The sequence below is a fragment of the Streptomyces sp. NPDC004788 genome, assembly GCF_053601115.1.
Map to the genome: position 1 here is coordinate 1 of NZ_JBSGBF010000032.1, position 56799 is coordinate 56799.

General features: G+C 72.3%; 47 protein-coding genes (1 of these 47 only partly in view). 20 read left to right on the forward strand and 27 right to left on the reverse strand.

Annotated elements, in window-relative coordinates; genetic code table 11:
• Positions 1-431: 431 nt before the first annotated feature.
• A complete protein-coding gene (locus ACWEJX_RS16480; protein WP_451608133.1) occupies positions 432-2465 on the forward strand; it encodes a M4 family metallopeptidase in 2034 nt (677 codons plus the stop codon).
• Positions 2466-2569: 104 nt separating this feature from the next.
• Here ACWEJX_RS16480 and glgP read toward each other — a convergent pair whose 3' ends face one another.
• On the reverse strand, positions 2570-5164 hold the full coding sequence (gene glgP, locus ACWEJX_RS16485; RefSeq protein ID WP_451608134.1) for an alpha-glucan family phosphorylase: 2595 nt from the start codon (positions 5162-5164) through the stop codon (positions 2570-2572).
• A 487-nt stretch (positions 5165-5651) separates the two neighbouring features.
• Between glgP and ACWEJX_RS16490 the strand changes: the two genes are divergently transcribed.
• The 4 genes from ACWEJX_RS16490 (at position 5652) to glgB (ending at position 13361) form a co-directional block, all read left to right on the forward strand.
• Entirely contained in the window at positions 5652-7637 is a 1986-nt protein-coding gene (locus ACWEJX_RS16490) for an alpha-1,4-glucan--maltose-1-phosphate maltosyltransferase (RefSeq protein ID WP_451608135.1), read from the forward strand.
• On the forward strand, positions 7634-9328 hold the full coding sequence (treS, locus tag ACWEJX_RS16495; RefSeq protein ID WP_451608136.1) for a maltose alpha-D-glucosyltransferase: 1695 nt from the start codon (positions 7634-7636) through the stop codon (positions 9326-9328). Before ACWEJX_RS16490 ends, treS begins: the two co-directional genes overlap by 4 nt.
• Positions 9329-9569: 241 nt before the next feature.
• Positions 9570-10919 carry a maltokinase N-terminal cap-like domain-containing protein gene (locus ACWEJX_RS16500; protein ID WP_451608137.1) on the forward strand — a complete coding sequence of 450 codons (1350 nt, stop codon included), beginning with the start codon at positions 9570-9572 and terminating at the stop codon, positions 10917-10919.
• A gap of 186 nt (positions 10920-11105) precedes the next feature.
• Complete coding sequence (gene glgB / locus ACWEJX_RS16505) at positions 11106-13361, forward strand: 1,4-alpha-glucan branching enzyme (protein ID WP_451608138.1); 2256 nt, start codon at positions 11106-11108, stop codon at positions 13359-13361.
• A gap of 27 nt (positions 13362-13388) precedes the next feature.
• Here glgB and ACWEJX_RS16510 read toward each other — a convergent pair whose 3' ends face one another.
• Entirely contained in the window at positions 13389-15635 is a 2247-nt protein-coding gene (locus ACWEJX_RS16510; protein WP_451608139.1) for a HelD family protein, read from the reverse strand.
• A gap of 336 nt (positions 15636-15971) precedes the next feature.
• Here ACWEJX_RS16510 and thrS point away from each other — a divergent pair, with 336 nt between their 5' ends.
• Entirely contained in the window at positions 15972-17204 is a 1233-nt protein-coding gene (gene thrS, locus ACWEJX_RS16515) for a threonine--tRNA ligase (protein WP_451608140.1), read from the forward strand.
• Here the strand turns inward: thrS and ACWEJX_RS16520 are convergent.
• Together ACWEJX_RS16520 and ACWEJX_RS16525 are read right to left on the reverse strand one after the other, a co-directional pair.
• Positions 17201-18133: a nucleotidyl transferase AbiEii/AbiGii toxin family protein gene (locus ACWEJX_RS16520; protein ID WP_451608141.1), complete on the reverse strand. Its 933-nt coding sequence runs from the start codon at positions 18131-18133 to the stop codon at positions 17201-17203. The genes thrS and ACWEJX_RS16520 overlap by 4 nt on opposite strands.
• On the reverse strand, positions 18130-18729 hold the full coding sequence (locus ACWEJX_RS16525; RefSeq protein WP_451608142.1) for a hypothetical protein: 600 nt from the start codon (positions 18727-18729) through the stop codon (positions 18130-18132). Before ACWEJX_RS16525 ends, ACWEJX_RS16520 begins: the two co-directional genes overlap by 4 nt.
• A 102-nt stretch (positions 18730-18831) precedes the next feature.
• Between ACWEJX_RS16525 and ACWEJX_RS16530 the strand changes: the two genes are divergently transcribed.
• Entirely contained in the window at positions 18832-19719 is an 888-nt protein-coding gene (locus ACWEJX_RS16530) for a squalene/phytoene synthase family protein (RefSeq protein ID WP_451608143.1), read from the forward strand.
• Here the strand turns inward: ACWEJX_RS16530 and trxA are convergent.
• The 3 genes from trxA to ACWEJX_RS16545 are packed head-to-tail and all read right to left on the reverse strand — an operon-like array spanning position 19716 to position 21052.
• A complete protein-coding gene (gene trxA / locus ACWEJX_RS16535) occupies positions 19716-20063 on the reverse strand; it encodes a thioredoxin (protein ID WP_451608144.1) in 348 nt (115 codons plus the stop codon). The genes ACWEJX_RS16530 and trxA overlap by 4 nt on opposite strands.
• Positions 20060-20482, reverse strand: coding sequence for a MerR family transcriptional regulator (locus ACWEJX_RS16540; RefSeq protein WP_451608189.1), 423 nt, complete (start codon positions 20480-20482; stop codon positions 20060-20062). Before ACWEJX_RS16540 ends, trxA begins: the two co-directional genes overlap by 4 nt.
• Before the next feature lie 48 nt (positions 20483-20530).
• Positions 20531-21052, reverse strand: coding sequence for an Lrp/AsnC family transcriptional regulator (locus tag ACWEJX_RS16545; RefSeq protein ID WP_403791937.1), 522 nt, complete (start codon positions 21050-21052; stop codon positions 20531-20533).
• A gap of 44 nt (positions 21053-21096) precedes the next feature.
• On the opposite strand from ACWEJX_RS16545, the gene ACWEJX_RS16550 reads away from it, so the two are divergent.
• Both ACWEJX_RS16550 and ACWEJX_RS16555 read left to right on the forward strand, forming a co-directional pair.
• A complete protein-coding gene (locus tag ACWEJX_RS16550) occupies positions 21097-22008 on the forward strand; it encodes an NAD-dependent epimerase/dehydratase family protein (RefSeq protein ID WP_451608145.1) in 912 nt (303 codons plus the stop codon).
• Positions 22008-22901: an aldo/keto reductase gene (locus ACWEJX_RS16555; RefSeq protein WP_451608146.1), complete on the forward strand. Its 894-nt coding sequence runs from the start codon at positions 22008-22010 to the stop codon at positions 22899-22901. Before ACWEJX_RS16550 ends, ACWEJX_RS16555 begins: the two co-directional genes overlap by 1 nt.
• 205 nt (positions 22902-23106) lie before the next feature.
• On the opposite strand, the gene ACWEJX_RS16560 is transcribed toward ACWEJX_RS16555, so the two are convergent.
• Positions 23107-24474, reverse strand: coding sequence for a cation:dicarboxylate symporter family transporter (locus ACWEJX_RS16560; RefSeq protein WP_451608147.1), 1368 nt, complete (start codon positions 24472-24474; stop codon positions 23107-23109).
• 202 nt (positions 24475-24676) lie between these two features.
• Between ACWEJX_RS16560 and ACWEJX_RS16565 the strand changes: the two genes are divergently transcribed.
• The 3 genes from ACWEJX_RS16565 to ACWEJX_RS16575 all read left to right on the forward strand — a co-directional run bounded on the left by ACWEJX_RS16565 (position 24677) and on the right by ACWEJX_RS16575 (position 27955).
• Positions 24677-26488, forward strand: a complete 1812-nt coding sequence (locus ACWEJX_RS16565; RefSeq protein WP_451608148.1) for a sensor histidine kinase — start codon at positions 24677-24679, stop codon at positions 26486-26488.
• Positions 26485-27201 carry a response regulator gene (locus ACWEJX_RS16570; RefSeq protein ID WP_451608149.1) on the forward strand — a complete coding sequence of 239 codons (717 nt, stop codon included), beginning with the start codon at positions 26485-26487 and terminating at the stop codon, positions 27199-27201. The genes ACWEJX_RS16565 and ACWEJX_RS16570 overlap by 4 nt, the downstream gene beginning before the upstream one ends.
• 145 nt (positions 27202-27346) lie before the next feature.
• Complete coding sequence (locus ACWEJX_RS16575; protein WP_451608190.1) at positions 27347-27955, forward strand: helix-turn-helix domain-containing protein; 609 nt, start codon at positions 27347-27349, stop codon at positions 27953-27955.
• A 56-nt stretch (positions 27956-28011) separates the two neighbouring features.
• Here ACWEJX_RS16575 and ACWEJX_RS16580 read toward each other — a convergent pair whose 3' ends face one another.
• Positions 28012-28773 (reverse strand): RICIN domain-containing protein, encoded by a 762-nt coding sequence (locus ACWEJX_RS16580; RefSeq protein WP_451608150.1) that lies wholly within the window; start codon positions 28771-28773, stop codon positions 28012-28014.
• A 172-nt stretch (positions 28774-28945) separates the two neighbouring features.
• Positions 28946-29971 (reverse strand): 6-phosphofructokinase, encoded by a 1026-nt coding sequence (locus ACWEJX_RS16585; protein ID WP_451608151.1) that lies wholly within the window; start codon positions 29969-29971, stop codon positions 28946-28948.
• A 269-nt stretch (positions 29972-30240) separates the two neighbouring features.
• On the opposite strand from ACWEJX_RS16585, the gene pta reads away from it, so the two are divergent.
• From pta to pyk, 3 genes are all read left to right on the forward strand, one after another.
• A complete protein-coding gene (pta, locus tag ACWEJX_RS16590) occupies positions 30241-32322 on the forward strand; it encodes a phosphate acetyltransferase (protein WP_451608152.1) in 2082 nt (693 codons plus the stop codon).
• A complete protein-coding gene (locus tag ACWEJX_RS16595) occupies positions 32319-33554 on the forward strand; it encodes an acetate kinase (protein ID WP_451608153.1) in 1236 nt (411 codons plus the stop codon). The genes pta and ACWEJX_RS16595 overlap by 4 nt, the downstream gene beginning before the upstream one ends.
• Positions 33555-33628: 74 nt before the next feature.
• Positions 33629-35059, forward strand: a complete 1431-nt coding sequence (gene pyk / locus ACWEJX_RS16600; protein WP_451608154.1) for a pyruvate kinase — start codon at positions 33629-33631, stop codon at positions 35057-35059.
• A gap of 114 nt (positions 35060-35173) precedes the next feature.
• Here pyk and ACWEJX_RS16605 read toward each other — a convergent pair whose 3' ends face one another.
• The 4 genes from ACWEJX_RS16605 to ACWEJX_RS16620 all read right to left on the reverse strand — a co-directional run bounded on the left by ACWEJX_RS16605 (position 35174) and on the right by ACWEJX_RS16620 (position 39421).
• Positions 35174-36484, reverse strand: coding sequence for a hypothetical protein (locus ACWEJX_RS16605; protein ID WP_451608155.1), 1311 nt, complete (start codon positions 36482-36484; stop codon positions 35174-35176).
• Entirely contained in the window at positions 36474-37061 is a 588-nt protein-coding gene (locus ACWEJX_RS16610; protein ID WP_451608156.1) for a DUF6114 domain-containing protein, read from the reverse strand. The genes ACWEJX_RS16605 and ACWEJX_RS16610 overlap by 11 nt, the downstream gene beginning before the upstream one ends.
• A gap of 132 nt (positions 37062-37193) precedes the next feature.
• Entirely contained in the window at positions 37194-37850 is a 657-nt protein-coding gene (locus tag ACWEJX_RS16615) for a DUF6230 family protein (protein WP_451608157.1), read from the reverse strand.
• Positions 37851-38452: 602 nt separating this feature from the next.
• Positions 38453-39421, reverse strand: a complete 969-nt coding sequence (locus tag ACWEJX_RS16620) for a tetratricopeptide repeat protein (RefSeq protein WP_403791955.1) — start codon at positions 39419-39421, stop codon at positions 38453-38455.
• Between the two features lie 273 nt (positions 39422-39694).
• On the opposite strand from ACWEJX_RS16620, the gene ACWEJX_RS16625 reads away from it, so the two are divergent.
• Positions 39695-40330, forward strand: a complete 636-nt coding sequence (locus ACWEJX_RS16625) for a TetR/AcrR family transcriptional regulator (protein WP_451608158.1) — start codon at positions 39695-39697, stop codon at positions 40328-40330.
• Between the two features lie 69 nt (positions 40331-40399).
• On the opposite strand, the gene ACWEJX_RS16630 is transcribed toward ACWEJX_RS16625, so the two are convergent.
• From ACWEJX_RS16630 to ACWEJX_RS16645, 4 genes are all read right to left on the reverse strand, one after another.
• Positions 40400-42100, reverse strand: a complete 1701-nt coding sequence (locus ACWEJX_RS16630; protein WP_451608159.1) for an acyl-CoA mutase large subunit family protein — start codon at positions 42098-42100, stop codon at positions 40400-40402.
• Between the two features lie 72 nt (positions 42101-42172).
• Positions 42173-42505, reverse strand: a complete 333-nt coding sequence (locus tag ACWEJX_RS16635; protein ID WP_451608160.1) for a DUF3817 domain-containing protein — start codon at positions 42503-42505, stop codon at positions 42173-42175.
• A gap of 99 nt (positions 42506-42604) precedes the next feature.
• Positions 42605-43114 (reverse strand): MarR family winged helix-turn-helix transcriptional regulator, encoded by a 510-nt coding sequence (locus ACWEJX_RS16640; protein WP_451608161.1) that lies wholly within the window; start codon positions 43112-43114, stop codon positions 42605-42607.
• Between the two features lie 9 nt (positions 43115-43123).
• Entirely contained in the window at positions 43124-44515 is a 1392-nt protein-coding gene (locus ACWEJX_RS16645) for an MFS transporter (RefSeq protein WP_451608162.1), read from the reverse strand.
• Positions 44516-44594: 79 nt separating this feature from the next.
• Here ACWEJX_RS16645 and ACWEJX_RS16650 point away from each other — a divergent pair, with 79 nt between their 5' ends.
• The gene (locus tag ACWEJX_RS16650; RefSeq protein WP_451608163.1) at positions 44595-45593 is read left to right on the forward strand and encodes a DUF5937 family protein; all 999 of its coding nucleotides are present in this window, start codon (positions 44595-44597) and stop codon (positions 45591-45593) included.
• Between the two features lie 65 nt (positions 45594-45658).
• Positions 45659-46729 (forward strand): glycoside hydrolase family 6 protein, encoded by a 1071-nt coding sequence (locus ACWEJX_RS16655; RefSeq protein WP_451608164.1) that lies wholly within the window; start codon positions 45659-45661, stop codon positions 46727-46729.
• A gap of 44 nt (positions 46730-46773) precedes the next feature.
• On the opposite strand, the gene ACWEJX_RS16660 is transcribed toward ACWEJX_RS16655, so the two are convergent.
• From ACWEJX_RS16660 to ACWEJX_RS16685, 6 genes are all read right to left on the reverse strand, one after another.
• Positions 46774-48735, reverse strand: a complete 1962-nt coding sequence (locus tag ACWEJX_RS16660) for a galactose oxidase-like domain-containing protein (RefSeq protein ID WP_451608165.1) — start codon at positions 48733-48735, stop codon at positions 46774-46776.
• Positions 48736-48738: 3 nt separating this feature from the next.
• Complete coding sequence (locus ACWEJX_RS16665) at positions 48739-50595, reverse strand: glycosyltransferase family 2 protein (RefSeq protein ID WP_451608166.1); 1857 nt, start codon at positions 50593-50595, stop codon at positions 48739-48741.
• A gap of 90 nt (positions 50596-50685) precedes the next feature.
• Complete coding sequence (locus ACWEJX_RS16670; RefSeq protein WP_451608167.1) at positions 50686-51324, reverse strand: TetR/AcrR family transcriptional regulator; 639 nt, start codon at positions 51322-51324, stop codon at positions 50686-50688.
• Positions 51321-51992: a DUF4166 domain-containing protein gene (locus tag ACWEJX_RS16675; protein WP_451608168.1), complete on the reverse strand. Its 672-nt coding sequence runs from the start codon at positions 51990-51992 to the stop codon at positions 51321-51323. Before ACWEJX_RS16675 ends, ACWEJX_RS16670 begins: the two co-directional genes overlap by 4 nt.
• A 107-nt stretch (positions 51993-52099) precedes the next feature.
• Positions 52100-52786, reverse strand: coding sequence for a hypothetical protein (locus ACWEJX_RS16680; protein WP_451608169.1), 687 nt, complete (start codon positions 52784-52786; stop codon positions 52100-52102).
• A gap of 67 nt (positions 52787-52853) precedes the next feature.
• A complete protein-coding gene (locus ACWEJX_RS16685; RefSeq protein ID WP_451608170.1) occupies positions 52854-53321 on the reverse strand; it encodes a MarR family winged helix-turn-helix transcriptional regulator in 468 nt (155 codons plus the stop codon).
• 51 nt (positions 53322-53372) lie between these two features.
• Between ACWEJX_RS16685 and ACWEJX_RS16690 the strand changes: the two genes are divergently transcribed.
• Entirely contained in the window at positions 53373-53843 is a 471-nt protein-coding gene (locus tag ACWEJX_RS16690) for a MarR family winged helix-turn-helix transcriptional regulator (RefSeq protein WP_451608171.1), read from the forward strand.
• On the opposite strand, the gene ACWEJX_RS16695 is transcribed toward ACWEJX_RS16690, so the two are convergent.
• The 3 genes from ACWEJX_RS16695 to ACWEJX_RS16705 form a co-directional block, all read right to left on the reverse strand.
• A complete protein-coding gene (locus ACWEJX_RS16695; protein ID WP_451608172.1) occupies positions 53840-55336 on the reverse strand; it encodes an IMP dehydrogenase in 1497 nt (498 codons plus the stop codon). The two genes, ACWEJX_RS16690 and ACWEJX_RS16695, sit on opposite strands and share 4 nt — an antisense overlap.
• 328 nt (positions 55337-55664) lie before the next feature.
• Positions 55665-55961, reverse strand: coding sequence for an MTH1187 family thiamine-binding protein (locus ACWEJX_RS16700; RefSeq protein WP_451608173.1), 297 nt, complete (start codon positions 55959-55961; stop codon positions 55665-55667).
• A complete protein-coding gene (locus ACWEJX_RS16705; protein ID WP_451608174.1) occupies positions 55958-56302 on the reverse strand; it encodes a DUF3817 domain-containing protein in 345 nt (114 codons plus the stop codon). Before ACWEJX_RS16705 ends, ACWEJX_RS16700 begins: the two co-directional genes overlap by 4 nt.
• 107 nt (positions 56303-56409) lie before the next feature.
• Between ACWEJX_RS16705 and ACWEJX_RS16710 the strand changes: the two genes are divergently transcribed.
• Positions 56410-56799: the 5' portion of an AIM24 family protein gene (locus ACWEJX_RS16710; protein ID WP_451608175.1), read on the forward strand. The gene runs 249 nt beyond the window's last position; the window shows 390 of its 639 coding nt (coding positions 1-390); it begins with the start codon at positions 56410-56412; its stop codon lies beyond the right edge, outside the window.

Sequence of the window (56799 nt, forward strand, 5' to 3'; positions counted from 1 at the left end):
GGCACCCGGCTTCGGGCGCCGGCCGGGCCCCGTACGGTCGCACGAGGGTGTCCGCATGGCGGACGGTACGGAACGCGCCACGACCTTTTTCCGGCCCGCCGCGGGGTTCCGTTGTTGCCGCTATATGGCGCCGGACCGGGGCGGAAACCCCGAACTGACGGGGCTGTGCGCGCCCTACGACACCTTCGTTCCGATTGCCGAAACGTCCGCTTAACGAACAGCGACGTACGAGCAACGGACGATTTCCGGCCAACTTGTTGACGCGCTCCTGACAGGTACCCGCCAGTACTGCCAATCTCTCCACAGCTTCATGCGAACCAACGTTCACAGATTCACCCGAACGTTGGACCACGTCGCTCCCCAGCTCTGTTTGCTCCGCCCGGTTGGCCCCACCCAGCCCTCCGGATACCCCCCTCGCAAAAGGAGTCTGCGTGAGAACCACGCCCAGCCGTCGCCTCACCGCGACCGGCGCCCTGATCGCCGCCGCCGCCATGGTCGCCGTCGGCGTCCAGACCGGCACCGCCGCCGCCTCCAACGGCTCGCTCGCCGCCGCGCCCAAGGCGCAGGCCGCCGGCAACGCCAACCCCGGCAAGCTGCCGGCCGACCTCTCCCCGGCCCAGCGGGCCGCGCTGATCAAGGCCGCCCAGGCCGACTCCGCCGCCACGGCGAAGCGCCTCGGCCTCGACGCCCAGGAGAAGCTGGTCGTCCGCGACGTGGTCCAGGACCGTGACGGCTCCACCCACACGCGCTACGAGCGCACCCTGGACGGCCTGCCCGTCCTCGGCGGCGACCTGATCGTCGACGAGACCAAGGCCGGCGCCCAGACCGGTGTCATCAAGGCCAGCCGCGCCGACATCGCCAAGGTGGACACCGCCGCGGCCACCGTCGCCCCGGCCGCCGCCCAGAAGCAGGCGATCGGCGCCGCGAACGCGGCGGGTGCCGAGAAGGCCACCGCCAAGCGCGCCCCGCGCAAGGTCGTCTGGGCCGCCAACGGCACGCCCGTCCTCGCCTACGAGACGGTCGTCGGCGGCTTCCAGGACGACGGCACCCCGAGCGCCCTGCACGTCATCACGGACGCCAAGAGCGGCGCCAAGCTGTACGAGTGGCAGGCCATCGAGACCGGCATCGGCAACACGATGTACAGCGGTCAGGTCACCCTGGGCACCGCCCCGTCGTACTCCCTCACGGACACGACGCGCGGCAACCACAAGACGTACAACCTCAACGGCGGCACCTCCGGCACCGGCACGCTGTTCACCAACAGCACCGACACCTGGGGCAACGGCCTGGCCTCCAACAAGGAGACCGCCGGCGCCGACGCGCACTACGGTGCCGCGCTCACCTGGGACTACTACAAGAACGTGCAGGGCCGCTCCGGCATCCGCGGTGACGGTGTCGGCGCCTACTCCCGCGTCCACTACGGCAACGCGTACGTCAACGCGTTCTGGGACGACTCCTGCTTCTGCATGACCTACGGTGACGGCTCCAGCAACACCCACCCCCTCACCTCCATCGACGTGGCCGCGCACGAGATGACGCACGGCGTCACCTCCAACACCGCGGGCCTGGTCTACAGCGGTGAGTCCGGCGGCCTCAACGAGGCCACCTCGGACATCTTCGGATCGACCGTCGAGTTCTACGCCAACAACTCCACGGACGTCGGCGACTACCTCATCGGCGAGAAGATCAACATCAACGGCGACGGCACGCCGCTGCGCTACATGGACAAGCCGAGCAAGGACGGCGGCTCCAAGGACTCGTGGTACTCGGGCATCGGCTCGATCGACGTCCACTACTCCTCGGGCCCGGCCAACCACTTCTTCTACCTGCTGTCCGAGGGCAGCGGCTCGAAGACCATCAACGGCGTGACCTACAACTCGCCGACCTCCGACGGCCTGCCCGTCACCGGCATCGGCCGGGACAAGGCCGCGGCGATCTGGTACAAGGCGCTGACCACCAAGTTCAGCTCCAACACCAACTACGCGGGCGCCCGCACCGGCACGGTCGCGGCGGCCACCGACCTCTACGGCGCGAACAGCGCCGAGGTCCTGGCCGTCCAGAACGCCTGGGCCGCCGTCAACGTCGGCACCCGCCCCGGCGGCGGCACCCCCGGCGGCACGGTGTTCACCAACGACACCGACGTGTCCATCCCGGACAACGGCCCGGCGGTCACCTCGAACATCACGGTGACCGGCGTCACCGGCAACGCCCCCAGCAACCTGCAGGTCGGCGTGGACATCGTCCACACCTGGCGCGGTGACCTGGTCGTCGACCTGATCGGCCCGTCCGGCACGGTCTACAACCTGAAGCCGTTCTCGTCCTCCGACTCGGCGGACAACGTCCAGGCGACCTACACGGTGAACGCCTCCAGCGAGGTCGCCAACGGCACCTGGAAGCTCCGCGTCCAGGACAAGGCCACGTACGACACCGGCTACATCAACCAGTTCAAGCTGACCTTCCCGTAAGTCCGGGAAAGCCGCTGAACCGGTCCTGACCGACGGCCCCCGGGGTGGAGACACCCCGGGGGCCGTCGGCCGTTCGCGCGGGCCGCGTGGTCCTGCCGGCCCCGTCAGCGCAGCAGCACCCCCGCCCCCGCCCCCGTCGTCTCCGCCGGCAGCGCCACCAGGCCCAGCTCGGCCGGGTGGGCGAGGAGGCGGTGTGCGGGGAGGACGCGGACCGTGCAGCCGAAGGGGCCCGTGCGGTCGAGGGAGAGGGCGCCCGCGTAGGGCAGGCGGCCCTCCAGGTCGGGGCCGGCCGAGGGTTTCAGGATGCTCGTACGCGGGTCGAGGAGGCGGTCGTCGGCGTCGACGCGGCCGGTGACGGCCTGGACCTCGACGTCGTCCGGGGTCAGCTCGCCGAGGGCGACGCGGACCCGGACGGCCGGGGTCGCGCCGAGCTCCGCGTCGGCGAGGTCGTCGCCGACCTCCACGTGGTCGACGGAGACCTTGGGCCAGGCCGCGCGGACCCGGGCCTTCCAGGCGGCGAGTTCGCGGGCGGCGGCGGGGCCGAGTGCGCGGTGGGCGGCGGCCGCGGGCGCGTACAGCCGCTCCACGTACTCCTGGACCATCCGGTCGGCGAGCACCTTGGGCCCGAGGTCGGCGAGGGTACGCCGGACCATCGCGGTCCAGCCGGCCGGGACGCCGTCCGCGCCGCGGTCGTAGAAGCGCGGCGCGACCCGGCGTTCGATCAGCTCGTAGAGCGCGGCGGCCTCCAGGTCGTCCCGGCGCTCCTCGTCGAGCGCGGCGGCCCCGTCGGCGGTGGGGATGGCCCAGCCGAAGTCCGGCTCGTACCACTCGTCCCACCAGCCGTCCAGGACGGACAGGTTGAGGCAGCCGTTGAGCGCCGCCTTCATCCCGCTGGTGCCGCACGCCTCCAGCGGCCGCAGCGGGTTGTTGAGCCACACGTCGCAGCCGGGGTAGAGGCCGCGGGCCATCTCCATGCCGTAGTCGGGCAGGAAGACGATCCGGTGCCGCACCCGCGGGTCGTCGGCGAACCGCACCAGCTCCTGCACCAGCTGTTTCCCGCCGTCGTCCGCCGGGTGCGCCTTGCCCGCGACGACCAGCTGCACCGGCCGCTCGGGATGCAGCAGCAGCGCCCGCAGCCGGTCCTTGTCGCGCAGCATGAGGGTGAGCCGCTTGTACGAGGGGACCCGGCGGGCGAAGCCGATGGTCAGGACGTCGGGGTCGAGGACGGAGTCGGTCCAGCCGAGTTCGGCTCCCGCCGCGCCGCGCTGCCGCCAGGAGGCCCGCAGCCGGCGCCGTACGTCCGTGACGAGCCGTTCGCGCAGGGTCCGGCGCAGCTTCCACAGCTCCCGGTCGCTCGCGTCGGCGCCGAGCCGGGCGACCTCGGGGGCGGTCCAGGTGGGGGCGTGGACACCGTTGGTGACGGAGGTGAGCGGGGTCTCGTCGGGGTCGAAGCCGGGCCACAGGCCGGCGAACATGGCACGGCTGACGCCCCCGTGGAGGGTGGAGACGCCGTTGGCGCGCTGGGCGAGCCGCAGCCCCATGGCCGCCATGTTGAAGACGCCGGGCTCGCCGCCGAGCGCGGTCTCGTCGCCGAGGGCGAGGATCCGGGCGGTGTCGACGCCGGGCAGCGCGCCGTCCTGGCCGAGGTGACGGGCGACGAGGGCCCGGTCGAAGCGGTCGATGCCGGCGGGCACGGGGGTGTGGGTGGTGAACACGGTGCCGGCCCGGACGAGCTCCAGGGCCGCGTCGAAGTCGAGCCCCGCACCGCCGGGTTCACCGCTGGTCTCGCCGCCGGTCTCGCCGCCGGGTTCAGCGCCGAGTTCGCGGATCCGTTCGAGGCCGAGGAAGCCGGCGTGGCCCTCGTTGGTGTGGAAGACCTCGGGCGCGGGGGTGCCGGTGAGCCGGCAGTACGAACGGACCGCGCGTACGCCGCCGATGCCGAGCAGCATCTCCTGGAGCAGCCGGTGCTCGCTGCCACCGCCGTACAGCCGGTCGGTGACCTCGCGTTCTCCGGGCGCGTTCTCCTCGACGTCCGAGTCCAGCATGAGCAGCGGCACCCGGCCGACCTGCGCCAGCCACAGGTGGGCGTGCAGGCTGCGCCCGCCGGGCAGCGCGAGGGTGACCCGGGCGGGGCTGCCGTCGGCCTCGCGGAGCAGGGTGACGGGCAGTTCGCCGGGGTCGAGGACGGGGTAGTGCTCCTGCTGCCAGCCGTCGCGGGAGAGCGACTGCCGGAAGTAGCCGTGCCGGTAGAGCAGTCCGACGCCGACGAGCGGGACGCCGAGGTCGCTGGCGGCCTTCAGATGGTCCCCGGCGAGGATGCCGAGGCCGCCGGAGTACTGCGGCAGCGCGGCAGCGACGCCGAACTCGGGCGAGAAGTACGCGATCGACGCGGGCAGCCCGGCGGCCTCGGACTGCCGCTGGTACCAACGGGGTTCGGTCAGATAACGGTCGAGATCAGCGGCCGCGGCCCGCAGCCGTTCCAGGAATCCGGTGTCGGCGGCGAGCGCGTCGAGCCGCCCGGCGTCGAGGCGCCCGAGCACCCGTACGGGGTCGGTGCCGTCGTAGGCGCTGTCGACGGTCTCGAAGAGTTCACGGGTGGGCTCGTGCCAGGACCAGCGCAGGTTGCGCGCCAGGTCGGCGAGGGGTCGAAGGGTGTCGGGGAGGACGGGACGCACGGTGAATCGACGAATTGCCTTCACGTGTTCCACCTTCGCAGGCAGTGGTGGAGCGGAGCGGAAGCACCACGCTGTGCGTCCGCGGGTTCCGCTCCGGGAGCCTAGGCGCGGCGGGCCCGCAGGACCAGGGCGCGCACCGGGGCGCGGAAAGGGAGCGCGTTCTGCACAGCCTCCCCGGGCCGGAGTAACGGACCGGCTCCACGGACCGGATCCACGGACCGGATCCGGGCGGAACCGGCCCCGTCCCACAAGGACGGGGCCGGTTTCTTGTCCGGGACGTGTTCTTGCCGGTGCGGCTACGCCCTAGTAGTTAACAAAGCGCCGGATTGCCCACCCGAATTCGGGGGGAAGGTTCCTCCTCGTACCCCGCTGGACCGTCGTCAGACCCGCCATCCGAGTGAACGCGCACAGGAGCGGCGATGCTCGCAACCAACCGGCCTTCGACGGAGCTACAAAGAGCGCACACCACCCGCACCCCCGCGAACCGTCAGGTGATGCCGTGAATCCGCTCATGGGACGTATTCCCGTCTTGGACGTCCGCCCGCTGGTCGACTGTGGCCGCCGCCCCGCGAAGGCGGTGGTGGGCGAGACCTTCGAGGTCACGGCCACCGTCTTCCGGGAGGGGCACGACGCGGTCGCCGCCAATGTCGTGCTGGTCGATCCGTCGGGCCGGCCGGGCCCCTGGACCCCGATGCGGGAGCTGGCCGAGGGGACCGACCGCTGGGGGGCCGAGGTCACCCCGGACGCCGAGGGCCTGTGGACGTACACGGTCGAGGCGTGGAGCGATCCGCTGGCCACCTGGCGGCACACCGCGCGGATCAAGATCCCGGCCGGGATCGACTCCGAACTGGTCCTCGCCGAGGGCGCGGAGCTGCACGAGCGCGCCGCGAAGGGCGTGCCGAAGAAGGGCGGCGGCCGGGAGGCGGTGCTCGCCGTCGTGGACGCGCTGCGCGACGAGTCCCGGCCGGCCGCGGTGCGGCTCGCGGCGGCGCTGGCACCCCGGGTCCTGGAGGCCCTGGAGCGCCATCCGCTGCGCGAACTGCTCACCGCCTCGCCCTCGTTGCCGCTGCGGGTGGAGCGGGAGCGGGCGCTCTTCGGTTCCTGGTACGAGTTCTTCCCGCGCTCGGAGGGCGTACGGGTGGTCCGCGGCCGGACCAAACAGGGCACCTTCCGTACGGCGGCGAAGCGTCTTCCGGCCATCGCGGCGATGGGCTTCGACGTGGTGTACCTGCCGCCGATCCACCCGATCGGGGTGACCCATCGCAAGGGCCCGAACAACTCGCTGTCGGCGAGCCCGCAGGACGTGGGCGTGCCGTGGGCGATCGGCTCGCCGGAGGGCGGGCACGACGCGGTCCACCCGGACCTGGGCACGATCGAGGACTTCGACGCGTTCGTGGCGCGGGCGCGCAAGCTGCGTCTGGAGGTCGCGCTGGACTTCGCGTTGCAGTGTTCGCCGGACCATCCGTGGGTGGAGAAGCACCCGGAGTGGTTCAGCAAGCGTCCGGACGGCTCGATCGCGTACGCCGAGAACCCGCCGAAGAAGTACCAGGACATCTATCCCATCGCGTTCGACGCGGACATGGACGGGATCGTGGCGGAGACGGTCCGGATCCTGCGCCACTGGATGGACCACGGGGTGCGGATCTTCCGCGTGGACAACCCGCACACCAAGCCGGTGGTGTTCTGGGAGCGGGTGATCGGCGAGATCAACGCCACCGACCCGGACGTGATCTTCCTGGCGGAGGCGTTCACCCGGCCCGCGATGATGCGCGCGCTCGGCGCGATCGGCTTCCAGCAGTCGTACACGTACTTCACCTGGCGCAACACCAAGGAGGAGATCACGGAGTATCTGACGGAGCTGTCCGGGGAGGCCGCCGCGGTCATGCGGCCGAACCTCTTCGTGAACACGCCGGACATCCTGCACGCCTATCTGCAGCACGGCGGCCGGCCGGCGTTCGAGGTGCGGGCGGTGCTCGCCGCGACCCTCTCCCCCACCTGGGGCATGTACGCGGGGTACGAGCTGTGCGAGAACACCCCGCTGCGCGAGGGCAGCGAGGAGTACCTGGACTCGGAGAAGTACCAACTGCGGCCGCGCGACTGGGAGTCGGCGGAGCGCTCGGGCGCCTCACTGGCCCCGCTGGTCACCACCCTGAACCGGATCCGGCGCCGCCATCCGGCGCTGCAGCGGCTGCGCAACCTGACCTTCCACGTCACCGACAACGACGCCGTCGTCGCGTACAGCAAGCGCACCGGTTCCGACACCGTCCTCGTGGTCGCCAACCTCGACCCCCACCACACCCAGGAGGCCACGGTCTCGTTGAACATGCCGGAACTCGGCCTCGCGTGGCACGAGACCGTGCCGGTGCGCGACGAGCTCACCGGCGAGACCTATCACTGGGGCAGGGCCGCTTACGTGCGTCTTGAGCCGGGTGTCGCGCCCGCGCACGTACTCGCCCTGCGACCGTCCCCGCAGACCGGAGGGTCACCCGCATCATGACTGTCAACGAACCCGTCCCCGACACCTTCGAGGACACCCCCGCCAAGGACCGCGATCCCGAGTGGTTCAAGCGGGCGGTCTTCTACGAGGTCCTGGTCCGTTCCTTCCAGGACAGCAACGGCGACGGTGTGGGCGATCTGAAGGGCATCACCTCCCGCCTGGACTACCTCCAGTGGCTGGGCGTGGACTGCCTCTGGCTGCCGCCGTTCTTCAAGTCCCCGCTGCGGGACGGCGGCTACGACGTCGCGGACTACACCTCCGTGCTGCCGGAGTTCGGCGACCTGGCCGACTTCGTGGAGTTCGTCGACGCGGCGCACGCACGCGGGATGCGCGTGATCATCGACTTCGTCATGAACCACACGAGCGACGCCCACCCGTGGTTCCAGGAGTCCCGCAGCGATCCGGACGGGCCGTACGGGGACTACTACGTCTGGGCCGACGACGACAAGCAGTTCGCGGACGCCCGGATCATCTTCGTCGACACGGAGACCTCCAACTGGACCTTCGACCCGGTCCGCAAGCAGTACTACTGGCACCGCTTCTTCTCGCACCAGCCGGACCTCAACTACGAGAACCCGAAAGTGCAGGAGGAGATCATGTCCTCGCTGCGCTTCTGGCTGGACCTGGGCATCGACGGCTTCCGGCTCGACGCCGTGCCGTACCTCTACCAGGAGGAGGGCACCAACTGCGAGAACCTGCCCGCGACCCACGCCTTCCTCAAGCGGGTGCGGAAGGAGATCGACGACCACTACCCGGACACGGTGCTGCTCGCCGAGGCGAACCAGTGGCCGGAGGACGTCGTCGACTACTTCGGCGACTTCCGCTCGGGCGGCGACGAGTGCCACATGGCCTTCCACTTCCCCGTCATGCCGCGGATCTTCATGGCGGTGCGGCGGGAGTCGCGCCACCCGGTCTCCGAGATCCTGGCGAAGACCCCGGAGATCCCGGCGGGCTGCCAGTGGGGCATCTTCCTGCGCAACCACGACGAGCTGACCCTGGAGATGGTCACCGACGAGGAGCGCGACTACATGTACGCCGAATACGCCAAGGACCCGCGGATGCGGGCCAACATCGGCATCCGGCGGCGGCTCGCCCCGCTCCTCGACAACGACCGCAAGCAGATGGAGCTGTTCACCGCGCTGCTCTTCTCGCTGCCGGGCTCGCCAGTGCTCTACTACGGCGACGAGATCGGCATGGGCGACAACATCTGGCTGGGCGACCGGGACGGGGTGCGCACCCCGATGCAGTGGACGCCGGACCGCAACGCGGGCTTCTCGTCCTGCGATCCGGGGCGGCTCTACCTGCCGACCATCATGGATCCGGTGCACGGCTACCAGGTGACCAATGTGGAGGCGGGGATGGCGTCGCCGTCGTCGCTGCTGCACTGGACGAAGCGGATGATCGAGATCCGCAAGCAGAACCGTGCCTTCGGACTCGGCTCGTACACCGAACTGCCGTCGTCGAACTCGGCGGTGCTGGCCTTCCTGAGAGAGGATGCGGACGACCTGGTCCTCTGCGTGAACAACTTCTCCCGGTTCGCGCAGCCGACCGAGCTGGACCTGCGCCGCTTCGCCGGGTCGAGGCCGGTGGAGCTGATCGGCGGGGTGGAGTTCCCGGCGATCGGCGAGCTGCCGTACCTGCTGACGCTGGCCGGGCACGGCTTCTACTGGTTCCGCCTGAAGCGCTCCTGACGTAACGTCAATTGAGTCCCGTCATGTGGGGCGGTTTCCTCCGCCCCACACCGGGAACTGTGACCCACACACGATTCAGGTCAGTTCAGGTCCATACGGGCCTTCTTGCCGGGCCCATACGGATCTTCCCCTTCCGACACGTCCCGCACATCCGGACAGCCCAAGCCGCCATCCGGGACACTCTGCGCATTTGAACGCATACGAACGCCTTGTGCGCGCCCCGGGGAAAGGACGCGATGCCATGCCGGAGACCGCATCCACCACCGAGGCCCAGGACGCCCTCCTTCCGTCACTCGCGCCGCTGCTGCACACCTGGCTGCCGCGGCAGCGCTGGTTCGCGGGCAAGGGCCGCCGGGTCACCGGATTCACGCTGGACGCGGCCACCGAGCTGCTGCCGCTCGACGGCAACGGGCCCGGGCTCCTCCATCTCCTCGTCCGGGTCGAACAGCCGGCCCGGCCGGCCGGAACGCCCGCCGACTGCTACCAGTTGCTCCTCGGTGTCCGGCCCCAGCTGCCGCCCCGGCTCGCCCCCGCCCTGATCGGGCGGATCCGGCAGGGCCCGCTGGCCGGCCGGGCCGTCTACGAAGGGCTGCGCGACCCGCGGCTCGCCGGGCTGCTCTACGACCGGCTGCGCACCCCGGGCCGGATCGGCCCGCTGCGCTTCCACGCCACCGCCCCGCTGCCGCCGGCGCTCGCGCCGCGCATGCTGGACGCCGAGCAGTCCAACTCCTCGCTGGTCTTTGGCGATTCGTTCATCCTGAAGATCTTCCGACGGGTCTCGCCGGGCGCCAACCCGGACCTGGAGCTGCCGCTGGCCCTCGCCGGCGCCGGCTGCACGCGGGTCCCGGCACCGGTCGCCTGGTTCGAGACCGGCGCGGCCACGCTCGGCGTCCTGCAGCCCTATCTGCGCGGCTCGCGGGACGGCTGGCGGCTCGCCCTCGACGCGCTCGCCGACGGACGGGAGTTCACGACGGAGGCGCGCGCCCTCGGCCGGGCCACCGCGGAGGTGCACCTCGCGCTCGCCACCGCCCTGCCGACCGAGCGCCTCCCGCGCGACCGCGCCGCGCACCTCGCCGCCTCGATGGACGCCCGCCTGCACGCCGCCGCCCAGGCGGTGCCCGCGCTCCTGCCGTACGTGCCGGGGCTCCGCGCCGTCTTCGCCGCGGCCGGCGACTCGCTCGGCGCGGGGTGCCTCCAGCGCATCCACGGTGACCTGCACCTCGGCCAGACCCTGCGCGGCTCGGACGGCGCCTGGGCCGTCATCGACTTCGAGGGCGAGCCCGCCAAGCCGCTCGACGAACGCCGCAGCGCCCAGCCCCCGGTCCGCGACATCGCCGGCATGCTCCGCTCCTTCGACTACGCGGCCCGCACCCACCGCCCCTGGAACGCCGCCTGGGCGGCCCGCTGCCGCGCCGCCTACTGCGCGGGCTACGCGGAGGCCTCGGGCACCGACCCGCGCGAACAGCCCGCGCTGCTGCGGGCCTACGAGACGGACAAGGCGGTCTACGAGGTCGTCTACGAGGCCCGCCACCGCCCGGACTGGCTCCCGGTCCCGATGGCGGCGATCGAACGCCTGGCGGGAGGAGCGTGAGGATCCCGGGATCCCGTCGTGTGCCCTCGCCCCGATGGACGGCGCCCGTTCGGCCCAGCGCGCCCCCGACCGGCCGGGGCTCCCGCCTGCGGCGACCCCGACGCGCCCCGTTCGGCCGAGTTTCCCCGGAGCGCGCCCCCGCGTTCCGTACCCGTACCCCTCTCGCACCCCCAGGAGGCACCCCCGGTGACCGCCCGTCCCGCAGGAAAGCCCGCAGGAAAGAAGGCCGGCACGACGCCCCGTACGGCGCCCCCGCTCGACCCCGGTGACCGGGCCCGGCTGATCGCCGGGGAGCATCACGATCCGCACGGGCTGCTCGGGGCCCACCCGGTGCAGGGCGGGGTGGTGATCCGGGTGCTGCGCCCGTGGGCGATGGAGGTGGCGGCGGTCCTGCCGAAGGGGCGCCGGGTCGAGCTGCGGTCGGAGGGCGACGGGCTGTTCTCGGCGCTGCTCCCCCGGCTCCGCAAGGTCCCGGAGTACGCGCTCCGGGTCCGTTACGAGGACGCCGCCCCCGAGCTCGAGCTCGACGACCCGTACCGCTTCCTGCCCGCGCTCGGCGAGCTCGACCTGCACCTCATCTCGGAGGGCCGCCACGAGGAGCTGTGGACGGCGCTCGGCGCCCGGGTGATGACCCACCAGGGCGTCGCGGGCACCCGGTTCACGGTCTGGGCGCCGAACGCCCGCGGGGTGCGCGTCACCGGCGACTGGACGTACTGGGACGGCAGCGCGCTGCCGATGCGTTCGCTCGGGTCGTCCGGCGTGTGGGAGCTGTTCGTGCCGGGCATCGGCGAGGGCGCGGTCTACAAGTTCGACATCGCCCGCCCGGACGGCTCGCACACGCTGCGCGCCGACCCGATGGCCCGCCGCACCGAGTGCCCGCCGAACACCGCGTCCGTCGTCACCGCCGACCACCACGTGTGGCAGGACGCGGAGTGGATGGCGCGGCGCGGCGCGCGTCCGGCCCACGAGGCGCCGATCTCGGTGTACGAGCTGCACCTGCCGTCCTGGCGGCCGGGGCTGACGTACCGGCAGCTCGCGGAGCAGCTTCCGGACTACGTCCGTGACCTCGGTTTCACGCACGTGGAGTTCATGGCGGTCGCCGAGCACCCCTTCCACGGTTCCTGGGGCTACCAGGTCACCGGCTTCTACGCGCCGACCGCCCGCATGGGCACCCCCGACGACTTCCGTCACCTCGTCGACGCGCTGCACCAGGCCGGCATCGGCGTGCTGATGGACTGGGTGCCGGCGCACTTCCCGCGCGACGACTGGGCGCTGGCCGAGTTCGACGGGCGGCCGCTGTACGAGCACGAGGACCCGCGCCGTTCGGCGCACCCGGACTGGGGAACCCTGGAGTTCGACTACGGCCGCAAGGAGGTGCGCAACTTCCTGGTGGCCAACGCCGTGTACTGGTGCGAGCAGTTCCACCTCGACGGCCTGCGCGTCGACGCGGTCGCCTCGATGCTCTACCTGGACTACTCGCGCGAGAACGGCGAGTGGCTGCCGAACGAGTTCGGCGGCCGGGAGAACCTGGACGCGGTGGCCTTCCTGCAGGAGATGAACGCCACGGTCTACCGGCGCTGCCCGGGCGTGGTCACCTTCGCCGAGGAGTCGACCGCCTGGGACGGCGTGACCCGGCCGACCGACCAGGTGGGCCCGGGCGGCTTCGGCGGGCTCGGCTTCGGCATGAAGTGGAACATGGGCTGGATGCACGACTCCCTCGGCTACGTCGAGAAGGATCCGGTGCACCGCAAGTACCACCACCACGAGATGACCTTCTCGATGGTGTACGCGTACAGCGAGAACTACATCCTGCCGATCTCGCACGACGAGGTCGTGCACGGCAAGCGGGCGCTGGTGTCGAAGATGCCGGGCGACTGGTGGCAGCGGCGCGCCAACCACCGGGCGTACCTGGGCTTCATGTGGGCGCACCCGGGCAAGCAGCTGCTCTTCATGGGGCAGGAGTTCGCGCAGGGCGCGGAGTGGTCGGCGGAGCACGGCCCCGAGTGGTGGCTGATGGACGAGACCTACCACTCGGCCGGTGACCACCGGGGCGTACGGGACCTGGTGCGCGACCTGAACACGGTGTACGCGGCGACGCCGGCGCTCTGGGAGCGGGACACCTCGCCGGAGGGCTTCCAGTGGATCGCGGGCGACGCGGCCGAGGACAACGTCTTCGCGTTCCTGCGCTTCGACGCGTTCGGCTCGCCGCTGATGGCCGTCTGCAACTTCTCGCCGGTGGTGCGGCACGACTACCGGCTCGGCGTGCCGGACGACTTCGCCGCCTGGTCGGAGGTGCTGAACACCGACGCGGCCCGGTACGGGGGCGGCGACGTGGTCGGCACCGACCCGGTGAAGACCGAGTCGGTGCCGTGGCACGGGCGGGCGGCGAGCGTGCGGATGACGCTGCCGCCGCTGGCGACGGTCTGGCTCAGGCCCGCCTGACCGGACCGCGGGCCGGCTCCCGTCCGATCAGGCGGCCCGCCTGACGACGCCCAGGCGCTGGGTGGCCCGGGTCAGCGCCACGTACAGGTCGTTGATGCCGTGCGTGGCGCCGGCCCGGATGCCGTCCGGGTCGACGACGAGGACGGTGTCGAACTCGAGGCCCTTTGCCTGGCGCGGGTCGAGGAGCACGACCCGGCGCGTCAGGTCGGGCTTGGGGCCGTGGGCGGCGTCGGGGAGGGCGGCGAGCAGCTCGGGGTGCAGGGCCTCGGGGGCGATGACGGCGAGCCGGCCCTCCTCCCGCGCCGTCAGCTCCGCCGCGACCGCGTCGGCGGTCTCCTTCACCGGGTCCTCGACCGTGCGGTCCCAGGGCTCGACGCCGGTGGAGCGGACCGAGCGCGGCGGCTCGAAGCCGGGGTCGGCCGCCCGGCGCACGTCGGCGGCGACGGCCATGATCTCGGCCGGGGTGCGGTAGTTGACGCCGAGCCGGACGAGCTCCCAGCGGTCCGCCACGTACGGGTCGAGGATGTCCTGCCAGGCGCCGACGCCGGCCGGGTCGCCGGTCTGCGCCGGGTCGCCGACCAGGGTCATGGAGCGGGTGGGGCTGCGGCGCATGAGGAGTCGCCACATCATCGCGGACAGCTCCTGCGCCTCGTCGACGATGATGTGGCCGAAGGCCCAGGTGCGGTCGGCGGCGGCGCGTTCGGCGGCGCTGCGGTGGTCGGCCTCCTCGTGGCGCTCGGCGAAGCGCTCGGCGTCGATGATGTCGTGCGCGGAGAGCACCTCGGAGGCGTCCTTGTCGACCTCCTCCTTGTCCTCGAACTCGTAGGTCCGGGAGGCGAAGGAGACGTCGAGGACGCCCTGCGCGTAGGCGATCTGCTTCTGCCGCTCGGCCTCCTCGGCGGCCCGGGCGGCGGAGTCGTCGTGGCCGAGGAGTTCGGCGGCCTCGTCGAGGAGGGGCACGTCGCCGGGGGTCCACGGACCGCCGTCCCGGCGGATCGCTTCGAGGTCGGCCTCGTCGTCGAGGTGGGTGGGCTCGGCGAGGTAGTCGGCGAGGAACTCCTGCGGGGTGAGGGCCGGCCACAGGGTGTCGAGGGCCGTGTGCACGTCGGGGTTGGCGGCGACGCCCTTGGCGAGCAGGGCGCGGTCGTCGGGGCCGAGGAAGTTGGGGCCGCCGTAGGGGTCGGCGCCGATGCGGTCGGCGAGCTGTTCGGCGAGCGCGTCGAGGACGTGGAAGACGAAGTAGGGGCGGGCGAGGTTGTGCGGGAGGAAGGTCTCGCGGGCCTTGTGCCGGGCTTCGAGGGCCATGTCCCAGTCGATGATCAGGTCGCCGTCCTCGTGCGGCACGATCAGCGGCTCGCCGCGCTCGGGGACCTGCTGCCGGTCCCGTACGGCCGCGGCCAGGGCCTCGGCCATCCGTGCCGAGCCCTTGACGGCGGCGGCGCGCGGGGTGTCCGTGCCGGTGGCGTGGACGCCGGGGAAGAGCTCGCCGGGCGTGGCGAGCAGGACGCCGGTCTCGCCGAGGGAGGGCAGGACGTTGCCGATGTAGCCGAGGAAGGCGGGGTTGGGGCCGACGATCAGCACGGCGCGCTTGGCGAGCTGCTCGCGGTGCGCGTAGAGCAGGTACGCGGCCCGGTGCAGGGCCACGGCGGTCTTGCCGGTGCCGGGGCCGCCCTCGACGACGAGCACGCCGCGGTGCGGGGAGCGGATGATGGCGTCCTGCTCGGCCTGGATGGTCTGCACGATGTCGTGCATCCGGCCGGTGCGGGCCGCGTCGAGCGCGGCGAGCAGCACCTCGTCGGCGTCGCGGTTCTCGTGCCCGGTGCGGGTGGCGTCGGCGAGGTCGAGCACCTCGTCGTGGAGCTGGACGACCTCGCGGCCCTGCGTGGTGATGTGCCGGCGCCGGGTCAGGCCCATCGGCTCGTATCCGGTCGCGAGGTAGAAGGGCCGGGCGATCTCGGCGCGCCAGTCGACGACGAGCGGGGTGCGCTGGGCGTCGTCCTCGCGGACGCCGATGCGGCCGATGTGGTGGTCCCGCCCGTCCTTGAACACGAGGCGTCCGAAGCACAGTCCGCTCTCCCCGGCGTTGAGCGCGGAGAGCAGCCCGGACTGCTCGGCGACGAGCACGTCGCGCTCCAGGCGGGCTTGTGCGTTGCCCACGCCGGGGGTGCCGAGGGCGTGCGCGACGCCGGCCTCGGCCTGGTCCCTCAGGTCGTCGAGTCGCGCGTAGAGCTCGGTGATGAATCGCTGCTCTTTCCGAAATTCCTCGGTTGACAATTCGACTCCCGGCGGGTTACAGTGCTTTTAGTGAACTTCTCCGCGTCTTTTGTGTGCCCAGACACGGAATCCACAAATATACGCGATCGACGACCCCGGCTGTCAATTCTAGTCCGGGGCTTTTTTGTGCCCGAAAATTCGCGTGCGCGCGTTGCGCGCCCCCTGCTAGCGTCAGCGATATGAAGCGCGCTGCCGTCCACACGACGACGCCGGAGAGTGTCCCGGCGCGCTGACAGCTGTCTTTGTCCGAAGCCCCGGGGCGAGTGCCCCGGGGCTTCGTCGTACCGGCCGGGCACTCGCTCCTCCCCTTCGGCTCCACCGAACCGAGGAGTGACCATGAGCGAGTCCCACGACGTCGTCGACCACCGCAGGCTGGGCCGTGAGCTGGAACTGTTCGACACCGATCCGCTGATCGGGGCCGGGCTGCCCTACTGGCTGCCGGACGGGGCCGTCGTACGCCACGCGCTCGAGGAGTACGTACGGGAGGCCGAGCGGCGGGCCGGGTACCGGCACGTGTACTCGCCGGTGCTCGGGAAGCGCGAGCTGTACGAGATCTCCGGGCACTGGGCGCACTACAGCGACGACATGTTCCCGCCCATGGACGTCGGCGGGGAGGAGATGGTGATGCGGCCGAGCCTCTGCCCGCACCACGCCGTGATCTTCCGCTCCCGCGCCCACAGCTACCGCGAACTTCCGCTGCGCATGGCCGAGTTGGGCGGCATGTACCGCTCCGAGCTGTCGGGCGTGCTCGGCGGCCTCACCCGGGTGCGGGCCATCCAGCTCAACGACGCGCACATCTTCTGCACCCTCGACCAGGTCGCCGAGGAGGCCGCCGGCGCGCTGGAGCTGATCCGGGCGGCGTACGCGGCCATGGGCATCGTCCCGGTCCGCTACCGGCTCTCGCTGCCGGGCCCCGGCGGCAAGTACGTCGACGCGCCGGAGAAGTGGGAGCGGTCGACCGCGCTGCTGCGTGAGGTCCTGGACGCGTCCGGGCTCGACTACGAGGAGGCGGCGGGCGAGGCCGCGTTCTACGGCCCGAAGATCGACGTCCAGGTCGCGGACCCGGCCGGGCGCGAGTCGACCCTCTCCACCGTGCAGGTCGACTTCCACCAGCCCGAGCAGTTCGGCCTCCACTACATCGGCGCCGACGGCGCCAAGCACCGCCCCGTGATGGTCCACCGCTCCGTCGTCGGCAGCGTCGAACGCGCCGTCGCCCACCTCGTCGAACTCCACGCCGGCGCCTTCCCGGCCTGGCTCGCCCCCGTCCAGCTCGCCGTCCTCCCCGTCTCCGACGCCGAGTGCGACGCCGCCGCCCGCCTCGCCGCCCACGCCACCGCCCTCGGCCTGCGCGCCGACGTCCTCCCCCCGTCCCGCGGCACCCTCGGCGCCCGCATCCGCGCCGCCCGCCTCGCCCCGTACCAGGCGGTCATCGGCGCGAAGGAGGCGGCGGCGGACGAGGTCTCGGTCCGCCTGAGGGACGGCCGGCGGCTCGATCCGATGCCGGTGGCGGAACTCCTTGAGAAGGTGCGGGGGGTGGTGGCGGAGCACTCGACCGCGTTGTGGGCCTAGAGGAGCGGGGCCACGACCGCGAGGAGGCGGGCGCCGAGCTCGCGTCGCGCCTCCTCGGAGTCGGCGTGCGGGTCGCCGAAGCCGTCCCAGTCGACCTCGCCGAGCGCGGCCTCGAACATGCCCAGGGTCAGCGACTCGTTCGCGTACCCCGGCCACTCGTCCGCCTCCCGCAGCAGCCGCTCCACGAGCGCGAGCGGCGGCGGGCAGCTCTCGGCCAGGAGCACCGCGTCGTACAGGTCCTTGCCCTGCGGGTACATGTCGCTGAGCAGCCACATGAGTTTCCAGGCGAGGGAGAGTTCGCGGCTCGCGGCCGTCACGCCCACGCCCGCGACCTCGGCCGGCTCCGCGGGCAGCGGAAGGGACTCGTTGAAGACGAAGTCGAGCTGGACCTGGCCGCCGGGCAGGCCCGGCATCGTCCACGGGATCACCAGACGGTGGCCGGGCACCCGCTCGTAGGTCCAGATCTCCTCGGTCACGGCCCCGGCCGCGGAGAGTCCGACCTCGGCCCCCACCGTACGGGCGTGCCGCTCGGCCGCCCCGGTGATGCCGTCGAGCATGGCGCGGGTGCGCGGCTCCTCGATGCGCCAGGTCTCGGGGACCACGACGAAGTCGATGTCCTTGGGCGCGCGGGCGGCCTCGCCGAACCAGGCCGACATCAGCATGCTTCCGCGCAGGACCAGGCAGTCCGCCCAGGGCGAGCCGGCGACGGCAGCGAGGACCAGGTCGAGGGCGGAGCGGCGGGCGGTCTGCCAGCGGGCGCGGAGCTCCGGGTCCTGGACGACGGTGTCCATGGGGGCGAAGGCCCGGTCGAACTGCTTGAGAGCCGGGTCGAAGGCCCGGTGCCGGACGGCCGCGTCGCCGATCCCGGCGGTCAGGGTGCGGGGCAGCCGGTCTCGGTACCGCAGGTGGTCGGAGTCGGGGTCGGTCATGGGGTTTCCTCTCGTACGGTCTCGTCCAGCCAGCCCTCGTCGAGCGACAGGTCGCTGTCCGACAGCACGAACTCCCTTTCCTCCGACAGGAGTTCGTGCCCGGCGTCGACCAGCGCGGCGCGCAGCGCGGCGCAGGCCCGGCCCGCCACGTCGGCGGGTCCCGGGTGCCGCTGGGTCACGAAGCGCTCGTGCCACCCGTCCGGACCCGGCAGCGCCCGGCGGGCGTTCCACGAGACATGGGCGCCGTGCGGGACGACGAGCGCTTCGAGCGCGGCACGGTCGTAGCGGGCGGGCAGCGCCAGCTTGAGGTGGTGCTCGTGGTAGCCGCCGCCATGGCCCGCGGGCTCCTCGCTCCACGGCACCGTCTCGACCTTGACCCGCACCGGATCGAACCCGTCCGCCCGCAGCGCGGCCACGACCGCCGGATGGCTCGTGCGGTCCGGCAGCGTCAGCATCGGCTGGACGGGCATGCGGCCCCGGGCGAGGACGATGGTCGTGAGCTTCAACCCCCGGTCCGCCGCCCACGCGCCCAGCCGGGTCCGCTCCTCCTCGGTCCCGCAGCGGACCGTGACATGCGTCTCGTGGATCTCGTACACCCGAGCGAGTCTGGCACGCGGCGCACGAGCGATCACCTGGTTTCCGTCCGGGGCGGGAGCGGCCCGTAGGCTCACCGGCCGGGGACGAACAGGAGGTCGGGCATGTGGGAGCGGGCCCTCGGGCAGGCCGGCATCGGGAAGGCGGCACTGCGGCGGGACTACGGGGAACAGCGGCGCGCGGTGCGGCGCTTCGCACCGGCCGAGTACGCCGCCGCGCGGCTGCTGCTGCCCGGGGCGCTGCTGCCGCATGTGGTGGCCGCCGTCGCGTTCATGCACGAGACCGACGAGCGGATCGACCGCGGGCCCCGCGAGCAGCGGGCGGCCGCGCTCGCGGAGTGGGACGGACTGGTGCGGAAGGCGGTTCGCGACGGTGACTCCGAGTCGTCCGTGCTGCGCTGCCTGGCGCACACCGCCGAGCGCCATCCCGACGTCCGGGTGCACGTCGAGGAGTTCCTGCGGGGCGCCGTGCGTGAGGTCGAGTGGCGGGGCATCGCCGACGACGGGGAACTGGAGCTGTACGTACAGGAGTACTCGCTGCCCGCGCTGATGCTGACGGCCTGCCTGGTCGCCCCGGCGGACCCGGCCGCGCGGGAGGTGTTCACGGACGGCTGCCACCGGCTCATCCGCGCCATGCAGCGCTTCGACTTCCTGGAGGACCTGTCCGAGGACGTCCGCGAGGGCCGGCCGGGTGTCCCGGCCGACGCGGTGGCCCGGCACGGGGCGGACCTCACCCGGCCGGGGGCCGCGCTCGGCCGGCTCGTGGCGGAGCAGGCGGAGCGCGCGGCGGCCGACCTGGCGGGCGCGGACGTGCTCGCGGAGGTGGTGGACCCGCCGTACCGGCCCTTCGTGCGGGCCCTGGTCGGGGTGCAGCGGATCAGGCTCGACGCGGTGCGGCGCGCCGGCGCCTCCCTCGCGACGCGTACGTCCGGACCGTCGGCCCGGGCAGCCGGCGCACTGCTGCTCAGGGAGACCCTGGCCCGGGCCCGCTAAGCGCCCACCGGTTCCAGCACGTCCGACAGCTCCTCCAGGAGGCGGCGCTTCGGGCGGGCGCCGACCATGGACTTGACGGGTTCGCCGGAGCGGAAGACCAGGAGGGTGGGCATGGACAGGACGCCGTAGCGGGTGACGGCGGCCGGGTTGGTGTCGGCGTCGATCTGGACCACCTTGAGCCGGCCGGTCTGTTCCTCGGCGATCGCGCTGAGGACGGGGGCCAGCTGGCGGCAGGGGCCGCACCAGTCGGCGGTGAACTCGACGAGGACCGGGAGTTCGGCTCCCAGGACCTCGGTGTCGAAGTCGGTGTCGGTGACCTCGGCCACGCCCTTCGCTCGGATCATGATGTCCGCTCTCCCTGTTCCCGCTCGTGAGGTGTGAGTTCGCACCGCGGCTCCGGGCCGGCCGGCAGTTCCGCCTCGGCCCGGAGCAGCTGCGCGCCGACCTGGGCGCGCACCTGCTGGAGCTGTGCGATGAGTCCGTCGATCTCGGCGAGCTTGCGCCGGTAGACGGCGAGGGACGCGGGGCACGCGTCGCCCGCCGGGTGGCCGGCGCGCAGGCAGTCGACGAAGGGCCGGGTCTCCTCCAGGTCGAACCCGAAGTCCTGCAGGGTCCGGATCTGCCGCAGGAGCCGCAGGTCGTCCTCGTCGTAGGTGCGGTAACCGTTCTCCGTGCGCCGTGCGGTCAGGAGGCCGCGGGACTCGTAGTAGCGCAGAGTCCGCGTGGTCGTGCCCGCCCGCTCGGCCAGCTCGCCGATTCGCATGTCCACGAACGTAAGCCTTGACGCCGACGTCAAGGCAAGGCGCATCCGTCAGACGCCCGGCGGGAGCAGTGGCTTGCGCTCGACCGGCGAGGAGAGCACCACGGAGGTCGTGGTGCGGCCGAGGGCCGAGGTCTGTTCCAGGATCTCCTCCAGGTGCACCGTGTCGGTGACGGCGACCTTGAGGATCCAGCAGTCCTCGCCGACCACGTGGTGGACCTCGCGGATCTCCGGGCGGGCGATCAGCTCCAGGGTGCGCGGGTGCTTGAGGTTGTAGCCGCCGTGCGGGTTGACCCGGATGAACGCCTGGATGCCGTAGCCCAGTCGGGCCGGGGCGACCTGGGCGCCGTATCCGGTGATCGCGCCGCACGCCTCCAGGCGGCGGACCCGTTCGGTGACGGCTGCCGGGCTCAGCCGGACCCGGCGGCCGAGCTCGCTGAGCTTGATGCGGCCGTCGCTCTGCAGCAGGTCCAGGATCTGCCGGTCGATGGGGTCGAAGGCGCCCGCCGAGGTTTCGACGGTGGCGGCGCGCGGATGCCGTGGTTCCTTCGGTGCGACGGCCTGGACTCCCATGTTTCCCCCTTCAGACAGCGAGCGCTCAACGTAACACTTGAGGCATGGAGATTCTGATCATCGGCGGCAACCGCTATTTCGGAAAGCGCCTGACGGCGCGACTGCTCGACGGCGGGCACAGGGTGACGGTGCTCAATCGGGGTTCCTCACCGGCGCCGGCCGGGACGATATCCCTGCTCGCCGACCGCGACGACGAGGCGGCCCTGGAAAAGGCGCTCGCCGGGCGGAATTTCGACGTCGTGGTCGACCAGGTCTGCTACACCCCGCGTCAGGCGGACATCGCCCGGCGGGTTTTCGCGGGGCGGACCCGGCGTTATGTGATGACGTCGACGGTGGAGGTGTACGAGTACGAGGACTCCGCCGTCCCGGTCGCCGAGGACACGCTCGACCTGGACACGGTGCACGTCGACCTCGGACTGCCGTGGGAGGACCCGGGGTTCCTGGAGGCGCATTACGGTGAGGGCAAGCGGCAGGCGGAGGCGGTGTTCGCGGCGGCCGCCGCCGACGCCGGCTTCCCGTGGGCCTCGGTGCGGGTCGCGCACGTCCTCGGCGGCGCCGACGACTTCACCGGGCGGGTGGCGCACTACGCGCAGCGGATCCGGGCCGGCGAGCCCGTCGCCGTCCCGACGACGAACCGTCCGGCCACCTATGTGTACGTCGAGGAGATCGCCGCGTTCCTCGCCTGGGCGGCGGTCGGTGCGGAATTCACCGGGCCGGTGAACGCGCATTCCCACGGGCCGCTGACGACCGCCGATATCTGCGCGGAGATCGAGGACCTGGTGGGCGGTCGGACCGTTTTCCAGGAGGTGGAGGTCGGGGAGGTCTCGCCGTTCTCCTTCGCCCGTTCCTATGGCATGGACAATTCCCGGGCGGAGCGGCTCGGATATCACTTCTCGCATTCCCGGGAATGGCTCCGCACGGCCCTTTCCGAGACGATCACGGCGGAGGTGGCGTGATGCTGCGGCGCACGCTCGGCGACCACGTCACCGTCAGCGCCATCGGGCTCGGCGCGATGCCCCTCTCCATCGAGGGCCACCCCGACGAGGCCCGCGCCCTCGCCACCGTCCACGCCGCCCTGGACGCCGGGGTGACGCTGCTCGACACGGCGGACTCCTACCACCCGCCCGGCGGCGACACCGGCGCGAACGAGCTCCTGATCGCCCGCGCGCTCGCCGCGTACGGCGGCAGCGGCGCCGGCCGGGACGACATCCTCGTCGCCACCAAAGGCGGGCGGGGCCGCAGCGCCGACGGCGGCTGGACGGTCGACGGCCGCCCCGCGCACCTGCGGCGCGCGGCGGAGGGCTCGGCGCGGCGGCTGGGCGGCGGGGCGATCGGCCTGTACCAGCTGCACAAGCCGGACCCGGCCGTCCCGTACGCCGAGTCCCTCGGCGCGATACGGGAGCTGGTCGACGCGGGCACGGTCCGGCTGGCCGGGATCTCCAACGTGGACCGCGAGCAGATCCTGCTGGCCCGCGAGATCCTGGGCGACGCCCTCGTCTCCGTACAGAACCAGTACTCGCCCGCCGTCCGGGACAGCGAGCCCGAACTCCGCCTCTGCGCCGAGCTCGGCCTGGCCTTCCTGCCGTGGAGCCCGCTCGGCGGGATCTCGCGCAGCTCCCTGGACGGGCCGTCCGGCCGCCGGGCCGACCCGCGCTTCGCCGCCTTCCACCGGGTGGCCGCGGCGCGCGGGGTCAGCCCCCAGCGGGTGGCGCTCGCCTGGCTCCTGGCCCGCCCCGGCGGCCACGTCCTGCCGATCCCGGGCGCGAGCCGCCCGGAGACGGCCCGCGACTCCGCCCTCGCCGCCGAACTGCGGCTGACGGCGGAGGAGTTGGCCGAGCTCGGCGAGTGAGGCCGCCGACGGCGACGGAATGCTCCCGGCCGCGTGGTCCGCGCGACGACGGAACGCCCCCGGCCGCGCGGTCCGCGCGACGACGGAATGCCCCCGACCGCGCGGCTGCGCGACCAGGGGCATTCCGTACCGGGACCCGGATCCGGCTCAAGGCCCGGGGCCCGGGGGTTCAGGGGCCGTAGAGGCCATCCGAGGTCGTCAGAGGTCAGACGCCCGCCCGTGCCTTCTCCTCGCCCTCGTCCGCCGGACGCTGGTCCGGCAGCGGCGACGGGGCGCCGTGGCCGTCGTCGACGAGGGTGGTCTCGTCGAAGGGGACGCGGCCGGCGAGGACCTCGGCGGCCCGGGCCTTGTCGATCTCCTTGGTCCACGTGCCGACGAGCACGGTGGCGACGGCGTTGCCCGCGAAGTTGGTGAGGGCGCGGGCCTCGCTCATGAAGCGGTCGATGCCGACGATCAGGCCGACCCCGTCGACGAGCTCGGGACGGTGCGACTGCAGGCCGCCGGCGAGGGTCGCGAGACCGGCGCCCGTGACGCCCGCCGCGCCCTTCGAGGCGATGACCATGAAGACGAGGAGCGAGATCTGCTCGCCGAGCGCCAGCGGCTTGCCCATGGCCTCGGCGATGAACAGCGAGGACATCGTCAGATAGATCGCGGTGCCGTCGAGGTTGAAGGAGTAGCCGGTCGGGACGGTGATGCCGACGACCGGCTTGCTGACGCCCAGGTGCTCCATCTTGGCGATGAGCCGGGGCAGCGCCGACTCGGACGACGAGGTGGACAGGATCAGCAGGAACTCGCGGCCCAGGTACTTGAGCAGGGCCAGGATGTTCACGCCGGCGACGAGCCGCAGCAGCGTGCCGAGGACCAGGAAGACGAAGAGCGCGCAGGTGATGTAGAAGCCGATCATGATGACGGCGAGCGACTTCAGGGCGGCGGTGCCGGTCGCGCCGACGACGGCGGCCATGGCGCCGAAGGCGCCGACCGGGGCGGCCCACATGATCATGGCGAGGATACGGAAGACGAGCCGCTGGATGTGCCCGATGCCGCGCAGCACGGGCTCGCCGGCCTTGCCCATCGCCTGCAGCGCGAAGCCCGCGAGGAGCGCGACGAGGAGGGTCTGGAGGACCTGGCCCTCGGTGAAGGCGGAGACCATGGTCTTCGGGATGATCCCGAGGAGGAACTCGGCCGTGTCCTGGCTCGCGCCTTCCGCCTGCTTTGCGCCGGCGGCGGCCACGTCCTTGGTGAGGTGGAGGCTGGAGCCGGGCTCCAGGATGTTGCCGACGACCAGGCCGATGGCGAGGGCGACGGTCGACATCACCAGGAAGTAGCCGAGGGCGAGGCCGCCGACCTTGCCGACCTTGGCGGCCTTGCGGACCGAGCCGACCCCGAGCACGATCGTGCAGAAGATGATCGGCGAGATCATCATCTTGATCAGGCTCACGAAGCCGGCACCGACCGGCTTGAGCTCCACGGCGAAGCCGGGCGCCAGGAAGCCGACGGCGATGCCGAGCAGGACGGCGCCGATCACGGCCAGGTACAGATAGTGGGTGCGGTCCCGTCGTGCGGTTGCGGCCACGGGGTCCTCCTCGTGCTCAAAGGGTGTCCACGTCCCGGTGGACCTCCGCGACTATCCACCAGCCTGTGACCGGGGTCACGCTTGCGTACGTTTCGTTCACGGCCGCACGGAAGTCCGCGCCCAGGGCGCCACGGGACGGTCGACATAACGATTCGGGCCGCGCGCTACGAGGGAGCAAATCGGGCGGGGCACACTGGCACGCATGCGCCTCCCCCTCCCCCGGCCCCGCAGCCTCGCAGCTCAGCTCTTCGCGATGCAGGTCGTGCTCGTGGCCGTCGTCGTCGCCGGATGCGCCGTCTTCGCGTACGTGACGGACCGCGCCCAGGCCGAGGAGACGGCGCGCCGCCAGTCGACGGCGACCGCGACGGCCGTCGCCGCCTCGCCCTCGGTGGTCGCGGCGGCGCGCGCGGCGCGGACGGTGAACCCGACGACGGTGCTCCAGCCGTACGCGGAGGAGCTGCGCCGGCGGACCGGTGTCACCTTCGTCGTGATCATGGCCCCGGACGGCACCCGCTGGACGCACCCGGAGCCGGAGCAGATCGGCCGCAGCTACCTGGGACACATCGCGCCCGCCGTGCGCGGCGAGACCTTCTCCGAGACGCACCTGGGCGTGCTCGGGCCCTCGGTCCGCACGGTCGCGCCGGTCCGCGACCACGCCGACCACGACCGGGTCATCGCCCTGGTCAGCGCGGGCATCACGATCGAGCGGATCAGCGAGCAGGTACGGGAGCAGGTGACCGCGCTGCTCGGGATGGCGGGCGCGGCGCTCGCGCTCGGCGGCGTCGGCACGTACGTGATCAACGCCCGGCTGCGCCGGCACACCAAGGGGATGAACGCGACGGAGCTGAGCCGGATGCACGACTACCACGAGGCCGCGCTGCACGCGGTGCGCGAGGGTCTGGTGATGCTGGACGGGCAGCGGCGGATCGCGCTGATCAACGACGGGGCGCGGGAGCTGCTCGGTCTGGCGGACGACGCCGTGGGCCGCTCCGCGGCGGAGCTCGGGCTGCCGGCGCCGCTCACGGGCGCGCTGCTCGCGTCGGAGCCTCGGGTGGACGAGCTGCATCTGACGGACGAGCGGGTGCTCGTGGTCAGCACCCGCCCGGTGGTGGGCGGCGAGCGCCGCGGCACCGTGGTCACGCTCCGGGACCGCACCGAACTCCAGGCGCTCTCCGGCGAGTTGGACTCGGAGCGGGGCTTCACGGAGGCGCTGCGCTCGCAGGCCCACGAGGCCGCGAACCGCCTCCACACCGTCGTGTCGCTCATCGAGCTGGGCCGGGTCGAGGAGGCGGTGGGCTTCGCCACGGCCGAACTGGAGCTGGCGCAGGCGCTGACCGACCGGGTGGTGAGCGCGGTCGGCGAGCCGGTGCTCGCCGCGCTGCTGCTCGGCAAGGCGGCGCAGGCCAACGAGCGGGGCGTGGAGCTGGTGCTGACCGAGGACAGCCGGATCGACGACGGCGTGCTGCCGGTGTCGCTGCCGGCCCGCGACCTGGTGACGATCCTCGGGAACCTCGTCGACAACGCGGTGGAGGCGGCGGGCGGCACCGTCCCCGCGCCGCGCTCGGCCGGCCCGGCCCATGAGCCGGGATCGCTCGGTGACGCGCCGACGGCTCCGCGCAGCGGCCGGGTCACCGTGACCGCGCTCGCCGAGGACGGCGAGCTGCTGCTGCGGGTCGGCGACAACGGGCCGGGCGTACGGCCCGAGGACCGCGCCGCCGTCCTGGACCGCGGCTGGTCGACCCGGGGCCCGGGCCGCGGCCTCGGCCTGGCGCTCGTCCAGCAGGCGGTGACCCGGGCGTCGGGAAGCCTCACGCTCGCCGAATCCCCGCTGGGCGGCGCGGAGTTCACGGCCCGGCTGCCCCTGGACCGTACCTCCGCACGTACCGCCGGACCTGCGCTCGGCCCCGACGCCGACCGTGCGGCCGGACACACCCCCGGCCCCGACGCCGACCGTGCCGCCGCCGGCACCCCCGTCCGTACCGAACCGGAGACCGCCCTGGAGGCGCGCGCATGAGCGACATCGCAGCGAAGCCCGGCATCCGGGTGCTCGTGGTCGAGGACGATCCGGTCGCCGCCGACGCGCACGCGCTGTACGCGGGACGGGTGGCCGGGTTCACGGTCGTCGGGGTCGCGCACTCGCGGGCCGAGGCCGTGCGGGTGCTCGACCGGGTGCCGGTGGACCTGATCCTGCTCGACCTCTACCTGCCCGACGGGCACGGACTGCAGCTGCTGCGGGCGCTGCGCGCGGCCGGGCACGCGGCGGACGTGATCGCGGTGACGTCGGCGCGCGACCTGGCGATCGTGCGGGAGGGCGTGTCGCTGGGGGTCGTGCAGTACGTGCTCAAGCCGTTCACCTTCGCCACGCTGCGGGACCGGCTCGCCCGATACGCGGAGTTCCGCGCGTCGGCCGGGGAGGCGTCCGGGCAGGACGAGGTGGACCGGGCGCTCGCGACGCTGCGCGCCCCGCAGCCCGCCGCGCTGCCCAAGGGGCTGAGCGGGCCGACCCTGGAGGCGGTGACCCGCTCGCTGCGGGCGGCGGCCGACGGGCTCACGGCGGCGGAGGCGGGCACGGCCGTCGGGATCTCGCGGATCACCGCGCGCCGCTATCTGGAGCACCTGGTGACGGCGGGGCGGGCGGCCCGGGCCCCGCAGTACGGACAGATAGGGCGGCCCGAGCTGCAGTACCGCTGGCTCGGGGAGGCCGAGCGAACGCCCCGCGCCTACTGATCAGTTCCCATCTTCCTACGACCATGAGCGTTGGGTGAACGCACCGTAGCCAGCGGTCACCCTGCGCTCCTACCGTGGCGGGGTGCACCAACCCTCTCCACCCTTCAACGCCCTCGCCGCCCGCCGGCTGCGCGAGGGCCTCGGCATGCAGCCCGGCCACGTCGCCTACGGTCTGCGCGCCCAGTACGGCCTCCTCGTCACCCCCGAGATCGTGATGGCCTGGGAGCGCGGCAGGATCGCGCCCACCCCCCAGGAGCTGACCGCGCTCGCCGGGGTCCTGTGGTGTTCCCCGGCCGAGCTGCTCGCCTCCGCGACCACCCTGCGCGAGCACCGGCTGGCCCGCGCCCTGGCGCCCGAGGACCTGGCCCGCCGGGTGGGCGTCGACCCCTCCGCGTACGTACGGATGGAGGAGTCGGGCGAGTGGCGCGGCAACGAGCGCCAGACCGCCGCCCTCGCCGAGGTCCTCGGCCTCGGGCCGCGCGCGCTGCTCACCGCGACGGGCGCGGACGGGAAGCTGGCCGGGCTGCTGCGGGACGCGGCGACCACGCGCTGGCAGGGGTACGTGAAGCCGGTCGTGAAGCTGGTCCTGCTGCCGAAGCAGTCGGTGGAGAACGCGCTGCAGCAGCTCTTCGACGACTACCACGCCCGGATGGCGGCGACGAGCAGCTGGGGCGCGTCGGGGGCGACGGGCGACGCGGGCCGCGCGTACCTCGACGAGATCACGGAGCACTTCTGGACGGCCGTCGGCCAGTAGCCGCGGCCTCCTTCGGCCGCGACCTCCTTCGGCCGTGACGGCGCGGCTGCCGTGCCTCAGTCCCGGCGGTCGAAGCTGAAGAGCTGGCCGCGGGCGTCCGGCCGGCACGGCGCCTGGGCGAGCGAGGCCCACGCGGCCTTCGGGTCGCCGACGACGGTGACGCAGCCGCCGGGGACCGCGGAGCCGGCCGGGAGGATACGCCAGCCGGTGACCGGGGTGCCGTACGGCGCCAGGACGAAGCCTTCGACGCGGGTCGGGTCGCCGCACTCGGCGTCCTCGAGGGCGGCGCCGGGTATCCGGCCGCTGCCCGGTATCCCGGCGCAGCCGGGGCCGTGGTCCGGGTGGTCCGTGACGATCCGCCAGGTCGCGGATCCCAGCCGTTCGAGGGCGTAGGACGGCACGTCCGCGTCCGCGCAGTCCCGCTGGTGGACCTGCCCGCTCGGGCTGCCGCGCCGCTCGCCCAGGCACAGGTCCGAGCCGACGGCCCGGATCCGCACCGGGCCTTCGTCGGGTGCGGTGAGCGCCGGGTGCCGGCGGTGGCCCGGGGCGCCGTCACGCATGACGGCGACCACGCTGACGGTCGCGAGGACGAGCCCGGTCACGGCGATGCCGGCGACGAGGGTGCGGCGCAGCCGGGAGCGCGGGCCGGGCGGCTCCTCCTCGGGGACGGGCGTCTCGTCGGGCACCGCCGCTTCGCAGCCGGGCCAGACGAGCGGACCCTCTCCCGGGTCGTCCCCCGGGTCGTCCCCCGGCTGGTCCTCCGGGTCGTCCCCCGGCCGGTCCTCCGGCCGGTCCCCTGGCTCGTCCCCCGTGGCCATGCCTGCCGCCCCTTCGCCGCCAACCCAGGGGTCAAGCCTTGTTGATCGCGACGCCGGGCTCAAGCGGGGATTCGGCCCGCCTCGACCCGGCTCAGCCCGGCCCGGCCCGGCTCAGCCCCGCCCGGCCCGGCTCAGCCCGGCCCGGCCCGGCCCGGCAGACCACTCGGAGGCCTCAGAAGACCGACTCGGCCTCGCGCATCCGGTCCTCCGGCACGGTCTTCAGCTGGGTGATGGCCTCGGCCAGCGGCACCATCCGGACGTCCGTCCCGCGCAGCGCCGTCATGTTGCCGAAGTCGCCGTGGTGCGCGGCCTCCACCGCGTGCCAGCCGAAGCGGGTGGCGAGCACCCGGTCGTACGCGGTCGGGGTGCCACCGCGCTGGACGTGGCCGAGGATGACGGGCCGGGCCTCCTTGCCGAGGCGGCGCTCCAGCTCGTACGCGAGGGCGGTGCCGATGCCCTGGAAGCGCTCGTGGCCGAACTGGTCGATCTCGCCCTTGCCGTAGTTCATGGTGCCGTCGGCGGGGTGGGCGCCCTCGGCGACGCAGATGACGGCGAACTTCTTGCCGCGCGCGAAGCGCTCCTCGACCATCTTGACCAGGTCGGCCGGGTCGAAGGGGCGCTCGGGCAGGCAGATGCCGTGGGCGCCGGCGGCCATGCCGGACTCCAGGGCGATCCAGCCGGCGTGCCGGCCCATCACCTCGACGACCATGACGCGCTGGTGGGACTCGGCGGTGGTCTTGAGCCGGTCCATCGCCTCGGTGGCGACGCCGACGGCGGTGTCGAAGCCGAAGGTGCGGTCGGTGGAGGAGATGTCGTTGTCGATGGTCTTCGGCACGCCGACGACGGGCACGCCGGCCTCGGACAGCATCCGGGCGGCGGTGAGCGTGCCCTCGCCGCCGATCGGGATGAGGGCGTCGAAGCCGCTCTTCTCGATGAGTTCCTTGGCGTTGTCGCAGGCGGCGCGGAAGCGGGCGCGCTCCAGGCGGGAGGAGCCGAGGATGGTGCCGCCGCGGGCGAGGATGCCGCTGACGGCGTCGAGGTCGAGGCGGCGGTAGCGCCCGTCGAGCAGGCCCGCGTAGCCGTCCTCAAAACCGATGACCTCGTCGCCGTAGTGCGTCACGGCCCGGTGCACGATCGACCGGATCACCGCGTTCAGGCCGGGACAGTCGCCGCCCGCTGTCAGAACTCCGATGCGCATCGTGCTGGGTCTCCTGCTCGGTAGTGGTACGTGTGAGCCGCGTCGATTCTCACACGGTCGGCGGTGCGGGCGCGCTCGCTGCTACTCCGCGTCCGCGGCCCGGGCAGGCCCTCGGGGGCCTTTGGTCCCGGGCTTCGGGGCCCTTCGTCCAGCGGGCGTCGTATCGAGCCGCAGGGGTATTGTCAAGAGGGCATTGCCGCCCTATCGGTGGTTTTTACACACACCGGCTTGACATCAAGCCCATGGGAATTCGGACAGGAGACCACGGCGTGACGCGCAGCGTGTACGTGACCGGGATCGACCGCGGGGACGGCCGGCAGGTCGTCGAGCTGGGAGTCATGGAGCTCCTCACCCGCCAGGTGGACCGCGTCGGAGTGTTCCGGCCGCTGGTGCACCACCGCCCGGACCGCCTCTTCGACCTGCTGCGCGCCCGCTACCGGCTCACCCAGGACCCGGCCACCGTCTACGGCATGGACTACCACGAGGCGTCCGCGCTCCAGGCCGAGCGGGGCACCGACGAGCTGGTCTCCGTCCTGATCGACCGCTTCCACGCCGTGGCCCGCGACTACGAGGTCGTGCTCGTCCTGGGCACCGACTTCGCCGACACCCAGCTGCCGGACGAGCTGGCGCTGAACGCCCGGCTCGCCAACGAGTTCGGCGCCTCGGTGATCCCGGTGGTCGGCGGCAAGGGCGCGACCGCCGAGTCCGTGCGGGCCGAGGCGCGCAACGCGTTCCGCGCCTACGACGGGCTCGGCTGCGACGTGCTGGCGATGGTGGTCAACCGGGTCGCCGGCGAGGACCGGGCCGGGATAGCCGAGCGGCTCGCCGCCCGGCTGCCGGTGCCCTGCTACGTGGTCCCGGACGAGCCGGCCCTCGCCGCGCCGACCGTCGCCCAGATCACCCACGCGCTGGGCGCCTCCGTCGTCCTGGGCGACGACGCCGGGCTCGCCCGGGACGCCCTCGACTTCGTCTTCGGCGGCGCCATGCTGCCGAACTTCCTCCACGCGCTGACGCCGGGCTGTCTCGTCGTCACCCCCGGGGACCGGGCCGACCTGGTCATCGGCGCGCTCGCCGCGCACTCGGCCGGCACCCCGCCGATCGCCGGTGTGCTGCTCACCCTCAACGAGCGGCCCAGCGACGAGATCATCACCCTGGCCGCGCGGCTCGCGCCGGGCACCCCGGTCATCTCGGTGGCCGGCAACAGCTTCCCCACCGCCGCCGAGCTCTTCTCCCTCGAGGGGAAGCTGAGCGCGGCGACCCCGCGCAAGGCGGAGACCGCGCTCGGTCTCTTCGAGCGCCACGTCGACACCGCCGACCTGCTGCGCCGGCTCTCCGTGGCCCGCAGCGGCCGGGTCACCCCGATGATGTTCGAGCACGAGCTCCTGGAGCAGGCCAGGGCCGACCGGCGCCGGGTGGTGCTGCCCGAGGGCAGCGAGGAGCGGGTGCTGCGCGCCGCCGACGTGCTGCTGCGCCGTGACGTCTGCGACCTCACCCTGCTCGGCGACGTCGAGGTCATCCGCAAGAAGGCCGCCGACCTCGGCGTGAGCCTCGGCGACACCCAGCTGATCGACCCGCAGACCTCCGAGCTGCGCGACGCCTTCGCCGAGAGGTACGCGCGGCTGCGCGCCCACAAGGGCGTGACGGTGGAGCTGGCGTACGACGTCGTCTCGGACGTGAACTACTTCGGCACCCTGATGGTCGAGGAGGGCCTGGCCGACGGCATGGTGTCCGGCTCGGTGCACTCCACGGCCGCGACGATCCGCCCCGCGTTCGAGATCATCAAGACGAAGCCGGACGCCTCGATCGTGTCGTCGGTCTTCTTCATGTGCCTGGCGGACAAGGTGCTCGTGTACGGCGACTGCGCCGTCAACCCGGACCCGAACGCCGAGCAGCTCGCCGACATCGCCGTCCAGTCCGCGGCCACCGCCGCCCGCTTCGGCGTCGAGCCGCGCATCGCGATGCTCTCGTACTCCACCGGCACCTCGGGCTCCGGCGCCGACGTCGACAAGGTGCGCGAGGCGACCAAGCTGGTCCGCGAGAGCCACCCGGAGCTGATGATCGAGGGGCCGATCCAGTACGACGCGGCCGTCGAGCCGTCCGTGGCGGCGACCAAGCTGCCCGGCTCGGAGGTCGCCGGCCAGGCGTCCGTGCTGATCTTCCCGGACCTCAACACCGGCAACAACACCTACAAGGCCGTGCAGCGCTCGGCCGGCGCGGTCGCCGTCGGCCCGGTGCTCCAGGGCCTGCGCAAGCCCGTGAACGACCTCTCGCGCGGCGCGCTCGTCAGCGACATCGTCAACACCGTCGCCATCACGGCGATCCAGTCCCAGGCCCAGGAGCTCCCGGCATGACCACCCCCACCCGCGTTCTGGTCCTCAACTCCGGCTCCTCGTCGGTGAAGTACCAGCTGCTCGACATGCGAGACGACAGCCGCCTGGCGCAGGGGCTCGTCGAGCGGATCGGCGAGGAGACCTCGCGGCTGGTCCACACCCCGCTCCAGGGGGGCGGCGCGGAGCGGCGCGAGAAGAGCGGGCCCATCGCCGACCACGCGGCCGCGCTGAAGGCCGTCGCCGAGGAGCTGGCCGCCGACGGCATCGGCCTGGACTCCCCCGAACTCGCGGCGATAGGCCACCGGGTGGTGCACGGCGGGCTGCGGTTCACCGCGCCGACCGTCATCGACGAGGAGGTCCTCGCCGAGATCGAGCGCCTGGTGCCGGTGGCCCCGCTGCACAACCCGGCGAACCTCACCGGCATCCGTACGGCCATGTCGCTGCGCCCCGACCTGCCGCAGGTCGCCGTCTTCGACACCGCCTTCCACACCACGATGCCGGAGGCGGCGGCGCGCTACGCCATCGACGTGGAGACCGCGGACGCGCACCGTATCCGCCGCTACGGCTTCCACGGCACCTCGCACGCGTACGTCTCCCGGGAGACGGCGAGGCTGCTCGGCAGGGCGCCCGAGGAGGTGAACGTGATCGTGCTGCACCTGGGCAACGGGGCCTCCGCGTCGGCGGTGGCGGGCGGCCGGTGCGTGGACACCTCGATGGGGCTGACCCCGCTGGAGGGCCTGGTCATGGGCACCCGCTCCGGCGACATCGACCCCGCGGTCATCTTCCACCTGATGCGGAACGCGGACATGTCGGCCCAGGACGTCGACGAGCTGCTGAACAAGCGGTCCGGGCTCGTCGGACTGTGCGGCGACAACGACATGCGGGAGATCCGGCGCCGGATCGACGAGGGCGACCAGCGCGCGGCGCTCGCCTTCGACATCTACGTCCACCGGCTGAAGAAGTACATCGGCGCCTATTACGCGGTGCTCGGCCGGGTCGACGCGGTGGCGTTCACGGCCGGGGTCGGCGAGAACGCGGCCCCGGTGCGGGAGGCCGCCATCGCCGGCCTGGAGGAGCTGGGCCTGGCGGTGGACGCGGACCTCAACGCCGTCCGGTCCGACGAGCCCCGGATCGTCTCGCCGGAGTACGCGCGGGTGGCGGTGGCCGTCGTGCCGACCGACGAGGAGCTGGAGATCGCCCGACAGAGCTACGCACTTGTGAGCGAATCGACCCCTGAAGGAGTGAACGCCTGAGCGGCCCCCCGCCCATTTGTACTTTCCACCAGACGGAATATTCCGCCGCGAAACAAACCGATAGGATCCGCCTCATGCGCCGTTCCAAAATCGTCTGCACGCTGGGCCCCGCCGTCGACTCCTATGAGCAGCTGAAGGCTCTCATCGAGGCCGGCATGAACGTGGCCCGATTCAACATGAGCCACGGGACCCAGGCAGAACACCAGGAGCGGTACGACCGTCTCCGCCGGGCGGTGGCGGACACCGGCCGTGCCGTCGGCGTCCTCGCCGACCTGCAGGGCCCCAAGATCCGTCTGGAGACCTTCGCGGAGGGCCCCGTCGAGCTGGTGCGCGGTGACGAGTTCACCATCACCACCGAGGACGTCCCCGGCGACAAGTCCATCTGCGGCACCACGTACAAGGGCCTGCCCGGCGACGTCTCCAAGGGCGACCAGGTCCTCATCAACGACGGCAACGTCGAGCTGCGCGTCGTCGAGGTCGACGGCCCGCGGGTCAAGACGATCGTCGTCGAGGGCGGCGTCATCTCCGACCACAAGGGCATCAACCTGCCCGGCGCGGCCGTCAACGTCCCGGCCCTGTCCGAGAAGGACGTCGAGGACCTCCGCTTCGCGCTCCGCATGGGCTGCGACATGGTCGCCCTCTCCTTCGTCCGCAACGCCGAGGACGTCAAGGACGTCCACAAGGTGATGGACGAGGAGGGCCGCCGGGTCCCCGTCATCGCCAAGGTCGAGAAGCCTCAGGCCGTCGAGAACATGGCGGACGTCGTCGCCGCCTTCGACGCCGTCATGGTGGCCCGCGGCGACCTCGCCGTGGAGTACCCGCTGGAGCGCGTCCCGATGGTGCAGAAGCGCCTCGTCGAGATGTGCCGCCGCAACGCCAAGCCGGTCATCGTCGCCACCCAGATGATGGAGTCGATGATCACCAACTCCCGGCCGACCCGCGCCGAGGCGAGCGACGTCGCCAACGCGATCCTGGACGGCGCGGACGCGGTCATGCTCTCCGCCGAGTCCTCGGTCGGCGCCTACCCGATCGAGACCGTGAAGACGATGTCGAAGATCGTCGCCGCGGCCGAGGAGGAGCTGCTCTCCAAGGGCCTGCAGCCGCTGGTCCCGGGCAAGAAGCCGCGCACGCAGGGCGGTTCGGTCGCCCGCGCGGCCGCCGAGATCGCCGACTTCCTCGGCGGCAAGGCGCTGGTCGCCTTCACCCAGTCCGGCGACACCGCCCGCCGCCTCTCCCGCTACCGCGCGACCCAGCCGATCCTGGCCTTCACCACGGACGAGAGCACCCGCAACCAGCTCACCCTGAGCTGGGGCGTCGAGTCCTTCCTCGTCCCGTTCGTGGACAACACCGACGCCATGGTCGACCTGGTCGACGCCGAGCTGCTCAAGCTCCAGCGCTACAACCAGGGCGACACCATGGTCATCACCGCCGGCTCGCCCCCCGGCGTCCCCGGCAGCACCAACATGGTCCGGGTGCACCACCTGGGCGGCGGCGCGCGCGACTGACGTACGGCGCCTTCCGCGCGACGCCTCACGCACGACGGAGCCCCCGTCCCTCCTCGGAGGGACGGGGGCTCCGTCGTGTGCGGCTCCCGGAAGGGTCTCGCTGTCGTCCTGCGGTCAGCTCGGCTCGATCGTGTTCCGCAGGCCCGGCACCGTGAGCGTGCCGCCGAACTGGCCGGCCTGCTTCACCGTGCAGCTGGTGAAGATCGCCCACGGAACGTCGAGCGGCGGCGGGGTCTCGGGGCTGAAGGTGACCGGGATGAGGCCGAAGAGGTTCCCCTTCAGCTCTTCCGTGTACATGGTCACCGTGCCGTTGCGCATGGTCGACTCCGACCCGGGGTTGGAGCGCACGTGGCCGGTCAGCCCGTCGGAATGGACGGTCAGCTGGTGCAGGTTCCAGATGTCCACCTCGTCCGCGGTGAACTTGAGCACCTTCTTGATCTTGCCGCTGCCCGTCTTCACCTCGACGATGCCGTGGTACTTGAGCCCGCGCAGCTCCAGCTTGCTGGTCTGGAGGATCCACGGGTCGTCCGGCAGCAGCGGCACGCCCTCGTCCAGGTCGGCCGCGGCGAGCGCCTGCGGGTCGGGCGTCGGGCACGGGAAGCGCGGCTTGGCGCCGTCCGGGATGTCCGTGTCCTTCTTGGCGTCGAGGCCCTTGGCGGAGTCGGCCAGCTCGGTGGTGGTGGCACCGGCCTTGTCGGCGGCGGCCTTGATGGCGTCCTTGGTCTTGTCGACCGTGTCGTCGGCCGTCTTGTCCACGGTCTTGCCTGCCGTCGCCGTCGGCGTCGGGGCCGCCGAGGACGTCGGCGCCGTGGGGGCGGTGGAGGCCGTGGGGGCGGTCGAGGACATCGGCTTCGGGGCGGCCGTGGTCGCCGTCGGGGCCGGGGCGGCATCCTTGCTCGTCGCCGTGAGGCCGAGCAGGCCACCCAGCGTGTCGCCGAGACCCAGCGGGTCGAGCGGGTTGGTCGACTTCGTCGCGGTCGGCGTCGGCGCGGACGTGGACGTGGACGTGACCTTGGGCGCGGACGTCGTGCCGGCCGGCTGCCGGGTCGGCGCGGCGGTGGTCGCGCCCGGCGTGGGCTCGGTGCTCGCGGAGGTGTCCGGCGTCGGCTTGTCGGTCGCGGTGGCGCTCGCCGTCGGCTTCGGGGACTGCGTCCCGTCGGGCTTGGCGGTGCCGGTCGCGTCGGGCGTCGGCTCGTCCGAACGGGTCACGCAGGGGCCGGGGGCGAAGGGGATGTCCGTGCCGTTGGTGTCGGCGAGGGCGAGCCGGGGTGCCAGGCCCATGCCCACGAGCACCGCGGTGGGCATGGCCGCGAGGGCCATCGCCTTGCCGGCGGGCACGTGGATCTTGTTCAGGAAGGACTTGCGGGGCGCCGCGTGGCGCGGCCCTCTCGTCGTCCCGGCCGACTGTGTTTCGTCACCCCGCACTGTTCCTCCCGCCGTTGGCTTCGGTCGTGGTCTCGGCCACCGGCGCCTCGCCACCCTGCTGGGGGATCAGCGGCTGGGTCATGCCGGTCGTGCCGTCGTGCAAGTGGTGCTCGGCCGGGGCGGTCTCGGCCATGGCCACCACCGCGGGCTGTTCCTCCGCCGCCGCTTCGGCCGGCTGCTCCGCCTCGGGGTCGGCCGGCGCCCAGGACGCGGACATGCCGCCGCCGACGAGGGCGAAGAGGAAGCCGACGACCAGACCGCCGAAGTTCGACACGGGGATGGAGATGAGCCCGAGCACGATCGCCGCGATACCCGCGAAGACTCTGACCATGGGCTGGAACCACATCGTGAGTCCCAGCGTGATGAGCAGGACGCCGATGATCAGCGCACCGGCGCCGGCCGTCGTCGCCATGGCCAGCGTGACGTTGCCGAGCCGCATGTCGCCGTACGGCAGGTAGGCGATCGGCACGCCGCCGATCATGGTGAACAGGCCCGCCCAGAAGGGCCGCGTCTGCCGCCAGACACGGAACTTGTTCTCCTTGCGAACTCCGCGGGAAGCAGTGGTGTCGGCGCTCATGGAAACAGCTCCCTGAAAGCGGTGGTACTGAGAAAAAGGTGCTCGGTGCGCGGGCGCTGGCCCGGGGAGCGGGTGAGGGGCCGCACAGCGCGGCCCCACACCCCAGGCGTCAGTCCGTCAGGGACCTTCGCGTCAGAAGCACTCGGCCTTGCCGCGGTGCAGCGACAGGTCGAGGTCGGGCAGCTTGAAGGTGCCGGCGGTGGTCGCCCACGCGGTCTGGTGGACGTCCGTCAGCTTGGCCTTCTCCGCGCGCTGGCCGAAGCCGTACGGGTTGGCCTTGGTGCCCGGCTGGATGCCCGGCTTGCCCGGAGCCTTGGGCAGCGCGCCCGCCGCGACGCCGATGTCGATGTTCTCGAACTCGGCGTTGGTCTTCAGCGAGGAGACATCCAGGTAGATGTTCTTCGCGTAGACCTTCTTCGCGTCGTCGTTGGCGCCCTCGGTACCGGCCTTCAGCACCAGCGTCACGTCGCCGACGAACGGGACGTTCGGCGTCACGACGGACTGGCACATGTTGGTGATCCAGGCCTCGGAGAAGCCGGACACGGCGACCGGGGCGGCGAAGTCCTTGCCCTCCAGGTCCTTGCCACCGTCGACGCTGCCGTACTGCACGAAGTCAGTGCCGACGAGGCTGTCGGCCTTCACCTTGAACTCCTGGCCGGAGATGCTGAAGGACGCGGCGAGCGCGCCCTGGGCCAGGCCGACACCGATGGCGGCCGTCGCGGCCACGCTCGGCACCATGACGACGGCGAACCGCTTCCATCTGGTCCCGCCACGAACCTGGGACTTCATGAGAATTCCTCCTTCTCGGACGTACATCTCCGGATGGGCCCAGGGCCCGTCCTGGGATGGGAGAAGTGCTACGTCCTCGGGAAGGAGAGCGCCGAGGGCTCAGGCGGCACGACGCGCGTCCGAATCACCGGCGATCACCCCCGAGCGACAACCACTGGCCACGCCGTGCGCGCGGCCGGATTGGACAGGCCCTGCCGGTCAGAGCAGGAACCCCCCTGTCCACGGCCGACGGCGGGGCCGCCGGCCCGCTCGGTGGGGACCCTCCGCCGCGCCGTTCGGCGGGTGTGCCGGGCTGGTGCGGTGTCGGACCGAGCGTGGCCGATCGTGGTCCATTACGGGCGCCCGCACAAGAGGGTTCGTTACTCGCTAGTAACGGCCTGATAACCAAGCGACGACGGGCTGGCGCCGTCCGGGCACACAGGGTGCCACCGGGTCACGCGACAAAGGGCGATGAGACCGGAGGAACTCGGACAGAATCCCGAGATCGATTTACTGCAAGTAACAGCGGCCGCGATTACCAAGTTTTGGTAAAGCGCGGCCGCCGAATGTCACTGTGTCGCCAAATCGTCCCCTTCCGGGGACGGAATGACGACCCCGAACGGCTAGAACAGGGCGCTCGCCAGGGCCTGCCGGGCCGAGACCACCCGCGGGTCCTCGGGGCCGATCACCTCGAAGAGCTCCAGGAGCCGGACCCGCACCGCGTCGCGGTCCTCGCCGAACGTGCGGCGCACGGTGTCGACGAGCCGCCCGAAGGCGTCCGTCACATGACCGCCCACCAGATCCAGGTCCGCGGCGGCGATCTGCGCGGCCACGTCGGCCGGGTTGTCGGCCGCGTTCTTGCGCACCTCGGCCGGGTTCATGTCCTGCACCCGCGCGAGCAGTTCGGCCTGGGCGAGACCGAGCTTGGCCTCCGGGTGCTCCGGGTCGTCCGCGAGCACGTTCTTGTACGCCTGGACCGCGCCCGCCATGTCACCCGCGTCGAGCGCGGACATGGCCGCTTCGAGCAGCGCGTCGTACGGGCCGGCCGGGCGCGCGGCCGGGCCGCCGTCCGCCGCCGCGTCCGCGTCGACCCGGAGCCCGGTGAGGCCGAAGCGCTCCTCGCCGACCTGGATCAGCTGGTCGAGGGTCTGCCGGATCTGGGCCTCGGGCGCCGCGCCCTGGAAGAGCGGCAGGGCCTGGCCGGCGACGACCGCGAAAACGGCCGGAATTCCCTGGATGCCGAACTGCTGCATCAGCATCTGGTTGGCGTCGACGTCGACCTTGGCGAGCAGGAAGCGGCCGTTGTACTCGACGGCGAGGCGCTCCAGGAGCGGGCCGAGCTGCTTGCAGGGCTCGCACCACTCGGCCCAGAAGTCGATGACGACCGGGACCTCGGCGGAGCGCTCGAGCACATCGCGCTCGAAGCCCGCCTCATCGACGTCGATCACCAGGGCGGAGGGGGCGACGGCCGGCGAACCGCCGTGCCGCGCCGCCTCGGCGCGCGCCTGCTCCGCCTTCGCCTTGGCCTCACCGGCCGCCTTCACCGCGGCGAGGTCGACGACGCCGCTCATGGACATGTTTCGGGGCTGCATGGCTACATCCTCCCCCTTCCGCGCACGTAACCGGTAAGTCATGGCCGAACCGTGCCGTCCGGGGCCGGACGGCACGGTTCACGTGTTCGTGTGCGCCGGGTCCCCACCCGGCGCGGTGGTTGTCGCGAGGTGACCGGGCGAGTGCCGCGGAGTCTTTCGCTACGGGTCGTAGCGTAAGGGGCGAGCCCGGAGCGCCGCAGCGGGAAGACGGGTGAACTGCCTCACATCACCGCCCCCTGGCGCAATACCTACTGACGGGTATGGTCGTCGTCCATGTCCCCCATGTGCCGCCGAACCAGCTCCCACAGCCGTACCGGACGCCCGCGCTCCGCCGAGGCCGGCACGGCCATCCTGGAGGCGACCCGGGCGGCCCTGGTGGACCTCGGCTGGTCCAAGCTGACCATGGGCGACGTCGCGACCCGCGCCGGGGTCGCCAAGACCACGCTGTACCGGCGCTGGGCCAACAAGAACGAACTCGTCGTCGACGCCGTCGCCGTCCTCTTCGACGAACTCGAACTCCCCGATCTGGGTTCCCTCCAGGCCGACATCGAACACGTCGTCCTGCAGTTCGCCGCGCTCCTCGAACGCCCCGAGACCAAGACCGCCCTCATGGCCGTGGTCGCCGAGTCCACCCGCGACGAGCCGCTGCGCGAGCGCATCCGCGCCTCCATCGTCGACCGCCAGAAGCGCCTCGTCCTCCAGGGCCGCCAGCGCGCCCAGGAGCGCGGCGAACTCCCGGGGGAGCGCGAGCCGGAGACCGTGGCCGCCCTCGACGACCTCATCTTCGACGTGGTCGCCGGCGCGGTGGTGCACCGCGCCCTGGTCAGCGCCGAGCCGGTCGACGGCCCCTGGGCGGCCCGTCTCTCCGCGCTGCTCCTCGGCGGCCTGGGCGCGGCGGCCGCGACGTAGCACCGAGGGGCCGGACGACCGAGGGGCGGTACGGGAACTCCCGTACCGCCCCTCGCGTCCGACAGGGTCCTAGAAGCCGGCCGGCTCCGTGTAGACGCCCCACTCGTCGCGCAGCACGTCGCAGATCTCGCCGAGCGTGGCCTCCGCCCGTACGGCGTCGAGCATCGGCGGGATCATGTTGGAGCCGTCCCGGGCCGCCGCCAGCATGGCGTCCAGGGAGGCGCGCACCTTCGCCTCGTCCCGCTTGCCCTTGCGGTCGCCGAGGACCCGGACCTGCTCCCACTCGACCTCGTGGCTGACCCGCAGGATCTCCAGGTCGCCGGTGACCGAGCCGTGGTGCACGTTGACGCCGACGACCCGCTTCTCGCCCTTCTCCAGGGCCTGCTGGTACTGGAAGGCGGACTCGGCGATCTCGCCGGTGAACCAGCCGTCCTCGATGCCGCGCAGGATGCCGGAGGTGATCGGACCGATCGGGTGCCGGCCGTCCGGGTGGGCGCGCAGACCGCGCTCCTTGATCTGCTCGAAGATCTTCTCGGCGTCGGCCTCGATCCGGTCGGTGAGCTGCTCGACGTACCAGGCGCCGCCCAGCGGGTCGGCCACGTTGGCCACGCCGGTCTCCTCCATCAGCACCTGCTGGGTGCGCAGCGCGATCTCGGCGGCCTGCTCGCTGGGGAGCGCGAGGGTCTCGTCGAGGGCGTTGGTGTGGAGGGAGTTGGTGCCGCCGAGGACGGCCGCGAGGGCCTCGACCGCGGTCCGCACGACGTTGTTGTACGGCTGCTGGGCGGTGAGCGAGACACCGGCGGTCTGGGTGTGGAAGCGGAGCCACTGCGCCTTGTCGGTCTTGGCGCCGTAGACCTCCTTCATCCAGCGGGCCCAGATCCGGCGGGCGGCGCGGAACTTGGCGATCTCCTCGAAGAAGTCGAGGTGCGCGTCGAAGAAGAAGGAGAGGCCGGGCGCGAAGACGTCGACGTCGAGGCCGCGGGAGAGGCCGAGCTCCACGTAGCCGAAGCCGTCGGCGAGGGTGTACGCGAGCTCCTGCGCGGCCGTCGCACCGGCCTCGCGGATGTGGTAGCCGGAGACCGAGAGCGGCTTGTACGCGGGGATGCCCGCCGCGCAGTGCTCCATCAGGTCGCCGATCAGGCGCAGGTGCGGCTCCGGCGGGAAGAGCCACTCCTTCTGGGCGATGTACTCCTTGAAGATGTCCGTCTGCAGCGTGCCGTTGAGGACGGCGGGGTCGACGCCCTGCCGCTCTGCGGCGACCAGGTACATGCAGAAGACGGGGACGGCCGGGCCGGAGATCGTCATCGATGTGGTGACGTCGCCGAGCGGGATGTCCTTGAAGAGGACCTCCATGTCGGCGGCGGAGTCGATGGCGACACCGCAGTGGCCGACCTCGCCGAGCGAGCGCGGGTCGTCGGAGTCGCGGCCCATCAGGGTCGGCATGTCGAAGGCGACCGAGAGTCCGCCGCCGCCGGCGGCCAGGATCATCTTGTAGCGCTCGTTGGTCTGCTCGGCGTTGCCGAAGCCGGCGAACTGGCGGATGGTCCAGGTGCGGCCGCGGTAGCCGGTCGGGTGCAGACCGCGGGTGAAGGGGTACTCGCCCGGCCAGCCGATGCGCTCGAACCCCTCGTAGGTGTCCCCGGGGCGCGGGCCGTAGACCGGCTCCACGGAGTCGCCGGAGAGCGTGGTGAAGTCGGCGTCGCGCTTGCGGGCCTTGTCGTAACGGGCCTGCCAGCGACGGCGGCCTTCCTCGATCGCGTCAGCGTCCATGCTTCGAATTTACTAGGACGTCCTAGTAAATGTCGATGGCAAAGCCCCGCACATATGTGCGGGGCTTCAGCGTCAGGCGTTGGCCGGGGCCGGCTGCGCGCCGCTGACCAGCGGAAGCGTCTCGGCGACGACCTTGCGCTCGACGAAGAACGCGGCCGTCGGAATCGTGCCCGACACCAGCACCCAGATGAGCTTGCCGAACGGCCACTTGGCCTTGGAGCCCAGGTCGAAGGCGAAGACGAGGTAGATGATGTAGAGGACGCCGTGGATCTGGGAGACCACGAGGGTCAGGTCCTTGCCGACGCCGAAGCCGTACTTGGCGACCATGCACGCGCAGAGGATGAGCAGCATGACGGCGGTCACGTAGGCCATGACGCGGTAGCGGGTCAGCACGCTGGATTTCATGGCATCGAGACTAACCGCCCGATCCGGGCGATCTTCGCGCGGGTGGGGCTCGCTCAGGACGCGTGACAGGGCCCGCTCAGAACGCGTGACAGGGCCCGGTCAGGACTCCTCGAAGTCGCCCGCCGCGACCCGCAGCGGCCGCAGCATCGCGAAGATCTCGGCGCACTCCTCCGCGTCGTACGCGCCGAGGCCGAACTCCATCCCCATCAGGTCGCGGGTCGCCGCCTCGACCACCTCGCGGCCCTTCTCGGTGATGGTGGCGAGGGTGCCGCGCCCGTCGTTCGGGTTGGGCCGCTTGGCGACCAGACCCGACTTCACCAGGCGGTCCACCGTGTTCGTGACGGACGTGGGGTGGACCATCAGCCGCTCGCCGATCTTGGACATCGGCAGCTCGCCGGCCTTGGAGAAGGTCAGCAGCACCAGCGCCTCGTACCGGGCGAAGGTCAGCCCGTACGGCTTGACCACGGCGTCGACCTCGGCCAGCAGGATCTGGTGGGCGCGCATGATCGAGGTGATCGCGGCCATCGAGGGGACCGGGCCCCAGCGCTTCTGCCACAGTTCGTCGGCGCGGGCGATGGGGTCGAAGGGGAGACTGAGCGGCTTCGGCACGCGTCGACCTTACCCATGGGTCATCTGGCGGTCAGCCGCGTCTCGCCTTTCGGTCGCCTCCGCCGCCGTCCGGGCCGTCGCGCGGACCTCCGCCACCAGCCAGAGGAGCACCGCGGTGCCGAGGACGCCGCTCCCGGCGACGACGGCGCGCACGGAGGCGAACTCGGCGGCGACGCCCGCGCCCGCCATGCCGATGCCCTGCGTGGTCATCATGCCCGCGGTCATCAGGGTCATCGCCCGCCCGCGCCGCCCGTCCGGCACGGCGGCGACGAACCAGGCGTCGAGTCCGAGGGTGTACGCACCGGTCGCACCGGCCAGGAACAGCGCGACGGCCGCGAGCGCGAGGCCGGGCCCGGCCGCGTACAGCAGGAACGGCAGCAGCCCGGTCGCCGCGAGCGGCAGCACGATCCGGGCCCGCGCCCCGGCGCTCAGGAACGCCCCGGCGGCCAGCTCGCCCGCGATCGTGCCGACCGGCAGCGCGCACATCAGCAGCCCGAGGGCGGCGGTCGAGAGCCCGATCTCGTCGGCGTAGGGCGCGGCGAGGGCCTCCGGCACGACGGCGAACAGCGGCGGCAGCCAGAACATCAGCATCAGGGCCCGCAGGTGCCGGTCGCGCAGCAGGCCGAAGGTGGCGCCGAGCCCTTCGCGCGGCCCGTCGGCGGCGCGGGCCGGGCGGCGGGCGGTGCCGAGGCGCAGCAGCAGCGCGGAGGCGAGGAAGGCCAGGGCGGTGATCACGAGGGCGCCGCGCGGCGGTACGACGGTGAGGAGCACCCCGCCGACCCCGAAGCCGGCGAGCATCGCGCTCTGCGCGACGATCCGCAGCAGCGACCGCCCGAGCACGAACAGATCGCCCTCGCCGAGGATGTCGGCGAGCGTCGCCGTCCGGGTGCCCGTGAAGACGGGGGACACGACGGCGATCACGGCCCGCAGCAGCAGGAGCCCGGCGACCGGGGTGACGGGCGCGACCATGAGCGCCACGCACCCGGCGCACACCAGGTCGCAGACGACGAGCACCCGGCGCGGCGGATACCGGTCGGCGGTCCCGGCGAGCAGGGTTCCGCCGAGGAGGCGGGGCAGGAAGCCGAGCGCGAAGGTGAGGGCGGACATCAGCGGAGAGCGGGTGAGGTCGTACACGAGCACGGTGAGCGCGAGCTCGCTGACGACGACGCCGAGGAGCGAGGTGAGATGGGCGGCGAAGACGAAGCGGAACTCGCGGACGGCGAAGACGGCGCGGTAGCCGGGAGCGGGGGCAGGGTCGAGGGCCGGAGCCGGAGCCGATGTCGGGTCCGGGTCCCGGGCCGGGGCCGGGGCCGGACCCGGGGCCAGGGCCGGGGCCGGGGTCTTTCGGGCAGCGGCGGGCGCGGGCGCGCTGTCGCGCGCCCGGCTGTCGTTCATGGGCATGACCGCAGCGTGCGGCCCGCGCCCGCCCACTCCTAGACTTTCGGCTCCAGCCGAATCCTGTCGCGCTTCCGGGGGTCCCGTGCCGTACCACCTGCACTTCGGCGAGGCCGATCCGCTGCGCATCCGGTTCGCGATCTCGCCGCTGTGGGAGACGCAGTGCGCGGTGCGGGTGCTGGCGCGGCCGGGGAAGCAGCGGTATCACCTGCCGTGGCTGCGGCGGGTCGCGGAGGCGGCGCGCGGGGTGGATCTCGGGCCGCTGCATCTGCTGATGCCGTCGCGCGGGCACAACCCGGACTTCCTCTATCCGCCGCCGATCGGGCCCGCGGCGACGTTCGAGGAGGAGATCGCGGCCGTACGGGCGACCGATCCGGCCCTCGTGGCGGATGATCTCGCCCGGGCGCTGGCCGAGACGCCCGGGGCGGAACGGACCCCGGCGGGGCGGCGGATGCTCTCGGATCCGGCCGGTTCCGTGCAGTGGCTGGCGGATCTGGTGGAACGGGCCTGGGAGGCGCTGGTGGCGCCCGACTGGCCGAGGCTGCGGGCACTGCTCGAAGCGGACGTGGCGTACCACTCGCGGCGGCTCGCCGAGGGTGGTCTGGAGCGGCTGCTCACGGAGCTGCATCCGGCGTTCGGGTGGGTGGAGGAGACGGCGACGCTGACGGTGGACTACCGCGGGCAGCACGTGCGGGCGCTCGACGGGCAGGGGCTGGTCCTGCTTCCGTCCGTGTTCACCTGGCCGGACGTGGTGAGCGGTTTCGATCCGCCGTGGCAGCCGACGGTCGCGTATCCGGCGCGGGGCATCGGCGGGCTGTGGACCGAGGCCCGGGAGCGCACGCCGGACGCGCTGGCGCGGCTGCTCGGGCGGGCCAGGGCGGACGTGCTGTGCGCGCTGGAGGAGCCGGCCGGGACCTCGGCGCTCGCGCACCGGCTCGGGCTCGCGCCCTCCTCGGTGTCGGCGCATCTGTCGGTGCTGCGCGGGGCCGGTCTGCTCACCTCGCGCCGCTACGGGCACCAGGTGCTGTACGAGCGGACGCCGCTGGGGATCGCGCTCGCGGTGTCGCAGCCGGACGCCGACTGACCGTTATGTCACGATGGCCCGGCCTGTCACCAGCCATCGTCCCGTAGCCCGAACCTGGGGGCCGGATGTCCCGCCGCCGTCACGTCGTCGTCCCCGTCCGCGTCGTCGTGCCCGCCCGCGTCGTCGTGCCCGCCCGCGTCTGCTCCCTCGCCCTGGCCGGCGCGCTGCTGCTCGCCGGCTGCGGCACGGGCTCCGGCGGGCCGGCCGCTCCGGTCGGCCCGCCCTCCGCGCACGGCGAGGCGGCGCCCCCGACCGGCGGCTCGCCGTTCTGGGTGGACCCGGACAGCGACGCGGCCCGGCAGGTGAAGGCGTACGAGGCGCAGGGCCGTACCGAGGACGCGAGGGTGCTGCGACGGATCTCGGAGCGGCCGGTCGCCGACTGGCCGGACGGCGCCGACCCCGTACCGGACGTGACCAAGGCGGTCCGGGGCGCGGCGCGCGACAAGCGCACCGTGGTCTTCGTCGCGTACAACATCCCGCACCGTGACTGCGGGAAGTACTCGGCGGGCGGGGCGCACGACGCCCAGGCGTACCGGAGCTGGGTGGACGCCTTCGCCGGGGCGATCGGGGACGCGCCGGCGGTGGTGATCCTGGAGCCGGACGCGGTGCCGCATATCGTGGACGGCTGCACCCCGGCCGAGTACCACGAGGAGCGGCTGCAGCTGCTCGCGGACGCGGTGGACCGGTTCAAGCGGCAGCCGCGCACCCGGGTCTATCTCGACGCCGGCAATCCGGCCTGGCTGCACACCCCGGACAAGCTGGTGGAGCCGCTGCGCCGGGCGGGCGTCGGGCGGGCCGACGGTTTCGCGCTGAACGTGTCGAACTTCCAGACCAACGACGTCGTCCGGGGCTTCGGCGCGGGTCTGTCGCGGCTGCTCGGCGGCGCCCACTTCACCATCGACACCAGCCGCAACGGCGACGGGCCGCTGCCCGGCGACCGTGCCGAGGGCTGGTGCAACCCGCCCGGCCGGGCCCTCGGCGTTCCGCCGACGGACCGGACCGGGGACGAGCTGGTCGACGCGTACCTGTGGATCAAGCGGCCCGGCGACTCGGACGGCACCTGCCGGGGCGGCCCGGCCGCGGGGACATGGTGGCCGGAGTACGCCCTCGGCCTGGCGCGCCGGGCCAAGGAGTGAGCCGACCGCTGCGCCGGGGGCCGGCCGGCCCCTGAGGCGGCCGGTCAGGACACCTGGATCCATTTCGCCTCGGACGGGATGCCGTCCCGGTCCGTCACGAACAGCATGTACCAGCCGGGCGGCACGAGGGTCCGGTCCTTCGGCACCTGCACGGTGACCGTGACGCCGTCCGGGTCCTTCGTCAGCCCCAGTTCCACCGAGCGCTGTTCGACGTCGGTGGTGTGGGTGACGGCGCTGGGACGCATCAGCCGGGCCTTGGCGATCCGGCCGGCGTCCTTGGTCTTGAAGGTGGCGCGGCCGTTCTGGTCGATTTCCCGCGGGCCTTCGCCGAGCGTCGGCCGGTCGGCGCCGGCCCGGTGCAGGGAGGGCGGGGTGAAGACCTCGATGCGCTGCTCGAAGGTGCCGAGCTTGGTGTTGTCGGCGTCGTCGAAGAGCGGGTCGGAGCCGAAGGTGGCGACCCGGCCGTCGGGCAGGAGCAGCGCCTCGGAGTGGTAGTTGCGGCCGACGGTCGGCTCGGCGGCCTCGCTGAAGGCGTTGCTCTTCGGGTCGTAGAACTGCGCCTTGAGGATGTCGCTGCCGCTGCGGCCGCGGTAGTCGCCCGAGCCGCCGCTGGTGAAGACGGTGTCGTCGGGCATGAGCACGCTGCTGAGGTAGCGGGTGCCCTGGGGCAGCCGGGGGCCGTCCTGGAAGACGGGGCTGTCCTGGGACAGGTCGATGATCGAGGTGCGGGCGGTGGAGGCGGGCGACTCGCCGACCCCGCCGCCGCCGAGGACCATCACCTTCTGGTGCTGCGCGGGCGGCAGCAGCAGGGAGGCGGAGGTCTCCAGCCGGTCGGGGTCGGTGAGCCCGGGGAGCTTGGTGAAGGAGTTCTTCTTCAGGTCCCACAGGCCCGGTTCGCGCCCCTTGTCGGCGGGGCCGTAGCCGGCGTTGGAGCCGGTGTAGAGGAGCTTGCCGCCCTTGGTGAGGAAGAGCGCGGGGTAGGTCGGGAAGTAGTGGAAGGGGCCCTTGGACCACTTCCTGGTGGCGGGGTCGTAGATCTCGTTGTCGCCGGGGACGACGTCGCCGACGTCGTTGAGGCCGGAGACGGCGAGCACCCTGCCGTCGTCGAGGGTGACGAGGGTGGGGTACCAGCGGGCGTCCTTCATGGGCGAGACCGGGATGTAGCGCTCGGCCTTCGGGTCGAACTCGTAGGCGGCCTTGATGCCCTGGAAGTCCTGCTTCTCGGTGGTGAGCTTCTGCGCGAGGCCGTAGACGTTGTCGGCGTCGTCGCCCTTGAGGCCGACGACCTCGTACTGCGCGGCCTCGGTGGTGAGCGCCTGCGGGCCCTCCTTGACGGCCTCGACGAAGACCCGTGCCTCGGCCGCGGTGACCTTGGTCTTCCACGGTTTCATCTGGCCGCTCTTGAAGTACGAGATCTCGAACTCGCGCTTCGCCTTGGGGACGGTGACGTCGAACTTCGACACGTACTCGACGCCGGACGGGGAACGGAAGACGGTGCCCTTCTTGAGGGTGACGGCCTTGTCGGGGCTCTCGTTCTTGACCCGCATGCCGCCGCCGGCCTTCTTGACCTCGCCGTCGAGGACCTCGTAGCGGGCGGTGCCGCCGGCGATGAGGAGGTGGCCGTTCGCGAGCTGGGTGTGGCCGGAGCAGAAGAAGTCCTCGGGGGTGGGGATCTTCTTGAAGGTGTTCTTGGCGGGATCCCAGAGGATGGTGTCGAAGGTGCCGGCGTCGAACTTCTTCTGGTTGTTGCCGGAGCCGGCGACGAGCAGCACCTTGCCGGTGTGCAGCAGGGCGGCGTGGATGGCGTTGATCCGGTACTGCGGGGGCACGTCGACGACGGCCCAGGAGCCGTACTTCTTCTGGTAGCCGGGCTGGGCGATCTTGTACGCGTGGTACTTCTCGGTCGCGAAGGAGACGGCGGCGGGGGCGTTGAGGGCCGCGAGGACGAGCACGGCGCCGCTGCCGAACAGGGTCTTCTTGAACTGCTTGGACGGCCGGTAGGCCATGGCTCAGTTCCCTCCGCTCGTCGTGGGCGCGGTGGTGGGGGCGGGTCCGGCCTTCGCGGGGGCCGGGGCGGTGACGACGGTGACCCGGCCGAGGCCCTCGGCGGCGTCCGCACGGCCGCGGGCGCGGGCCCGGGCCCGGGCGGCGGTGCGGAGCTCGTCGCGGACCCGGTTCCGGTGGCGGGCGCGCAGGCTCGTGAAGGTCCAGACGGCGAGCGGGGCGAGCGCGATGAGCAGGGCGAGGACGGCCCAGGTGCGCATGGCCGCGTGGGTGTGGCCGTAGTGGACGGAGGCGGCGAGGGAGGCGACGAGCACGGCCGCCCAGTAGAGGTGGATGCGGAAGGTGAGGACGCGGTCGGGGCTGGCCTCGCCGCCCTTGGGGGTGACGACGAAGCGGCCGCGGGTGCGGAGCAGCGCCGAGCCGAGGGACTTGAGGTAGATCGGCGCGCAGAGCGCGGACATCGCCATGCCGGCGAGGCCGCCGGAGCCCTCGGGTTCGTGCGGCGAGACGTTGTGGCGCCGGTTCCACAGGTAGAGGCCGATCTGGAGGGCGACGGCGTCGCTGTAGATCATCAGCCAGACCGAGGAGGAGACCTGGGTGCCGGAGGCGCCGATCCAGAGGAAGAGGACGCAGGAGAGGATGCCGAGGAGCCAGTTGACGGCCGTCATCGGGTAGTAGACGAGCATCAGCGTGTAGTTGAGGAGCCGGCCGGGCGGGGTGCGGAAGGGCGCCTTCCAGTACTGCCTGAGGAGCGTCTCGTACGTGCCGCGCGACCAGCGCAGCTGCTGGGTGAAGAAGTCCGTCCAGGAGGCGGGCCCCTCCCCCACGGCGAGCACGTCGGGCGTGTAGACGGAGCGCCAGTGGCGGCCGGTCGCCGGGTTCTTCCTGCGGTGCAGTTCGAAGCCGGTGGCCATGTCCTCGGTGATGGAGTCGACGAGGCCGCCGATCTGCTTGAGGGCGGCGATCCGCACGATGTTGTTGGTGCCGACGAACATGGGGGCGCGGTAGCGGTTGCCGGCCCGCTGGATCAGCGCGTGGAAGAGGAACTGCTGCGACTCGGCGGCCTTGGTGACGGCGGTGGTGTAGTTGCCGTAGACCTGCGGGCCGACGACGAAGGCGACGTCGGGGTCGCGGAAGAAGCCGAGCATCCGTTCCAGGAAGTTCGGCAGCGGCACGTGGTCGGTGTCGACGGAGGCGAAGAACTCGTAGGCGTCGCCGTGCAGGGCGAGCCAGGCGTTGTAGTTGCCGTGCTTGGTACGCGCCTTGTGGACGCCCTTCCTGCGGTTCCACTCGGGGACGCCGGCCCGGGTGAAGTGGCGGACGCCGAGCTCCTCGCACAGGGCCTTGGCGGCGGCGTCGTCGCCCTCGTCGAGCAGCCACACGTCGAGCGGCCCGTCGTGCCGCAGCCGGACCGCGGCTTCGAGGGTGGCCCGGACCATGGAGAGCGGTTCCTTGCCGGGCACGTACGTGGTGAGGAAGGCGACCCGGGTGCCGGGTTCGGCGCGCACGGGTATGGGGTCGCGGGCGACGAGGGTGGCGTGGGCGATCGACGTGACGTTCACCAGCATGAAGAAGCAGATGAGCCCGATCGAGACCAGCATCACGGTGTCGTACGGGACGCGCCAGACGTCGTCGCCCTCGCGGACGGTCCAGTGGCTCGGCCAGACGAGGTACACCAGGAGCAGCGCGGAGAGCAGGGGCGCGAGGCCCATGAGGAGGACGGCTCGTATTCGGTGCGGTTCCTTCGAGAGCAGGCTTCGGTACCGCACCCGGTAGCCCCCGGCCGCCGGGTCCGGGTCGGGGTCCGTGAGGGGACCGGCGAGTCGGCTGTAGGTGTCGTAGTCGTAGCCTCCCGGCCGCACGGTGCCTCCAGCTGGTGTCGAACGGGTCGATAGCCCCACGAAAAGGGACGTACATCGGCGTGTCGACTGGAAGCGTCCGAGTGAGCGGTTTTACGGAAGTCGACCCTTTCGGCGCAGTGCGAGGCGGACGGCCTTCTGGGCGACCGGTCCGAGGCCGTCGAGCGCGGCCACGAGGGTGCCCAGGTGTTCGAGCGTGTCGAGCGCGGCTCCGGCACCGGCCGGGTCGACCCCTTCGTACAGTTCGAGCCCGACGAAGGAGGCGGCGACCGCGCGGGCGAGGCCGGCCGGGTCGACGACGCCGTCGAGCGGGCCGCCGGCGAGCACCCGCCGCAGCACCTGCTCGATCTCCGTGATCCACAGGTCGAGCCCGGCGGCCGTGGCGGGCCCGAGCCGGGGATGCGTCTGCGCGCCGGCGAGCAGCTGCCCGAGCACGGCGACCTGTCCGGCGGCCCGCTCCTCGACGTGCATCTCGCGGGCGAAGGCGAGGAGTTCGGAAAGGCTTCCGACATCACCGAGCCGTTCCCGGTACTGCGCGACCCGCTGCTCGGCGCCGTACCGGCAGGCGGCGGCGAGGAGTTCGTCCACCGACCCGAAGTGGTAGAAGACCAGCGCCTGGTTGACCCCCGCGGCCGTCGCAACCGACCGTGCCGACGTCTTGGCGATGCCCTGCTCGACGAGGACCTGAAGGGCGCCTTCCAGCAGCTTGCGGCGGGTCTCCTCGGTGCTCACGCGCGGGCCTCCTCGCGTACGGGGCGGAGCCCCGGGCGGACGCCGCAGGAGCGCACGGACGCGTACGAGGCGGTGAAGGAGCCCTCGTACCCGAACAGCGGTCCGACGTACGGGTTGACCACCCGGACCCGGATGCGGAACCGGCCGGTGCGCTCGTCGAAGGACTCGCGCACCTCGGCGTCGGCGCCGACGAGCGCGGGCACGCGGACGTCCACCGGGCCCTCGCGGAAGCGGTGTTCGCCGGAGCGGATGAGCAGCGATCCGTCGGGCTCGGCGGACAGGCGCAGTTCGCTGGCGAGGTGCTGGTGGGTGCCGAGGTAGTCGAGCACGGTGCCGGGCGCCGGGCCGGCCACCATCGTGGCGTCGAAGCGGCGCGGCCCGCCGGGGAGGCGGAAGGTCCGTACGAAGGTGACGGTCTCGCGGCCGTACGAGTCGAGGTACGGCACGTTCTCGATGGTGAAGGGCACGTCGCGGCCGGCGTGCGGGAGCAGGATGTTGCGGGTGGAGCCGAGCGCGAGGAACGGGCGGACGAGATGCCGTGTGAGCCCCCGGCCGTGCCAGATCCGGTCCATGACGCCGCGTCCGACGCAGAGTTCACCGCTCGCGAGGCCGACGGAGAAGCGCCGCCGGAGCTCGGGGTGCAGGCGGGCGAAGGCGTCCTCGCCCATGGCGGTGCGGAAGATCGAGCTCGGATTCGGACTCGGGCCCGGGTTCGAACCCGCACTCGCACTCGGGCTCGGGCTCGGGCTCGGGCTCGGGCTCGGATTGTCGGTTCTCACGGCTTCTCCGGTTTCTCCGGTGGGGTGCGCAGACAACGGCGGGCGGCCGGGGTGCGCGGTGACGGCGGTACGAGGAGGGCGGCGGCGCAGGCGAGGGCCAGGGCCGCGGGGTGGACGGCGGCGCCGAGGACCGTCAGTAGGGCGCGGGCGGCGAGTTCGAGCTGCCAGTGGGTGCGGGCGCGCTCGGGTGTGATGCCGTGCTCGCACCACAGGCGCAGCCGGTCGAAGGACCAGGCGGTGGCCCAGCCCATGAGGGGCCGGAAGACGAGCCGGTCGGCGAGCCGGCCGAAGCGTCCCCAGCGGGGCCGGTAGTCGTAGCCGGTCAGGAACCGGATTCCGTCGGCGCCGTCCGGTTGCGGGACGTACCGCCAGTACCCGCTCCCCTCGGCGAGGAGGGAGAGCGGGTCCGGCGAGGCGAACCGCAGCGAGGAGACCCGCTCGCCGCCGGCCCGGTGGCGCTCCCCCGCGGAGACACCGGTGCCGGCGACGACCAGGAAGGGCAGCACGCGCACGGCGTACCGGAAGCGCCGCGGCTCGCCCTCGGCCTCGGCGCCGGGCTCCCCGGGCAGGTAGGTGATCTCGGTGAACCGCAGATCCCACCGCTCGTGCTGCGCCGGATCCTGGGTCCGCTCCCAGAGCGTCTCCAGACCGGCGCGCACGCGCGCCTCGACGTAGAGCCCCAAGGCTCCGCCCCCTCCCCCGTTTTGAGCGACCGCTCAAGAGGAGGTTACCTCAGCGTTGAGCACTCGCTCAAGACCGGGTCGCCCTGGCGAGCGAGTCGACGAACGCGGTGATGAGCCGGGCGAATTCGGTGCGGTCGGAGTCCGGCCAGTCGGCCATCACCCGCGCGAAGACCTGCCGCCGGAAGCGGTGGGTGCGGTCGACCTGCTCCTGCCCGGCGGCGGTGAGGCTCAGCAGCGTCCGCCGCGCGTCGGCGGGATCCGCCGCCCGCTCGACCCACCCCTCGTCGACGGCCTTGACCACGAGCCGGCTGGCCCGCGGCTGGTCGACCCCGAGGGCCGTCGCCACGTCACCGACGGAGCAGGCGCCGTCGCGGCCCTCGACGGCGTCGAGGACACCGAACAGCGTGGGGTCGACCGCGCCGCCCCCGTCGGGCGACGCGAGCCGGCCGAGCTGACGGCGGGTCTGACTGCGGCGGATGGCCACCATGGCGCGCTCGACGGCGGTCAGCGCTTCTTCTTGATCCCTGTCGGACATGCATGCTAGTTTACAACTGTTGTCAGATGACATACATCAGGGGGAACCATCATGACCACGCCCGACGCCATGCCCGAAGCCATGCCCGACGTCCGCAAGGAGCGCCCGCTCGGCTACTGGCTGCGCCACATCGACGGCACGCTCGAAGACACCATGGGCCGCCTCTTCGCCGCCGACGGCCTCACCCGCCGCGGCTGGCAGGTCCTCAACACCCTGTCCTACGAGCCGATCGCCCTGCCCGACGTCGACGCGGCCATGGCCGCCTTCCTGACGGCCGACGAGCCCACCATGCGCCCGTACGTCGACGAGTTCGTCGCCCGCGGCTGGGCGCACCGCGCGGACGACGAGCTCATATCCCTCACGGCTGAGGGCCGCGCGGGCCACCGGCGCGTCGCGGAGAAGACCCGCACCTTCCGGACCCGGGTGGTGGAGTGCCTGGCACCCGAGGAGCACGCGGCCCTGATGGAGCTGCTCCAGCGGGTGGCGGGGCACCTGGACGCGCTGGCGGCGGAGGTCGCCTAGGACACAGTCGCCGACGCCTCGCGCACGGTGACGTTCGCGTGGCTCTCCTGGAAGCTCTGGTCGGAGACGAGGGTGAGGCGGGCCGTGGACTGGAACTCCGGGAGGGTGGTGGAGCCGCAGGAGACCATGGTGGTCTTGAGCTTGGCGACGGTCAGGGCGAGGCCCTCGTTGAGGTCGCCGGCGTAGGGGACGTAGCCGTCGACGCCCTCCTCGAAGAGCAGTCCCTGGCCTCCCTGGCCGTAGCGCTGCCAGTTGCGCGCGCGGTTGGAGCCCTCGCCCCAGTACTCCTTCACGAAGCCGTCGCGGGTCGGCAGCTTCGCGCCGGCCGCCTGGTCGAAGCGGGCGAAGTAGCGGCCCATCATGACGAAGTCGGCGCCCATGGCCAGCGCGAGCGCCACGTGGTAGTCGTGCACGAGGCCGCCGTCGGAGCAGATCGGCACGTACGCGCCGGTGCGCTCGCGGAAGGCGTCCCGGGCCGCCGCGACGTCGAGGACGGCGCTGGCCTGGCCGCGCCCGATGCCCTTCTGGTCGCGCGTGATGCAGATGGAGCCACCGCCGACGCCGACCTTGACGAAGTCGGCGCCCGCCTCGGCGAGGAAGGTGAAGGCCTCGCCGTCGACGACGTTGCCGCCGCCGACCGGGATCTCCGGGTAGTGCTTCTTCACCCAGGTCAGGGCCTGGGCCTGCCAGTCGCTGTAGCCGTCGGAGGAGTCGAAGCAGAGCGCGTCCACGCCCGCTTCGAGCAGGGCCGGGACGCGCTCCTGGTAGTCGTGGGTGTTGATGCCCGCGCCCACCCGCAGCCGCTTGGCGGAGTCGACGAGCTGATGGGGGAAGCGCTTGTTGTCCGTGTAGTCGGAGCGGAACACCAGATGCTGCAGGTGCCCCTCGGCGTCGAGGACCGGGAGGCAGTCGAGGCGCTCGTCCCAGAGCCGCGCGTTGGCCTCGGAGAGGGTGATGTCGGGCCTGGCGTGGGCCAGGTCGGCGACGGCGGTCATCCGGCCGCTGACCGGTGCGTCCAGGTCATGGCGCTGGGGGTGGAAGTCCCGGGAGGTGACCAGGCCGAGCAGCCGGCCGGTGGCGGTCCCGTCGTGGGTGACCGCGGCGGTGTTGTGGCCGGTGCGGCGCATGACCTCGGCCAGGGCGCCCAGGCTGTCGTCGGGGCGCACGTTGGTGTCGCTGGTGACGAATCCGGCCTTGAAGTTCTTCACCTGGCGGACCGCCGCCGCCTGGTCCCCGATCGGCTGGTTGTGGTGCACGAAGCTGAGCCCGCCGCTGCGCGCGAGCGCGATCGCCAGCTCGGGCGTGCTGACGGCCTGCATGATCGCCGACGTGAACGGGGACTGCAGCTCGATCGCCGACGCCTCGCCCACCGGGTGCCGCACCAGGGGCGTGCGCAGGTCGACGGTCGCGGCCGAGCAGTCGGTCCGAGTCCGGTTCGGCAGGAGCAGGAACTCGTTGAACGTCCGCGAGACCTCGGCGATGATCTGTGCCACTGTTCCTCCTGGCCCGTCGGCCGGGGCCGACTGCCCCGCGCCGTGAGGACCGCCCCCCCCGTGTCCCGGGGCCCGGGCAGGCAGAGATCGGCACGGCAGCCGTGGAGTTGCCACGCACCGCGGCAGAGCCCTGACCGGCCCACGGATCGAACGAGGGTGCGGTCGTTGACCGAGGACCCTATCGATCAAGACGGCCGCAGCGCGAATCGGGCCGCCGGCCGGGTCAAGCCCGTCCCGGCTTGGCCCGGCTTGGCCCGGCCCGGCTGGGCCCGGCTTGGCCCGGCTCGGCCCGGCCCGGCCCGGCCTGCCGGGGAAGAAGTGGCGGCCGTCAGTCGGCCAGGTGGCGCTCCACCGTCGCGACCTTCGACGTCAGGCCGTCCGTGACGCCCGGGCGGATGTCGGCCTTGAGGACGAGGGAGACGCGGGGCGCACGGGCCTCCACCGCGGCTACGGCGCGCTTCACGACGTCCATGACCTCGTCCCACGTCTCGCCCTCGATGGACGTGAACATGGCATCGGTACGGTTCGGGAGGCCGGATTCGCGCACGACGCGGACGGCGTCGGCGACGTATTCGCCGACGTCCTCGCCGACGCCGAGCGGGGTGACCGAGAAGGCGACGATCATGCGTTCACGACCCCCTCGCGGCGGGCGCGGGAGGCGATGACCGCGTCCTCGGCCTCGCGCTTGAGCCGGCGCTCGGCGACGAAACCGCCGAAGGGCAGGACGGAGAGGACGAAGTAGAGGGCCGCCGTCTTGAAGGCCCACTTGGTGCGGTTCCAGGCGTCCAGCCAGAAGAGCACGTAGAGGATGAACAGCACGCCGTGGACCATGCCCATGACCGGCACCGCGTCGAAGCTCGTCGTCCGCTTCAGCACCGAGCAGACCAGGAGCAGCAGGAACGAGACGGCCTCCGGCGCGGAGACGAGCCGGAGCCGGTGCAGTGAGGATGCGGTCTTGATGTCCACGACAGGGGTCACCTTCGTTCGATCTTGTGAACGGATGCACAAGGGCCGTTCCATTGTGCATGGCGACTTTGCTGTTCCTTTGTCCGGGGGGCCAGTACGGTCCCTCCGTGGCAACGTTTCGACTCCAGGGCAGCAAAGTGCTCGCCGTGACCATGACCGGCGACGCCGTGAAGGCGAAGAACGGCTCCATGGTGGCCTACGACGGCCAGATGGCGTTCAAGAAGATGAGCGGCGGCGGTGAGGGTCTGCGCGGCATGGTGACCCGGCGGCTGACCGGGGAGCAGATGGCGGTGATGGAGGTCCGCGGCCAGGGCACCTGCTGGTTCGCCGACCGGGCCTCCGAGATCAACCTGGTCCAGCTGCACGGCGACAAGCTGTACGTCGAGGCGAGCAATCTGCTCTGCACCGACGCCGGCCTGCGCACCGGCACCACCTTCACCGGACTGCGCGGCGGCGTGACGGGCAACGGCCTGTTCACCACGACCGTGGAGGGCACC

Excerpts from the sequence above, each read along its gene's own strand:
- ACWEJX_RS16540 (WP_451608189.1), bottom strand. The coding sequence starts at position 20,482 with ATGCGAATCGGCGAGCTGGCCGAGCGGGCGGGCACGACCACGCGGACT.
- ACWEJX_RS16500 (WP_451608137.1), top strand. The coding sequence starts at position 9,570 with ATGCCGGAGACCGCATCCACCACCGAGGCCCAGGACGCCCTCCTTCCG.
- ACWEJX_RS16555 (WP_451608146.1), top strand. The coding sequence starts at position 22,008 with ATGCTGCGGCGCACGCTCGGCGACCACGTCACCGTCAGCGCCATCGGG.
- ACWEJX_RS16565 (WP_451608148.1), top strand. The coding sequence starts at position 24,677 with ATGCGCCTCCCCCTCCCCCGGCCCCGCAGCCTCGCAGCTCAGCTCTTC.
- ACWEJX_RS16675 (WP_451608168.1), bottom strand. The coding sequence starts at position 51,992 with ATGGGCGAGGACGCCTTCGCCCGCCTGCACCCCGAGCTCCGGCGGCGC.
- ACWEJX_RS16490 (WP_451608135.1), top strand. The coding sequence starts at position 5,652 with ATGGGACGTATTCCCGTCTTGGACGTCCGCCCGCTGGTCGACTGTGGC.
- ACWEJX_RS16690 (WP_451608171.1), top strand. The coding sequence starts at position 53,373 with ATGACCACGCCCGACGCCATGCCCGAAGCCATGCCCGACGTCCGCAAG.
- ACWEJX_RS16585 (WP_451608151.1), bottom strand. The coding sequence starts at position 29,971 with ATGCGCATCGGAGTTCTGACAGCGGGCGGCGACTGTCCCGGCCTGAAC.
- ACWEJX_RS16630 (WP_451608159.1), bottom strand. The coding sequence starts at position 42,100 with ATGGACGCTGACGCGATCGAGGAAGGCCGCCGTCGCTGGCAGGCCCGT.
- ACWEJX_RS16620 (WP_403791955.1), bottom strand. The coding sequence starts at position 39,421 with ATGCAGCCCCGAAACATGTCCATGAGCGGCGTCGTCGACCTCGCCGCG.
- ACWEJX_RS16530 (WP_451608143.1), top strand. The coding sequence starts at position 18,832 with ATGTGGGAGCGGGCCCTCGGGCAGGCCGGCATCGGGAAGGCGGCACTG.
- ACWEJX_RS16595 (WP_451608153.1), top strand. The coding sequence starts at position 32,319 with ATGACCACCCCCACCCGCGTTCTGGTCCTCAACTCCGGCTCCTCGTCG.
- ACWEJX_RS16580 (WP_451608150.1), bottom strand. The coding sequence starts at position 28,773 with ATGGCCACGGGGGACGAGCCAGGGGACCGGCCGGAGGACCGGCCGGGG.
- ACWEJX_RS16615 (WP_451608157.1), bottom strand. The coding sequence starts at position 37,850 with ATGAAGTCCCAGGTTCGTGGCGGGACCAGATGGAAGCGGTTCGCCGTC.
- ACWEJX_RS16545 (WP_403791937.1), bottom strand. The coding sequence starts at position 21,052 with ATGGGAGTCCAGGCCGTCGCACCGAAGGAACCACGGCATCCGCGCGCC.
- treS (WP_451608136.1), top strand. The coding sequence starts at position 7,634 with ATGACTGTCAACGAACCCGTCCCCGACACCTTCGAGGACACCCCCGCC.
- ACWEJX_RS16520 (WP_451608141.1), bottom strand. The coding sequence starts at position 18,133 with ATGACCGACCCCGACTCCGACCACCTGCGGTACCGAGACCGGCTGCCC.
- pyk (WP_451608154.1), top strand. The coding sequence starts at position 33,629 with ATGCGCCGTTCCAAAATCGTCTGCACGCTGGGCCCCGCCGTCGACTCC.
- ACWEJX_RS16550 (WP_451608145.1), top strand. The coding sequence starts at position 21,097 with ATGGAGATTCTGATCATCGGCGGCAACCGCTATTTCGGAAAGCGCCTG.
- ACWEJX_RS16655 (WP_451608164.1), top strand. The coding sequence starts at position 45,659 with ATGTCCCGCCGCCGTCACGTCGTCGTCCCCGTCCGCGTCGTCGTGCCC.
- ACWEJX_RS16610 (WP_451608156.1), bottom strand. The coding sequence starts at position 37,061 with ATGAGCGCCGACACCACTGCTTCCCGCGGAGTTCGCAAGGAGAACAAG.
- ACWEJX_RS16700 (WP_451608173.1), bottom strand. The coding sequence starts at position 55,961 with ATGATCGTCGCCTTCTCGGTCACCCCGCTCGGCGTCGGCGAGGACGTC.
- thrS (WP_451608140.1), top strand. The coding sequence starts at position 15,972 with ATGAGCGAGTCCCACGACGTCGTCGACCACCGCAGGCTGGGCCGTGAG.
- ACWEJX_RS16660 (WP_451608165.1), bottom strand. The coding sequence starts at position 48,735 with ATGGCCTACCGGCCGTCCAAGCAGTTCAAGAAGACCCTGTTCGGCAGC.
- ACWEJX_RS16575 (WP_451608190.1), top strand. The coding sequence starts at position 27,347 with ATGCAGCCCGGCCACGTCGCCTACGGTCTGCGCGCCCAGTACGGCCTC.
- ACWEJX_RS16645 (WP_451608162.1), bottom strand. The coding sequence starts at position 44,515 with ATGCCCATGAACGACAGCCGGGCGCGCGACAGCGCGCCCGCGCCCGCC.
- ACWEJX_RS16570 (WP_451608149.1), top strand. The coding sequence starts at position 26,485 with ATGAGCGACATCGCAGCGAAGCCCGGCATCCGGGTGCTCGTGGTCGAG.
- ACWEJX_RS16685 (WP_451608170.1), bottom strand. The coding sequence starts at position 53,321 with ATGTCCGACAGGGATCAAGAAGAAGCGCTGACCGCCGTCGAGCGCGCC.
- ACWEJX_RS16635 (WP_451608160.1), bottom strand. The coding sequence starts at position 42,505 with ATGAAATCCAGCGTGCTGACCCGCTACCGCGTCATGGCCTACGTGACC.
- trxA (WP_451608144.1), bottom strand. The coding sequence starts at position 20,063 with ATGATCCGAGCGAAGGGCGTGGCCGAGGTCACCGACACCGACTTCGAC.
- ACWEJX_RS16625 (WP_451608158.1), top strand. The coding sequence starts at position 39,695 with ATGTCCCCCATGTGCCGCCGAACCAGCTCCCACAGCCGTACCGGACGC.